Here is a 57,671-nt window from a genome sequence, read left to right on the forward strand (position 1 = left end):
CGGATGCCCGAGTGGGTCTTGTACTTGCGGTTGATCGAGATGAGGACCGCGGTGAAGGGCTCGAGGACGCGGGCGAGGCGGAGCTTGCCGCCGTCGATGCCGGGGCGTCCGGTGACCGAGGCGGCGAGGTCGATGGCGACCTGCTTGCCCTCGAGGGAGTCGCCGACCACGATGACGTCCTCGTCGAGGAAGTCGTCCTCGCCCCACAGGGCGGGGGCGGCGACGTTGTGGAAGGCGCCGACCACGGTGGCCTCGGGGGCGATCTCGGCGGCGGACTCGGCGGCGGAGCCCTCGCCGCCGTTGATGACGCGGCCGTGGGCGCCGCGCTTGTCGAAGGCCAGGGGGTTGACGCAGGAGATGACGGTCTTCCCGGCCAATGCCGAGGCCAACGACGCGACGAGCTCGTCGTGGCCGTCGTAGGGCACGGCGAGGAGGACGACGTCGGCGGCGGCGATGGCGTCGGCGTTGGCGGCGCCGCGGGCGGTGCCGGCACCGGCCACCCCGGCGAGTCGCTCGTTGACCTCGGTGGCGACGGTCTCGGCCTTCTCGGCGGCGCGGGAGCCGAGGACGATGTCGTGGCCGTGGCGGGCGAAGCGGTAGCCCAGGCCCTTGCCCTGCGGGCCGGTACCGCCGATCACGGCGACGGTGTAGCGGGGGGTCTCGGCGGGCGAGTTCTCAGAAGTCACGTGTCTCCTCCTATCACGTCGCGCGCCCCGCGCCCGCACGGCGTCTCACCGGGCGCCACCCGTTGCATCGTGACAGTATTACTGTCACAGTTGTGCCGCCGGGCGGACGCCCCTGCCTCCTCCCGTGACCGTCACCGTCGGCCGAACGGCCAGAAGGGACCTCCATGAAGCTCTCGATGCCCCTCGTCTACGCGGGCAACCCGCGCGAGTCGGCCGACCAGGTCGTCGCGCTCGAGAAGGCCGGGCTCGACACCATCTGGGTGGCCGAGCCGTACGGCTTCGACGCCCCGACCCTGATGGGCTACCTGGCCGCCAAGACCGAGACGGTCGAGATCGGCGCCGGCATCCTCAACGTCTACTCGCGGACGCCGGGCGCCCTGCTGCAGACCGCGGCCGGCCTCGACAACGTCTCCGGCGGGCGCGCGGTCCTCGGCCTCGGCGCCTCCGGCCCGCAGGTCATCGAGGGCTTCCACGGCCTTCCGTACGACCGCCCGCTGACCCGCACCCGCGAGGTGATCGAGGTGCTGCGGATGGGCCTGCGCGGCGAGCGCCTCGACTACCAGGGCAAGACCGTCCAGGTCCCGCTCCCCGAGGGCCAGGGCCTCGGCCTGGGCAAGCCGCTCAAGCTGCTCAACCGCCCCGAGCGCGCCGACCTCCCGCTGTGGGTCGCCGCGCTGGGCGACAAGAACGTGGCGATGACCGCCGAGGTCGCCGACGGCTGGCTGCCCTTCCTCTACTACCCCGAGAAGGCGCAGGAGGTCTGGGGCGACGCCCTGGCCCGCGGCGCCGCGAAGCGCTCGGCCGAGCTCGGTCCGCTGCAGATCTCCGCGGGCGGCATGGTCGCCATCGGCGAGGGCCCGGAGACCAAGGCGCTGCTCGACTTCATGCGCCCCCTCTACGCGCTGTACGTCGGCGGCATGGGCGCGCGCGACAAGAACTTCTACAACCAGCTGGCCTGCGAGTACGGCTTCGAGAAGGAGGCCAAGGAGATCCAGGACCTCTACCTCTCCGGCAAGAAGAAGGAGGCCGAGGCCGTGGTCCCGCTCGCGTGGCTGGAGGCCGGCAACCTGGTCGGCCCCGCGTCGTACGTCCAGGAGCGGATCGCCGCCTTCCGGGAGTCCGGCGTGACGAACCTGTCCGTCTCCCCCGCGAGCGACGACCCCGCCGCGACCATCGCACAGATCAAGGAATGGGTGAGCTGATGCCCGAGCGTCCCAGCATTCTCGAGACCGAGCACGAGGACTTCCGCGCCACCGCGCGCACCTTCCTCGAGCGCGAGGTCGTGCCGCACCACGAGCAGTGGGAGAAGGACGGCATGGTCGACCGCGAGGTCTGGCGCAAGGCGGGCCAGGCCGGCCTGCTCGGCTTCGACGTCCCCGAGGCCCACGACGGCCCCGGCATCAAGGACTTCCGCTACAACATGGTCCTCACCGAGGAGATCACCCGCGTCGGCGCGAGCGGCCTCGGCTTCGCCCTCCACAACGACATCACCGTGCCCTACCTCGTCGCGCTGGCGAACGACGAGCAGCAGGCCCGGTGGCTGCCCGGCACCGTCTCAGGCGACATCGTCACCGCCATCGCGATGACCGAGCCCGGTGCCGGCTCCGACCTGCAGGGCATCCGGACCACCGCCGTCGACAAGGGCGACCACTACGTCCTCAACGGCTCCAAGACGTTCATCACCAACGGCATCCACGCCGATCTGGTGATCGTGGTGGCCCGCACCGACCCCGACGCCGGCGCGCACGGCATCAGCCTGCTCGTCGTCGAGGACGGCATGGCCGGCTTCACCCGCGGCCGCAACCTCGACAAGCTCGGCCTCAAGGCCCAGGACACCGCCGAGCTCAGCTTCGACAACGTCGAGGTGCCCAAGGCGAACCTGCTCGGCGAGGAGGGCCAGGGCTTCGTCTACCTGATGCAGAACCTCCCCCAGGAGCGGGTCTCGATCGCCACCATCGCGATCGCGGCCATCGAGGCCGTGCTCGACATGACGCTCGACTACGTGAAGAGCCGCGAGGCCTTCGGCAAGCCGATCGGCAAGTTCCAGAACACCCGCTTCGTGCTCGCCGAGATGGCCACGGAGGCCTACATCGCGCGCACGTTCGTCAACCACTGCGTCGAGCTCCTCAACGCCGGGCAGGTCGACACCTCGCTGGCGTCGATGGCGAAGTGGTGGACCACCGAGCTGCAGAAGAAGATCGTCGACCAGGGCCTGCAGATGCACGGCGGCTACGGCTACATGATGGAGTACCCCATCGCCCGGGCCTACGCCGACAGCCGCATCCAGACGATCTACGGCGGCACCACCGAGATCCAGAAGGAGATCATCGGCCGGTTCCTCGGCCTCTGAGTTTCCCCAAAAAAGAGCCCGCCCGACGGCCCCGGGATGTCACATCCTGGGGTCGTCGCGTGTCTTGAGGACGGCGGGCGCACGCGTGCACGGCAGAGAGTTCCCGCCGACCGATGATTCGGGGCGGATCTCAGGGTCGGATCCGGACGAATCCCGATGTCGACCGAGCCACCCCCTGGGAAGAGTGAACGCCATGCACCGTCAGATCGCCGGAAAGCTGACCGGCCCCGTCACCAAGTGGGTCGTGCTGGTCGTCGTCCTGCTCCTGACCGGGGGCCTCGGGTTCCTCGGCTCGAAGCTGGCCGACGTCAAGGACAACCAGGCCTCGTCCTGGCTGCCGGGCTCCGCGGAGTCGTCCCGGGTCGCCGACGAGCTGTCGACCGACCTCGATCCCAACGACATCCCCACGCTCGTCGTCTACCACCGCGAGGGCGGGCTGACCCCGGCCGACCTCGACGCGATGGACGCCCAGGCGGCGAAGATCGCCCAGGTCGAGGGCGTCACCGCCACCGGCGTGCTCACCCCCCACGGCGCCGAGGCGCTGGCGGCGGCCGGGAAGCCGGCGCCCCGGCTGATCTCCGAGGACGGCGAGGTCGCCTACTCGTTCTTCAACTTCAACTTCGGCGACGGCGGGTGGGCCAAGGTCCCCGCCAGCGCCAAGGACGTCCGCAAGATCGCGAAGATCGACGGCGTCACGACGTACGTCGGCGGCTTCGGCGGCCAGGCCTCCGACTTCGCCGAGTCGTTCGAGGGCTCGCACGTCCAGCTGCTGATGATCACGTTCGGCGTGGTGATCCTGATCCTCCTGCTCACCTACCGCAGCCCGATCCTCTGGATCCTCCCCATCCTGTGCGCCGCGCTCGCCTACATGATGTCGCGCGGCGTGGTCTACCTGCTCGCGAAGTACGTCGACCTGACGGTCAACGACCAGAGCGAGTACATCCTCAGCATCCTGTGCATCGGTGCCGGGACGGATTACGCCCTGCTGCTGGTCGCCCGCTACCGCGAGGAGCTGCGCCGCCACGAGGACCGGCACGAGGCGATGGCGTTCGCGCTGCACCGCGCGACCCCGGCCCTCATCGCGAGCGCCGCCACCGTCGCGGTCGGCCTGCTGTGCCTGGTCTTCGCCGACCTCAACTCCACGGCGAGCCTCGGCCCGGTGCTCGCGGTCGGCGTCGTCGTCACCCTGCTCACGATGATCACGCTGCTGCCCGCCCTCCTGGTGATCGTGGGCCGCTGGATCTTCTGGCCCAAGCGCCCGTCCTTCGGCTCCGACGAGCCGACCGCGCACGGCCTGTGGGCCCGGGTCGGCGCCCGGATCGCCCCGCGCCCCCGCGCGGTGTGGGTGGTCACGACCGGGGTGCTGCTCATCGCCTGCCTCGGCCTGTTCCGGCTCGACGCCACCGGGCTGACCACCGAGGAGTCGGTGACCGGCGAGATCGACTCGGTGACCGCCCAGAAGCTGATGGCCGAGCACGGCCTGGCCGACAGCTCGGTCACCCTCCAGGTCGTGGCCGATGCCGACCGGATCGACGCCGTCCGCACCGCGGTCGGGACCGTCGACGGGCTCGGCGCGCCGACGCCCGTGCGTCCGCTCGCCGACGGACGGGCGTGGTTCGAGTCGGCGGTCAGCGTCGACATCGCCTCGCCCACCGCCTTCCGGCTGGTCGAGGACGCCCGGGCCGCCGTCCGCGAGGCCGACGGGGCGCACGCCCTGGTCGGCGGCGGGCCCGCGGTCTACCTCGACTCCAAGATCGCCGCGGACCACGACAACCGGCTGATCATCCCCATCGTGCTCGTCGTGGTGTTCCTCATCCTGGTGCTGCTGCTGCGGGCGCTGCTGGCCCCGCTGCTGCTGATGGCGACCGTCGTCCTGTCGTTCGGCGCCGCGCTCGGCATCTCGGCCCTGCTGTTCGAGTACGTGCTCGGCTTCGCCGGGTCCGATCCCGGGTTCCCGCTCTTCGCGTTCGTCTTCCTCGTCGCGCTGGGCATCGACTACAACATCTTCCTGATGACCCGGGTCCGCGAGGAGACGGTCACCCACGGCACCCGCAAGGGCTCGCTCATCGCGCTGTCCTCGACCGGCGGCGTGATCACCTCGGCCGGACTGGTGCTGGCCGCGACCTTCCTCGCCCTCGGCACCCTGCCCCTGGTGTTCCTCGCCGAGCTCGGCGTGGCCGTGGCCCTGGGCGTCCTCCTCGACACGATGATCGTCCGGTCGGTGCTCGTGACGGCGCTCAACCTCGACCTGGGCGGCCGGATCTGGTGGCCCAGCAAGCTCGACCGCGGGACGCCGTCCGCACCCGAGCCGCCGGCTCCGGCCACCGAGAAGGTTCCGGCGCTCGACTGAGGGGAAGGGTGACCATGCCTTAGCCTGACCCGCGGTGTGCGCCGCACGGGTCGGCGGACCCGGGACGAGGGGCGAGACCAGATGAGCGGTACGTACGGACAGCAGGGTTGGCCGACCACCCCGGCCGGTGGCCGGCCCACGGGCCCACCGCCCTCGGGACCGCCCCCGCAGCAGCCGCCGACCGCCCTGCCGCCGTCGGGCCCGCCCTCCGGTCCGCCGTCGGGGCCCCCGCTCGCACCGCCGCCCGGGCCTCCGGGCGGCGGCTGGGGCGGACCACCGCCTCCCGGCTGGGGCCCGCCGCCGCGCAGGAAGCGCCGCTGGCCGCTCTTCGTGGCGCTCGCCGCGGTCCTGGTGCTGGTCGTGGGCCTCGGCATCGGCGGCTGGGCCTACGGCACCGGCCGGCTCGGCTTCGGCCCGCTCAGCGCGGCCGACAAGGCCGCGGCCAGCGCGATCGCCGACGGCGTCGAGGCGCCCGAGTGGGTCGACGCCGACCAGCTCGACTGCGCGGCCGACGACCTGATCCGCGACGCCCGCTCGGGCGAGCTCGAGAAGCGCGGCCTCGTCGAGCGCGACGGCGACGACTGGACCTACACCGGCGCCTGGCGGACCGACGACGCCGAGGCGTTCTACGAGAGCGTCCTCGACTGCTCCGACGACTGGGAGAAGCAGGTCGGCGAGGAGTGGCAGCTCGACGACACCGACTGCCTCGACGACATCGGGACGGCGACCCTCGGCGCCTTCTTCGCCGCCGACCTCGTGCCCGACGACCCGCCGGCCGGCCACGACGAGGCGGTCGAGAAGCTCGACGAGTGCTACGCCGAGGCGCCCGCCGCGCCGCAGGCGCAGGCCCGCCCCGCGTACCGCGCCGTCCAGTTCACGTTCACCGCGCCCGAGGCGAGCGGCGGCGACGTCGTCCTCAACACCGGCGGACCGGGCGCGTGGAAGCCGCTGAGCGGCACCGCGGCCGAGGTCGAGACCAAGGCCGGCGGCCAGCGCGGCTGCATCCAGGCACAGACCCAGGTCAGCTACGGCTGGGGCACCAGCACCACCACCGAGAAGGAGTTCTGCGGCGTCGCCCAGGCCCCGCGGATCTGGTGGAAGAAGACCGGCTGCACCGCCTCCCCGGGCTGCCGGGCGTGGGAGCTGCGCTACGAGGGCTTCGCCGACCTGAGCCGGATCACGGCCCGCTACACGAGCAACGGTGGCAACTGCCTGGCGGTCAGCGGCAGCTGCTCCGACACCGTGCTCGTGGCTCCCGGCGGACGCGGCAAGGTCGTCACCTGGAGCTTCCCGGGCTCCTACCGCGGCGTCTTCGTGGCGACCGTCGGCAAGCTCCGCACCCGGCTGCCCAACTAGGCCCGGTCCCCGGTCCCGGTCACAGGGCGATACGCCGCGCCGCGCGGACACCCACCCGATAGCCTGAAGCGGATGTCCGAGGCCCCCACCCCCCAGCAAGTACGACGTGCGCTCGCCCGCGCCGAGCGTGGCGCGGCGCTCGACGTGGCCGAGGCGACGGCGCTGCTCGCCGCCACCGGCGACGAGCTCGACCGGCTCACGGCGGCTGCCGCGAAGGTCCGCGACGCGGGCCTGGTCGCGGCGGGACGCCCGGGCGTGGTGACGTACTCCCCCAAGGTGTTCATCCCGATCACCCGGCTGTGCCGCGACCGGTGCCACTACTGCACGTTCGTCGAGACCCCGGCCCAGGCGGCGCGCGAGGGGCGGGCGCCGTACCTCTCGCCGGACGAGATCCTCGACATCGCCCGCCAGGGCGCCGAGCTGGGCTGCCTCGAGGCGCTCTTCACGCTCGGCGACCGGCCCGAGGACCGCTGGCCCGAGGCGCAGGCGTGGCTCGACGAGCAGGGCTACGACTCCACGCTGGCCTACATCCGCGCGATGGCGGTGCGGGTGCTCGAGGAGACCGGCCTGCTGCCCCACCTCAACCCCGGCGTGATGTCGTGGGAGGAGCTCAACCGGCTCAAGCCCGTCTCCCCCTCGATGGGGATGATGCTCGAGACCACGTCGCGGCGGCTGTTCGAGACCAAGGGCCTGGCCCACTTCGGCTCGCCCGACAAGGACCCCGAGGTCCGCCTCCGCGTGCTCGAGGACGCCGGCCGGCTCGGCATCCCCTTCACCACCGGGCTGCTGGTCGGCATCGGCGAGACGCTCACCGAGCGCGCCGAGACGATCTTCGCGCTGCGCGCCACCCAGCGTGCCTACGGCGCCGTCCAGGAGGTCATCGTCCAGAACTTCCGGGCCAAGCCCGACACCGCGATGCGGCACACCGACGACCTCGGCCTCGCCGAGTACCGCGCCGCCATCGCGGTCACCCGCCTGCTGCTCGGCCCCAAGGCCCGGATCCAGGCACCGCCCAACCTGGTCGACCTCGACGAGTGCCGGGCGCTGCTCGGCGCCGGCGTCGACGACTGGGGCGGCGTCTCGCCGCTCACCCCGGACCACGTCAACCCCGAGCGGCCCTGGCCCTCCCTCGACCGGCTCCGCTCGCTCTCGCAGACCTGCGGCTTCGACCTCAGGGCCCGGCTGACCGTCCACCCCGAGTACGTCACCGGTGCGCTGCAGCGCGGCGAGGCGTGGATCGACCCGCGGCTGCACGCCCACGTCGCCGCCCTCGCGGGCCCGGACGGGCTCGCGATCCCCGAGGTCCGCCCGACCGGGCTGCCCTGGCAGGAGCCCGACGGCGGCTTCGACGCCGACCACGGGCGCGGCCGCACCGACCTGCACGAGGCGGTCGACACCGAGGGCCGCACCGACGACCGGCGCAGCGACTTCGGCTCGGTCTACGGCGACTGGGCCGCCGTCGGCGAGGCGGCCGCGATCACCGGCGCCCCCGCCGTCCTCCACGCCGAGGGAGGCGAGGCGCTGCGCGCCGCCGAGGCCGACCCCGGCAGCCTGTCCGACGAGCACGCGCTGACCCTGATGACCGCCGAGGGCGACCTGCTCCGCTCCGTGGTCCGGCTGGCCGACGACCTGCGCCGTGCGGCCGTGGGCGACGACGTCACCTACGTCGTCAACCGGAACATCAACTTCACCAACGTCTGCTACGTCGGCTGCCGGTTCTGCGCGTTCGCGCAGCGCCGTACCGACGCCGACGCCTACTCGCTCTCCTACGCCGAGGTCGCCGACCGCGCCCAGGAGGCCTGGGACCTCGGCGCCACCGAGGTCTGCATGCAGGGCGGCATCGACCCCGAGCTGCCCGCGTCGGCGTACTTCGACATCGCGGCCGCCGTGAAGCAGCGGGTGCCCGACATGCACGTGCACGCCTTCAGCCCGATGGAGGTCGTCAACGGCACCTCCCGCACCGGCCTGTCGATCGAGGACTTCCTGATCAAGGCCCGCGAGGCCGGCCTCGGCTCACTGCCCGGCACGGCCGCCGAGATCCTCGACGACGAGGTCCGCTGGGTCCTCACCAAGGGCAAGCTGCCCGCCCGGACCTGGATCGAGATCGTCTCGACCGCCCACCGCATCGGCCTGCCCACGACGAGCACGATGATGTACGGCCACGTCGACAACCCGCGGCACTGGGTCGGCCACCTCAACGTCCTCAAGTCCATCCAGGACACCGCCCGCGAGAACGGCTCCAGCGGCTTCACCGAGTTCGTGCCGCTGCCCTTCGTGCACACCTCGGCACCGATCTACCTCGCCGGCGTGGCCCGCCCCGGCCCGACGCTGCGCGACAACCTCGCCGTGCACGCGATGGCGCGCATCCTGCTCCACGGCCGGATCTCGAACATCCAGACCTCGTGGGTCAAGCTCGGCGTCGACGGCACCCGCGCCATGCTCAACGCCGGCGCCAACGACCTCGGCGGCACCCTCATGGAGGAGACCATCTCGCGGATGGCCGGCTCCGAGCACGGCTCGGCCAAGACCGTCGCCGAGCTCGTCGAGATCGGTGCGGGCATCGAGAGGCCGGTGCGCGAGCGGACCACCCTGTACGGCGAGCCGCCGGCGCGACCGGCGCCCCGGCCCTAGCCTCTGCCCGAGCTCGACCGGGCGCGCCGGGCGACGGAGTCGATCGTCACCGCGAGCAGCAGCACGCCGCCGGTCACGATGTAGCGGACGTCGGAGTCGACGTTCATCAGGTTGAGGCCCGACTCGATCGACTGGAGCACCAGGATGCCGAGCAGCGCGGCGTAGGCCGAGCCGCGGCCGCCGAACAGGCTGGTCCCGCCGATCACCGCGGCTGCGATCGCGGTGAGGTTGGTGTCGGTGGTGCCGGAGTCCTGGGAGACCGAGGTCAGCTGGGCCGCGGCGAGCAGGCCGCCGAGCGCGGCCAGCACCGAGCAGAGCACGAACGCCGAGCAGTAGGTCCAGCCGACCCGGACGCCGGCCCGGCGCGCGGCCTCCTCGTTGCCGCCCACAGCGAACAGGTGGCGTCCCCAGCGGGTCTTGCGCAGCAGCAGGTCGAGCACCACGACGAGCGCCGCGAAGAGCACGGTGAGGTAGCCCCAGCCGCGGGCGATGCCGAGGTAGTAGGTCAGCCAGCCCAGGCCGCCGCCCAGCAGCGCCGCCTTGATCAGCACGGCCAGCAGGTTCGGCGGGGTCAGCCCCGCCGCCCGCCGGCGCCGGATCGTCCACAGCCGCGAGCCGAGGTAGCAGGCCACCACGACGGCGACCAGCGCATAGGCCTGGGCGTCGGTGAGGAACTTGTTGCGTGCGAACTGGGCCAGCCCCGACTCGCGCGGGATGTTGATGCTGCCGTCGGCGAGCACCCACAGCAGGGCCCCCTCGAAGGCGAGCAGCCCGGCCAAGGAGAACACGAAGCTGGGCACCCCGACCCGCACGTGGAGCACCGCGTACGCCGTCCCGATGAGGGCGCCGACACCGAGCGCGGCCGCGATCCCGAGCCACAGGGAGTGCCCCTGGTCGACGACGATCACCGCCATCACCGCCGCGCAGAAGCCGGACACCGAGCCGACGCTGAGGTCGATCTCGCCGAGCAGCAGGACGACGACGATGCCGAGCGCGATGATGCCGGTGGGTGCGGCGTAGAGCAGCATCGACACCAGGCTGCGCGACGACAGGAAGGTCGGCTCGTAGGCGTAGAAGACCGCGCAGATGATGACCAGGCCGAGGACGACCGGCAGCATCCCGAGGTCGCCGCCCCGGATCCGGCCCCAGCCCTGGCGCAGGTAGTCGCCCGGTGAGACCGCGCGGATCAGCCGCTCGTCGGCGGCGTCGGTGGCCGCGACGCTCTCCTTGGTGGCGGTCATCCCCGCTCCTCCGTACGACGGGCCGCGCGCTGCGCGACGACATTGTCGGACGCCCCGGTGATCGCGGCGACCAGCTGGTCGGTGGTGGCCTCCTCGGTCCGGAACTCCGCGGCATTGCGCCCGAGGCGCAGCACGACGATCCGGTCGGCGACCGCCTGGACGTCGGCCATGTTGTGGCTGACCAGGATCACGCCGAGGCCGTGGTCGCGCAGCCGCTCGACGAGGTTGAGCACCTCGGCGGTCTGGGCCACGCCCAGGGCCGCCGTCGGCTCGTCGAGCAGGACGACGCGCGGGTCACCGACCAGGGAGCGGGCGATCGCCACGGTCTGCCGCTGCCCGCCCGAGAGCGAGGCCACCGGGATCCGGACCGACGGGATCTTCGCGGACAGCGTGCGCAGCAGCCGCCACGCCTCCTGCTCCATCGAGACCTCGTCGAGCAACGGCCCGCGCCGGTGCTCCTTGCCGAGGAAGAGGTTGGCGACGACGTCGAGGTTGTCGCACAGCGCCAGGTCCTGGAAGACGGTCGCGATGCCGAGCTCCTGGGCGCCGGCCGGGCCGCCCACGACGACCGGCCGGCTCTCGAACTCGATCGTCCCCGCGTCGGGCTGGTAGACGCCGGAGATGACCTTGACGAGCGTGGACTTGCCGGCGCCGTTGTCGCCGACCAGGGCGACGACCTCGCCGGCACGGACGGTCAGGCTCACGTCGGTGAGCGCCTGGACCGCGCCGAACCGCTTGTGGATCCCGGCCAGCGACAGGACGGCCTCGCCGGTGCCGCTGGCCGGGGTCGGAGGTGCAGTGAGGGTCATCAGGACAGACCGGCCTCCGCACAGGCCTTCGCGTAGTCGGCCGTGCAGATGTCGGAGACCTCGTAGAAGCCGTCGGCGATGACGGTGTCCTTGATCTTGTCGGCGGTGACCGCGATCGGCGTGAAGATGTACGACGCCACGCCCTCGAAGTCGCTCTGGTCGATCCCGGTCGTGGTCTTCGCCGGCGCGTCGTCGCCCTTGGCGAGCGCCACCGCCACCTCGGCCGCGGTCTCGGCCTCGATCTTGATCGGCTTGTAGATCGTCATCGTCTGCTCACCGGCCACGATGCGCTGCAGGGCGGCGATCTCGGCGTCCTGCCCGACGATCGGCGGCAGCTTGTCGGCGGCGACGCCGGCCCCGGTCAGCGCCGCGACGACACCGCCGGCCTGCCCGTCGTTGGCGGCGTAGACGCCCTGGACCTTGCCCGCGTCGTACTTGTTGAGCTGGTCGGTGGTCCACTGCTGGGCGTTGTCGGGGCTCCAGTCGGGGTTGTCGTACTCGGCCAGGATCTTGACCCCGCTGCCGTCGAGCACGCTGTGCGCGCCCTTCTTGAACTGGGCCGCGTTGGGGTCGGAGGGCGCCCCGTTGAGCATCAGGATGTTGCCCTTGTCGCCCATCGCGTCGACCAGCGACTGGGCCTGCATCTTGCCGACGGTCTCGTTGTCGAAGGACATGTAGTAGTCGGCGTTCTCGATGAACCGGTCGTAGGCGACCACCGGGACGTCCTGGCCCTTCGCCTCGTCGACCATGCCGGCGGCGGTCTTGCCGTTGACCGGGTCGAGGACGACCACGTCGGCGCCCTGGTCGAGCGCGCTGGTCAGCTGCTGGGCCTGCTTCTTCTCGTCCTGGTCGGCGTTGAAGTAGAGGACCTTGCAGTCGCTGCACAGGTCCTTGACCTTCGCCTCGAAGAGCGGGCGGTCGTGGGCCTCGTAGCGGGTGGTCTTGGTCTCGGGCAGCAGCAGGGCGATGGTCGCACCGTCACTCCCACTCTTGCTGTCGTTGGCACCGCACGCGCTGAGCGCGGTGGCACCGAGGAACAAGGCAGCGCTGAGGGCTGCGATGCGGCGTACCAGGGTGGACATGGGCTCTCCTCGAGGGTCCGGCGAATGCACCCGAGTGTTGTAGGTCACATGCTTGTCGTCAAGACTTGAACACAAAAGTTGCTCAAACTGGTACCGGGACCTCCTTGTGTTCGCTACTTGACCATTCTCCGGCTCCCCCGGCACAGTGTGCGCATGTCTTCGACCGGCGCCGCTCCTGGCTCGACGGCGTCCCTGCGGACCGCCAACCAGCGCCGGGTGCTGCTCGCGCTGCGCGACGCGGCGCCCGACGACGGGGCGTTCACCCAGGCCGAGCTGGCCCGGGTCACCGGCCTGGCGCCGGCGACCGTGTCCAACATCGTGCGCGACCTCAGCCAGGCCGGCCTGGTCGACACCGAGGCGGGCAGCGGGCGCCGCGGCTCCGCCGTCCGGATGTCGCTGGGGGCCGGCGTCGTCGCAGGCGTCGACATCGGCCACCGCCACCTCGCCGTCGCGATCGGCGACGTCACCGGCCGGCTGCTCGTCGAGGAGCGCTGCCCGATCGACCCCGACCTGGGCCACCGCGAGGCGCTCGCCCTCGCCGGCACGATGGTCGAGCGGCTGCGTCCCGACGGCACGGTGCTGCGCCAGATCGGCCTCGGCCTGGCCGGCCCGGTCACCGACGGCGTCATCCAGAGCGCGGCGATCCTGCCCGGCTGGCGGGGGGTCGACGCCCGGAGCGCCACCCGCGAGGCGTTCGGCACCGCGGTCCAGATCGAGAACGACGCCAACCTCGCCGCCCTCGCCGAGCACCGGATCGGCGTGGCCCGCGGCCACGACAGCTCGGTGACCGTCAAGATCTCCTCCGGCGTGGGCGCGGGCATCGTCATCGCCAACGAGCTCTTCCGCGGGTCCTCCGGCAGCGCCGGCGAGCTCGGCCACCTGACCGTCGACGAGCACGGCCCGCTCTGCCGCTGCGGCAGCCGCGGCTGCCTCGAGACCTACACCTCCGTCGAGGCGATCCAGGCGCTCATCGGCGGCCAGCTGCCGGGCGCGACGCTCGACGAGATCGTGGCCGCTGCCGCCGCGGGCGACGTGTCCGCCCGGCGCGCCTTCGAGGACGCCGGCCTGCACCTCGGCCGGGGCCTCGCCGCCGTGGTCAACCTGCTCAACCCCTCCATGGTGGTCATCGGCGGCGACATGGCCCAGGCCGGCGAGCTCATCCTCGAGTCGGTCCGGATGGGGCTGCGGCGCCACGCCCTCGACCCGGTGGCGCAGACCCCCGTCGCCGCCAGCGGCCTCGGCGAGCGGGCCAGCCTGCTCGGCTCGCTGCTGCTCGCCGCCGAGAGCACCGAGCTACTGCTCGAGGCCTGAGCCCTCCCCCGCGCCGACCGGCCCGGCTCGACCGGCTCGACCCGCTCGACCCGCTCACCGCTCCCGCCAGGCCCGGAACCGGGCCCACCCCCGTCGTACCGTGCGCCAGGCGAGCCAGAGCAGCACCAGCCCGGCGGCCAGCAGCACCGCGGCGATCGCCGCGGCGGCGTACGGGTGCTCGATCGCGAACCACACCACGGCGAGCACCGCGACGTCCTCGCCGACGCTGATGCTGATATTGCTGAACGGCTCGGGCACCGTGTTGACCGCCATCCGGGTGCCGGTCTTGACCGAGTGCGAGGCGAGCGCGCTGCCGCCGCCCACGAGACCGCCGACGAGCTCGTCGACCGAGGCCGAGTCGCCGGCGATGAGGACGCCGACGACGCCGCCGACGAGCGGGCGGATCGCGGTGGAGACGACATCCCAGGCGGAGTCGACATAGGGGATCTTGTCGGCGACGAACTCGAAGGCGTAGAGGGCCGCGGCGACCGCGAGCACCTCCCAGCGCCCGAGCACGTCGGGGATCGAGCCGAACGAGCCGAGCCGGTCCGCCACGCCGAGGACGAGAACGACGAGGTAGCTGTTGATCCCGCTGGCCCATCCCGAGGAGAACGCCAGGGCGAGTGATTCCACGGGTTCAGCGTAGGTCCCCGCGACCTTGGGGTACCGGACCTCCATGACCAACAGCGATCCGCAGCTCCCGACCGAGGACACCCTGCTCGGCGACGACGTCGACGACGAGCTCGACCGCGGCTACTCGCCGCCGGAGAAGCCCTCCGCCGCCCAGCGCTACGGCACCACCCCGTGGGAGCAGGCCCACGACCGGCCGCTCGCCGACCGCCTGGCCGAGGAGGTGCCCGACGAGCCGGTCGACCCCGCCGACGACGCCGACGACGGCCTCGCCCACGAGGCGGACGAGGCCGGCACCGAGGTCGGCGACGAGCGCGCCGGCCGGCTGGTCGAGCCGGACGCCGCGCTCGGCGAGGACGTCGACTCCGACCTCGTCGCCGAGGACGTCGGCATCGACGGCGCCGCGGCCAGCGCGGAGGAGGCCGCCGTCCACGTGATCCCCGACGACGAGGAGCTCTAGGCCGATCCGGCGCCGGGCCGGCTCAGGGCCGGCGCAGGTCCAGCCAGACCAGCCGGTGGTCGGAGGTCGGGAAGGGGTAGACCCCGGTCAGCCGGGCCAGCGGGTCCGCCGCGACCGGCCAGAACACCCCACCGCGCAGCGGGTGGAGACCGCGCGAGGGCAGCACGTGGTCGACGCGCAGGTTGCCCGGTGCGCCGTCGGCGAAGTCGGCCGTGTCCTGGGCCGGATCGCCCCGGTGGCTCGCGTTGGCACCACCCTGCAGGGCCGCGGCCTCGGCCGCACCCGCCGACGTCGGCACCACGCGGGCGTCGATCCGCGGGTGGTCGAGGAGCTGGCGTGCGGCGTGGTCGACCGAGTCGCCGTCGTAGGGGTCGGCGTTGAGGTCACCGGCGATGACGAAGCGCGAGCCGGGCCGCAGGCCGCCCCGCCGGCCGGCGTCGTCGTAGATGTAGCGGCTGCGGGCCGAGCCGGCGACGTAGTCGGCCCAGAACCGGATCTCGTCGTGGTTGCGCTTGCCGTTGCGGTCCTCGGGACCGTCGAAGGTGGGCGGCGTCGGGTGCGCCACCAGGAAGTGGACGGTCCGGCGGCCGACCCGGATCGGCACGTCCCAGTGCGACTTCGACGAGAGCCGGAAGGCCGCCTGCTCCGCGGGCGAGTACCAGTCGCCGGGCAGCAGCGAGCCGGGCATGTCCTTCCAGAGGAAGTGCTGGAACGTCCGCACGTGCGCGGTGTCGATCGGGAAGCGCGAGTAGACGACCATGCCGTACTGGCCGGGGAACAGGCCGAAGCCGTAGGCGTCGTCGCCGCCCCCGACCTGGCCGTCGTTGTTGAGGTCGAAGCCGCTCGGCACGCCGGTGTTGACCGGCGCGACGTACGCATAGGGGTAGTCGATCGGCGCGGCCCCCCGCTGGCCGACCTCGAGGTAGTTGTCGCGGAAGAGGTCGGCCGCGCCGGGCGCGTAGTCGAACTCGTTGACCAGGACGACGTCCGGGCGGGCCCGCTGGATCGTCTCGGCGACATTGGCCGCCTGCACGTCGTCCCGGGTGCTGAGGTCGGCGACGAGCTGTCCCTCGGTGCCGCGGTTGAGCGAGGCGTTGAAGGTGGCGAACCGGACGGCCGGGCGCTCCTGCGCGGCCGGGGCCGGGCCCGCGGTGGCCGGTGCGCCGGTCGAGACCGCAGGGGCGGTGAGCGTGGTCAGTGCCGCGAGCGCGGCGAGCACGGCAGGGGTACGTCGCATGGGGATCCTCCGAGCAGGGATGCGGACACCGCGACCCTAGGCCGGGTCGGCGCCGAACGCACCCGCCCGAGCGTGAAGGGTGGATGAACCGTCTGCTCGGGCGATCCCGGGGTACCGGGCTGAACGGGGGTCATCCGGCCCCGACGACAGGAGGGAAACCGTGGCATTCATCTTGTGGATCCTTGCCGTGATCCTGGTCGTGGCAGGCATTGTCAGCCTGTTCCGCGGCCAGCTGCTGTGGGGGATCGTGCTGATCGTGGTCGGGCTGCTCGTCGGTCCCGGAGGCGTCAGCATCTTCACCTAGGCGGGCCTGAGGACTGCGCGGCGTACTCGTCGCGCAGCCTGCCCTTGACCATCTTCCCGGTGGGAGTTCGGGGCAGGGACGCCCGGAAGTGGATCTCGCGCGGCACCTTGTAGTGCGCGATCCGCTCCCGGGCGTACGCCGCCAGGGCGGCGGCGAGCGTCGCGTCGTCTTCGTCGCGCACGCTCGCCGCCGGCTGCACGAAGGCCACGACCCGCTCGCCCATGTCGTCGTCCGGCACGCCGATGACCGCGATGTCCGCGACCGCCGGGTGGAGCGTGAAGAGGTCCTCGATCTCCTGGGGGTAGATGTTGACGCCCCCGCTGATGATCATGAACGCCTTGCGGTCGGTGAGGTAGAGGAAGCCCTCGTCGTCGAGGTAGCCGAGATCGCCCACCGTGGTCCAGCTCGGGTGCTCCGGGTGCTCGGTGGCCCGGGTCCGCTCCGGGTCGTTGTGGTAGCTGAACGTCCGCGTCTCGCGCTCGAAGTAGATCGTGCCGATCTCGCCCGCGGGCAGCTCGGCGCCGTCCTCACCGACGATGTGCGGCAGGCCGAGCAGCGGCCGGCCGACCGATCCGGGGTGCTGCAGCCAGGTCGCCGAGTCGATCCGGGTGGCGCCGTTGGCCTCGGTCGAGGCGTAGTACTCCTCGAGGACCGGTCCCAGCCACTCGATCATCCGCCGCTTGACGTCGACCGGGCAGGGCGCTGCGGCGTGCACCACGCAGCGCAGCGTCGACAGGTCGTGCCGCAACCGGACCTCGTCGTCGAGCTTGAGCAGCCGGACGAACATCGTCGGCACCATCTGGGTGTGCGTGACGCCGTACTTCTCGACGGCGGCGAGCGCGGCCTCGGCGTCGAACCTCTCCATCATCACCAGCGTCCCGCCGACGGTGTGGATCACGCCGCCGAAGCGCAGCGGCGCCGCGTGGTAGACCGGCGCCGGCGAGAGGTAGACCGTGTCGGCGTCGAAGCCGTAGGCCGGCGCGAACATCGCCGGGTAGAGGTAGCCCGGCTCGTCGACCGCGATCGCCGGGAGCGGCGGCTTGATCCCCTTCGGACGCCCCGTGGTGCCGCTGGAGTAGAGCAGGTCGTCGCCGTGCGGCTGCGCGGGCAGCGAGTCGGTGCCGGCTGCGGCGAGCGCGGCCTCGTAGTCGTCGTACCCCGCGACGGGGCCGCCGTAGGCCAGCCGGACCGGGACGTCGAGGTCCGCGTCGAGACCGCCCACCACGTCGGCGAGCGCCGCCGAGACGACGAGCGCGCGGGCCCCGCAGTCGCGCACGATGTACGACGCCTCGCCGGCCGTGAGGTGGCTGTTGACCGCCGTGATGTAGAGCCCCGAGCGCAGCGCGGCCCAGTAGACCTCGTAGGTCTCGGGCCGGTTGTCGCTGATCATGGCGACGACGTCGCCGGCGCTCAGTCCCGCCGCGCGCAGGTGACGCGCGAGCCGCAGGCTGCGCTCGTCGAGCTCACCGTAGGGGAGGGTCCGGCCGCTGCCGGCCATGATCAGGGCCGGTTTGTCCGGCGTGGTCGCGGCCCAGGTCCCGGGATACATGGCGCGACTCTGCCACCGAAGGTGTCACCGGGGAAGGTCGCGGATCCCGCGGTAGATCCCGCGCCGCACGATCCACGGCTGGAGCACCGCGCCGACGGTCCACGCGGGGAACCGGAACGGCCGGCCGGCCGGTGTGAAGACGCGGAGGCCGTCGTCCTCGACGCCGAGGACCGAGCCCCACCGGCGCCGGGCGGGCCGGAACTCCCCCAGCGGCCGGCCGGCCAGGTGCGCCCGGACGTTGGCGGCGACCAGCTTGTCGGCGCGGTTGCGGGCCGAGGAGCGCAGCGGGTCGGTCGCGGCGACGTCGCCGACGGCGAAGGCGTCCTGCAGGCCGGCGATCCGCAGGTCCGGACCGACCCGGACGAAGCCCTGGTCGTCGAGGAGGTCGGCGGACAGCCAGCCGGTGTTGGGCCGGACCCGGCCGATCGCCCAGAGCACGGCGTCGGCCGGCAACGGCTCCGGGCCGCTGCTCCAGGCGACCGGCCCCGCCGTGATCCGGTCGCAGTCGAAGCCCTCGGGGACGACCGCGCGGTGGCCCGGGCGCAGCTCGACGCCGGCGGCGAGCAGCCGCCGCCGCACGTGGGCCCAGGTGCGCGGGTGGTGCTGCGGCAGGGCCCGCTCCCCCGGGAACGCGAGGGTCACCCGCAGCGCCGGCCAGCGGGTCGCGCACTGGTAGGCACTCGCGACCGCGGCGGCACCGCCACCGACCACGAGCAGCGTCGCGGCGCCGGCGATCTGCTCGTGGGCCTGTGCCAGGGTCGCGGTGACCTCGGCCTCGGTCTGCAGCGCGGGTCGGCGCCAGAAGCCGTTGCTGACCCCGGTCGCGACCACCAGGACGTCGTAGTCGATGGCGCGGGTGGCGCGGCCGTCGTCGACCGTCACCGTGCGGGTGGCGGGATCGAGCCTGGTCAGCTCCGCATGGACCAGCTCGGCGCCGTCGAGCCGCCGGAACCGGTCGAAGCCGACCCGGTAGTCGCGGGCCCAGGCCTCCGGCCGGGCCAGGCGCATCCCGAGCTCCTGGCCGCTGACGAGCCCGGGCTTGCTCGAGATGCCGACCACGTCGACGTCCGCCCGGGCGAGGTGGATGGCGGTCAGCAGTCCGCTGTCGCCCAGCCCGGCGACGACGACCCGCGGGCGGCTCACCCGGCCGACCGGGCTGACCGGGGTGGCCGGGGCACCAGGACCGGCACCCGGGCGACCACCTCGCGGTAGGCCGGGCGGCGCTCCAGGCTGCGCTGCTCCATCATCGGGATGCTCGCGCCCAGGAACATCGCGAGCATCGCGACGCCGCCGACCGGCAGCCACCACCAGTCCGCCGGCGAGGCGGCGATCCCGAACAGCGCCAGGCTCCACCAGAAGGAGATCTCGCCGAAGTAGTTGGGGTGCCGCGACCAGGCCCACAGGCCGCGGTCCATCACCTGCCCGGGCGTCCGCTCCCGCGCGAACCGCTGCATCTGCCGGTCGGCGACGAACGCCAGCACGACCGCCCCGACGCCGACGACGAGCGCGACCCCGTCGAGCCACCGCAGCCCGGGACCGGAGCGGGTCAGGACGACGTACGCCGGGACCAGGCCGAGGAACACCTGCAGGGTCGGCACCAGGTGGATGCCGACGAGGTCGGCCAGCAGCTCCAGCCGGCCGGCCCGCGCCCGGACCAGCGGGTAGCGCCAGTCCTCGTGGTGCAGCCCGGGGAAGGTGACGATCCAGTTGCCGGTCAGCCGCACCGCCCACAGCGCGATCACGCCGAGCACCAGCCACGCGCGGGCGTCGTCCCGGGCGGCGTCGGCGGCGAGCCACCAGTAGAGCGCGAGGTACGGCGGCAGGATGCTCCAGTAGGCGTCGTAGAAGCTCGAGTTGCGGTGCACCCGGCTCGCCGCGAACACGACCAGCGTCGCGACGAGGTCGCCCAGGAGACCGTCCAGCCACAGCCACCGCGTGTCCGGCCCCCACAGCAGCCAGCCGGTCGCGGCGCCGAACGCGAGGACGTACGCGATCGCGACCCTGGTCAGCGAGGCAGCCTTGCTCACCCCACGACCATAGTGGAACGTGTTCTAGTTTGGCAGCCCTTCGTCGAGGAAGACGACCGCGTGCGGCGGCGCGGGGTCGCCGAGGGCGTTGAGCGGCGCCGCGGCGATCACCCGCCGCGCCTGCCGCCGGACGACCGCGTCGCGCCGGCCCTGCTCGTCGATCAGCACCACCCGGTGCCCGTGCCGCAGCGACGGCACCGCGGGCAGCCCCGCGCTCGCCAGCGCCGCGAGCACCGCGGTCGGGTCCTGCCCGTTGGGCACCTCGTAGGCGAGCACGTCGCGGTCGCGGCGGTCCAGCTCGTCCTCACGCGCCTGCTCGGCACGTATCCACGGCACCATCAGGAGGACGCCCGCGCACGCCAGCACGACGGCGACTCCCCCGAGGACCATCCACGGCAATCCCGCTCCGCCCATGGCACACCTCCTGCTGCACCTCGGCGGTACCCCGCCCCTCCCCCGCCAACCACCCTCAGGGTCGCGGCTGCAGGTGCGTGGTGATCCCCGCCATGTTCCAGGTGTTGATGGCACCCACCGCCACGATCAGGTCGGCCCGCCGCTCCTCGCCGAGCACCCGCCCCGCCTCGGCCCACAGGTCGTCGTCGACGGCACCGATGCCCCCGGTCAACGTCTCGGTGAAGGCGAGGGCGACCCGCTCGTCGTCCTCGAAGAAGGGGCTCTCGCCCCACGCCGCGAGGCCGTGGATCTTCCGGGTCGCGACCCCGCGCCGCTCGAGATCGGTCGCGTGCATGTCGACGCAGTAGGCGCAGCCGTTGAGCTGCGACGCGCGGAGCTTGACCAGGTCGTAGAGCACCGCGCCGAGCGCCTCCTTGAGCCGGCCGTCGAGCGCCAGCAGGGCCTGTAGGTCGCGGGCGACGCGTCGCGGATCGGGGTTCGGGTCATGTTCTCTTTCCTCTCATTAACTGGACATTGAATATCCAGATTTGGGGCAACGGTGGCGCGAAGGTAGCCCCCGCGCCCGGTCTCAGGTGCGGGCGAAGTGCCGCCGCGCGTCGGCCGCGACCCGCCGCGGCGTCCGCGCCGCCAGGTCGAGGATCGACGTCGCCGCCAGCTCCCGGCGCCACGCGAGCTCGGCCCCCCGCATCGCGTGCGCGATCCCGCACGGCTTCGCGAAGTCCCGCGCCGGCCGGTCCTCGTTCATCCCCCGCTGCCGGATCTCGGTGCACGCGAACGCGTCGTCCGGCCCCTCGATCGCGGCGACGACGTCCATCAACGTGATCCGCCCCGCGGGGCGCGCGAGCCGCACGCCGCCGTACTTGCCGGGGACGGACTCGGTGATGCCCGCACGGGTGAGCGCCTGGACCTGCTTGACGAGGTACGCGGCGGGGAGGTCGTAGGCCTCCGCCAGTCGGGCGACCGGGGTCGGAGCGGGGCCGTCGTGGCCGTCGTCCTCGTGGAGCCAGTGGAGCAGCACGCAGACGTGGGCGGCCCACTCGACGCCCTCGTTCATCCGCATGGCTCCACCTCTCGTTAACTGGATACAGAGTATCCAGGTAGACCCGGTGCCGCAAAGACCGCGTCGCGGATTAACCGACGGGCACACTCAGGTCGCGCACGGGCATGAGGCACACCTCGCTGCAGGCTCCGTAGGTGACGACGACCGTGCTGTCGCGCGAGTGGTCCGGGGCGACCGGCAGCACTACACCGCCGCGTAAAAGTCCCGGCATCGACGTCGGCGGTCAGCAGCGCCGCGAGGATGAGCGCGTACCTGGAGATGTCGCGCGTCCACGAGGACGTGTTCCCCCGGCTCCCCGAAATCGCTCGAGTCGACCTTGGCTTTCCCAACGATCTCGGCATCCACGGGCCGAGATTCACCCAGACGCCTCAGAACGAATCGAAGAGCTAACAGCTGTCCCCTGTTGGGTACGCCTCTTCTAAAGACTGGCAGAGCTTCCGATCCTCGGCTTCCCCGCTCTGGACGGCCCAGACGACCATGAAGAACATGATCACCAGGACGATGCCCAACACGAGGCCCCAGGTCGGAAGGAACTGCTCCTTTGGACGGCTTCCCTTCGCCTCAGGAGCCAGCGGGGCCATCTGATCTGTCCAAGCATCGCCGTCCCAGTAGCGCTGGGTGTTCCGTGCCGATGGGTCGGGGTACCAGCCGGGCTGGCTCGGATTTCCTGTCATGGGGCGATGGTGGACCTGGGGTTCGCTCTTCGTCAGGGTTCCGCGCAGGCTTAACCAAGCGTGATTTGTCCCAGTCCGGGAGGGCTGACTGCAACTCTCCCCTCAGGAACAAGCCAAGCCTCGTCTCCGCAGGTCAGAGTGCCGGCGTCACTCCCACTCGATGGTGCCCGGCGGCTTCGACGTGATGTCGACCGTGACCCGGTTGACCTCGGCCACCTCGTTGGTGATCCGGGTCGAGATCTTCTCGAGCACCTCGTACGGCAACCGGGCCCAGTCGGCGGTCATGGCGTCCTCGGAGGTGACCGGGCGCAGTACGACGGGGTGGCCGTACGTGCGGCCGTCGCCCTGGACGCCGACCGAGCGGACGTCGGCCAGGAGCACGACCGGCATCTGCCAGATGTCGCCGTCGAGGCCGGCGGCGGTCATCTCCTCGCGGGCGATGGCGTCGGCCTCGCGGAGGAGGTCGAGGCGCTCGCGGGTGACCTCGCCGATGATCCGGATGCCGAGGCCGGGGCCGGGGAAGGGCTGGCGCTGGACGATGACGCTGGGGAGGCCGAGCTGGGCGCCGACCGCGCGGACCTCGTCCTTGAAGAGCTCGCGGAGGGGCTCGACGAGCTCGAACTCGAGGTCCTCGGGCAGGCCGCCGACGTTGTGGTGGGACTTGATGGTCGAGGTGCCGGCGCCGTGGCCGGACTCGACGATGTCGGGGTACAGGGTGCCCTGGACGAGGAAGCCGACCTTGGTGCCCTCGGGGGCGTCCTTGATGACCTCGAGCTCGGCGCCCTCGAAGGCGCGGATGAACTCGCGGCCGATGATCTTGCGCTTGGCCTCGGGCTCGCTGACGCCGGCGAGGGCGTCGAGGAACTGCTTCTCGGCGTCGACGATGACGAGCTTGGCGCCGGTGGCGGCGACGAAGTCGCGCTCGATCTGCTCGGTCTCGCCCTTGCGCATGAGGCCGTGGTCGACGTACACGCAGGTGAGGCGGTCGCCGATGGCCTTCTGGACGATGGCGGCCGCGACGGCGGAGTCGACGCCGCCGGACAGGCCGCAGATGGCGCGGCCGTCGGGGCCGATCTGGTCGCGGATGCGGGCGATCTGCTCCTCGGCGATGTTGCCGATGGTCCAGGTCTGGCGGCAGCCCGCGATGTCCCAGAGGAAGTGCTCGAGGATCTTCTGGCCGTGCTCGGAGTGCAGCACCTCGGGGTGCCACTGGACGCCGGCCAGGCCGCGGTCGACGTTCTCGAAGGCGGCGACCGGGGTGACCTCGGTCGAGGCGAGGACGGTGAAGCCGTCGGGCGCCGCGCTCACCGAGTCGCCGTGCGACATCCAGGCGTTGTGCTCGGCCGGGAGGCCGGCCAGGAGCGTGCCGGGCAGGCTGGTGGTGACCCGGGTGCGGCCGTACTCGCGGGCTCCGGTCGCCGAGACGGTGCCACCGAGGTGGGCGGCCATCAGCTGGAAGCCGTAGCACATGCCGAAGACGGCGGGGCCCGACGTGAAGATGGCCGGGTCGATCGTGGGCGCGCCCTCGGCGTAGACCGACGACGGCCCGCCGGACAGGATGATCGCCTTCGGCTTGCGGGCCACCATCTCGGCCACGGGCATCGTGTGCGGGACGATCTCGGAGTAGACCCGGGCCTCGCGCACGCGGCGGGCGATCAGCTGGGCGTACTGTGCCCCGAAGTCCACCACCAGGACCAGGTCGTGGTCGTGGTCGTGCTCGGGCTGGTTCTCCACGGCCGCCGTCATGGGCGAATCGTATCGAGGGGACGCCGCCGGCCCCGAACCGGTCAGCGCGAAGTTCCGGACTTTCATTTCAGAGCCCTCCTCAAAACGGTAGCGTCCGCTCGTGACGTGCCTCCCCGCAACCGGCGGCCCGGCCGCCGGTCTCCTCGTCCTCGGGGTGGCCCTCGTGGCCGTGGGCCTCGTCCTGACCTTCCCCCGGCGTACGACGCGCGTGCTCACCGCGAGCCTGCTGGTGCTGGCCGTGGTCGGCGCGAGCACCTTCACCCCGACCGAGGCGCACGCCGCGAGCCAGGACTGCGTGCCGGGCGGCACCGGTGCCGATCCCGGCTGGTCCGGCGCCGGCGACGAGAGCGACGGCCCGTACGACGTCACCTACTCCCCCGGCCGCGGTGGCCGGATCACCGGCCCCGCCGAGCAGCGGGTCCGGGCCGGCCAGGACGCCGCACCCGTCCGGGCCGTGGCCGACGCCGGGCACCGCTTCACCGGCTGGAGCGACGGCGTCACCACTCCCCGCCGCCACGACCGCGACATCGACGCCGACCTGCACGTCTCCGCGCGCTTCGCACCGCTGCAGCACACCCTGACCTACCTCGCCGGTCCCGGCGGCACCCTCGGCGGGACGACGCCGCAGCGCGTGGACCACGGCAGCTCCGGCACCGCGGTCACCGCCGTCCCCGACGCCGGTCAGCGCTTCGTGCGCTGGAGCGACGGCAGCACCGCCAACCCGCGCACCGACACCGACGTGACCGCGGACCTCACCGTCACCGCCGAGTTCGCCTCCGCGACGCACCGGGTCCGCTACCTGGCGGGCGCCGGGGGCACCGTCACCGGCGACGTCGACCAGACGGTCGCCCACGGCGCCGATGCCACCCCGGTCACGGCACTCGCCGGCGCCAGCCACCACTTCGTGCGCTGGAGCGACGGCAGTACCACCAACCCGCGCACCGACGCCGCCGTCGTCGCCGACCTCACCGTGACCGCCGAGTTCGCGGTCACCCTCCACCGCCTCCAGTACGTCGCCGGTCCCGGCGGCAGCCTGACCGGCGACCTCGACCAGCAGGTCCAGCACGGCGCCGCCGGCTCCGCGGTCACGGCCGTGCCCGACGCCGGCCGGACGTTCGTGCAGTGGAGCGACGGCAGCACCGACAACCCCCGCACCGACACGGCCGTCATCGCCGACGCGACCCTGACGGCCGTCTTCGCGACCCAGACCTACGTCCTCACGTACGCCGCCGCCCCGGGCGGCTCGGTGAGCCCGGCCGGACCCCAGGTGGTCGACCACGGCAGCAACGGGCCGAGCGTCACCGCGAGCCCGCAGACCGGCTACCGCTTCGTGCGGTGGAGCGACGGCAGCACCGCCAACCCCCGCACCGACACCGGCATCACCGCGAACCTCACCGTGACGGCCGAGTTCGCCGTGCGCACCTACACGGTCACCTACGCCGCCGGCCCCGGCGGCAGCCTCGGCGGGACGACGCCCCAGACGGTCGACCACGGCACCGCAACGACGCCGGTGACCGCCGTCCCGGACACCGGCTACCGCTTCGTGCGGTGGAGCGACGGCAGCACGGCCAACCCCCGTACCGACAACCCGGTCACGGCCGACCTGACCGTCACCGCCGAGTTCGCCGTGCGGACCTACGACCTCCGCTACCTGGCCGGCGCCGGCGGCTCGGTCAGCGGTGACACCGACCAGACGGTCGACCACGGCTCTGACGGGACGCCCGTGACGGCGGTCCCCGACGCGGGCTTCCGCTTCGTGCAGTGGAGCGACGGCAGCACGACCAACCCGCGCACCGACGCCGCCGTCGTCGCGGACCTCACGGTCACCGCCGAGTTCGACGACGCCCTCGACCTGGCGGTGCACGAGTCGGCCCGGGGCGCGCTGACCACGACGACCCCGCGCGACCTCGTGGTCACCAACCCGGACGCCGTCGAGGCCGAGTACGTCCTGGTCCCGACCAACACCGGCGCCGGGACGACCGATCTCACCGTCGCCGTCGCCGGCAATGCGCCGATGCCGGCCGCGAACCCGGGCGGCACGGCTGTCGCCGCGGACCCGCACGCGACGAGCCGGCGCGACGCGGTGGCGCTCGCCCAGGCCGCCCGCGGCAGCACCGGCACCGGGACCCCGCTGAGCCCGCCGGCCCGGCTCCCCTCCGGCACGCCCACCGTGGGCGACCCGCTGCGGCTCAACGTCGACCTCGACGGGAGCTGCACGACCGGCCTGGCCGCCACCGCGACGGTCCAGGCGGTGGGCACCCACGTCGTGATCGCCTCCGACGACAGCAATCCCGTCGGCGGCTTCGTCGACACCGACTACACCGAGCTGCTCACCACGCTCGACGCGATGGTTCCGGGAGTGACCGGAGCGCTGGGCGACCTGCCCGACCGCGACGCCAACGACCGGGTCGTCGTCCTCGTCACCCGCGCGGTCAACGAGCTCACTCCCCCGGCCACCAGCACCAGCGACTACGTGTACTCGCGTCCCCGTGACCTGCTCGGCCAGACGGCGTGCCCGACCAGCAACGTGGGCGAGATCGTCTACACGATGGCCCCCGACCCGACCGGGGCGGTCAACTCCAACGTGCGGACCCTCTCGTCGGTCAAGGGGCAGATCGCGACCGGTCTGGCTCACGAGCTCGGCCACCAGATCATGGACGGCGTCCGCCTCGACGCCGGGACGCCCCTGGACGGCACCTGGCTCGCCGAGGCGGTCGCTGACAGCGCCCTCGACGCCGCCTTCTACGCGCGCTCGGTCGGCCTGACCCCCTTGCAGAACCTCGTCCTCTCGAACCTCACCACCGGGCCCAACGCCTCCCTCCGGGTGGCCGCGTTCAACACCTACATCAACGCCGACTTCACCCGCTACCGCCCCTGGCTGCAGGCGCCCACCGTCAACTCCGTGCTGGCCGGGACGCCGAGCCAGGCCAGTCGCGGCGGCGCGTGGGCCTTCCTCGGGTACGCCGCCGACCGCAAGTCCGGCGGCAGCCTGAGCGCCCGCACGGCCTTCCTGCGCTCGCTGGTGACCGGCCCCGGCACCGGCACCGCCACGCTGGCGGCAGCCCTCGGCGAGGCGCCGGGGCGCTGGCTCGAGGACTTCGCCGTCGCCGCCTACACCGACGACCTGGTCGAGGCGGGTCCGCTCGGCACGTCCGGCCCGTTCGCGATGCTGTCGTGGCACTTCCGCTCGCTCTACCAGGCGCTGAACGTCACCTACCCGCTCGTGCCCTCCGCTCTCGACGCCGACACGAGCATCACCCGGATCTACGCACCGAGGGGCGGGTCGCGGCACGTGCTCTTCCGGGTCGCCGCCGGCGCCACCGCGACCCTGACCCTGACCGCGCTCACCGTGAACCCGGAGATCGGCTACCGGCTCGTCCGGCTGCGCTGAACCCGGGCCGTCTCGAGCCCGCCCACCCGCTCAGCCCGGCCGGAAAACGCACCAGGGCCCGGCCGGGGAGGGAGGGTGGCCGGGCCCTGATTGTCCACGCAACTGATGGACAGTGCCTGGACCGAGCCCGGGCTTCGGGAGGGAGCGTGAATTCCCGGGCTCGCTCAGTTCAACGACCCCGTGAGGGGTGGGTTACGCAGGCTCCGGACAACTTCGACAAAAGTTCGGGGGCGGCCCCAGGATCTCCCGGGACCGCCCCACGAGGCGTCAGCTTTCGCTCCGCTCCCTCAGCTCACGCCCACGATGGGCAGCCGCAGGGCCGCCGGGGCGTCGTCCGGGACGACGGGCGACTGGGGCGCGACCGGCTGGATCCGCTCGTACGACGCCCCGAGCGCCGGGCGGGTGTCCGCCTCGCCCTTGTTGGGCCAGAAGGCCATCGCCCGCTCCGCCTGCGCGGTGATCGTCAGCGACGGGTTCACGCCCAGGTTGGCCGAGATCGCCGAGCCGTCGACGATGTGCAGGCCCGGGTGGCCGTACATCCGCTGGTAGCCGTCGACCACGCCCGTCTCGGGGCTGTCGCCGATGGTGCAGCCGCCGATGAAGTGGGCGGTCAGCGGGCGGTTGAAGGGCTCGCCGATGGTGCCGCCGGCCGTGCCGCCACCCATCACCGCGGCCATGCGTCGTACGGCGTCGTTGGCGGCGGGGATCCAGGTGGGGTTCGGCTCGCCGTGACCCTGCTTGGACGACAGGATCCACTTGCCCGCGACCTTCTTGGGCAAGGTGGTGATGGAGTTGTCGACCGACTGCATCACCAGCGCGATGACGACCCGCTCGGACCAGTGCTTGACGTCGTAGAGGTCGCGGACCCGGCGGCGCTCCTTCCAGAGCTCCTTGAGCCACACCTTCCAGCGCGGGTCGGGCCCGTCGCCGTCGGTGAGCACGGTCTGCATGAGCGACATCGCGTTGCTGCCCTTGCCGTAGCGGACGGGCTCGATGTGGGTGTGCTCGTCGGGGTGCCACGACGAGGTGATCGCGACGCCCTCGGTGTAGTCGACGTCGGCGCCCTGGGGCGCGATCGCGCCGAGGATCGACTCGGAGTTGGTCCGGGTCAGGTGGCCGAGGCGGTCGGAGACGTGCGGCAGGTCGCCCTCGGCCTTGAGCCGGTGGAGCAGCTTCTGGGTGCCGAGCGCCGCAGCGGAGAAGACGACCTGCTCGGCGGTGTAGGTCTTGGTCGCCGTGCGCCGCGAGAGCTTGGCCTTCGTCCAGCGGGTGTCGACCTGGTAACCGCCGCCGGCCAGCGGCCGGACCCGGGTCACCGTGGTGAGCGGGTGGACGTCGGCGCCGTTCTGCTCAGCCAGGTAGAGGTAGTTCTTGACCAGCGTGTTCTTCGCGTTGTGCCGGCACCCGGTCATGCACTCACCGCAGTCGCGACAGGTGTTGCGCCGCGGTCCGGCGCCGCCGAAGTAGGGGTCCTCGACCTGCGTGCCCGCCGCCTGCTCGGGGCCGCCGAAGAAGACCCCGACCGGCGTGGGGTGGAAGGAGTCGCCGACCCCCATCTCGTCGGCGACCTTCTTCATCACCTCATCCGAGGGGGTCATCTTGGGGTACTCGACGACGCCGAGCATCCGCTTGGCCTGGTCGTAGTACGGCGCGAGCTCGGCCTTCCAGTCGGTGATGTGCGACCAGGAGGGGTCCTTGTAGAACGGCGCGAGCGGCTCGTAGAGCGTGTTGGCGTAGACCAGCGAGCCGCCGCCGACGCCCGCGCCGGCCAGGATCAGGCAGTCCTTGACCATGTCGATGCGCTGGATGCCGTAGCAGCCGGCGGACGGCGCGTAGAGGTACTTCTTGAGGTCCCAGGAGTTGCCGGCGAAGTCGGCGTCGCTGAACCGCGCGCCGGCCTCGAGGACGCCGACCTTGTAGCCCTTCTCGGTGAGCCGCAGCGCGGTGACCGAGCCGCCGAAGCCGGAGCCGATGACGAGGACGTCGTAGTCGAAGGTCATGGTCACGCCCGCCCCAGCTTGTCCATGAACCGCAGCGAGGCGGTCATGAACTTCGCATAGCCCTCGTCGGACATCCCGAGCATCGGCCCGAACCGGATCAGCCGCTGCGTGGCGACCGACTGGGTCTCGGTGTAGCGGTGGATGCCCTCGGCGCCCTGGCGCCGGCCCATGCCGGACTCGCGCATGCCGCCCATGGGCGCGTCGATGCTGGCGAAGGTGGCGCCGAACGCCTCGTTGACGTTGACCGTGCCGCACTTGATCTGGCGCGCGACCTGGCGCCCGCGCTCGGTGTCGCGGGTGTAGACCGAGCCGTTGAGGCCGTACTCGCCGTCGTTGGCGCGCGCGATCGCGTCGGCCTCGTCGTGGAAGCGGTAGATCGACACGACCGGGCCGAACGTCTCGTTGCCGAAGCAGGTCATCTCCGGCGTGACGCCCTCGAGGATGGTCGGCTCGAAGTAGTACGGCGCCAGGTCGGGCCGCGCACTGCCGCCGGCGAGCACCCGGGCGCCCTTGGCGACGGCGTCGTCGACGTGGGCGGTCACCGTGTCGAGCTGGTCGGCGGAGATGAGCGTGCCCATGTCGGCGTCCCAGTCCATCGTGGCGCCGAGGCTCATCGCCTTGGTGCGCGCGACGAAGCGCTCGACGAAGCGGTCGTAGACGGCGTCGGCGACGAACATCCGCTCGGTCGAGACGCACAGCTGGCCCGCGTTGGAGAAGCAGGCCCGGACCGCGCCCTCGGCGGCCCGCTCGATGTCGGCGTCGCGCAGCACCAGGATCGGGTTCTTGCCGCCCAGCTCGAGCGAGCAGCCGATGAGCCGCTCGGCCGCCTGCTTGGCGATGATCTTGCCGGTGGCGGTGGAGCCGGTGAAGCAGATGTAGTCGGAGCGCTCGATGATCGGCGTACCGAGCTCACGACCGGGCCCGGCCACGACCTGCCACAGGTCGCGCGGGAAGCCGGCGTCCTCGAGCAGCTGCGCGCCGAGCAGCGCGGACAGCATGGTCTGCGCGTCGGGCTTGGCGACCACGGCGTTGCCGGCGAGCAGCGCCGGGAGGCCGTCGCACAGCGCCATCGTGAACGGGTAGTTCCACGGCGAGATGATCCCGACGACACCCTTCGGCACCCGGTTCAGCTCGACCCGGGTGAGCACCGGGACGACGCCCGGGCGGCGCTGGGTGTCGAGGTGCCGGTGCGCGGTGCGGGCGTAGTAGCGCGCGGTGAGGGCGATGTGGAGCGGCTCGTCGAAGGCGTGCTTGCGCGCCTTGCCGGACTCGAGCTGGATCAGGTCCATGATCTCGTCCTGGCGGTCGAGCACGATGTCGTGGAGGCGGTGCAGGATCCGCGCCCGCTCGTCGACCGACACCCGCGCCCACGCCGCCTGCGCCACCCGCGCCCGGCGGAACGCCTCGGCGACGTCCTCGGTGCTCGACTGCGGGATGTTCGCCAGCGGCGCCCCGTTGATCGGCGAGTGCACCTGGGCGCTCGTGCCGGTGGTGGCGACGATCCGGGCGGTCAGCCGGGCGACGTGCTCCGGCTCGAGGACGTAGGACGCGCGCGGGTCGTGCTCAGGATCGTGGGGGCCCTCGACGACGGGGCCGCCGCTCGAGCCGTCGGCGCCGGAACCGGGGATCGCTTCGCTCATGTGACGAGCGTAGGTGAGCGGGGTCACCTACGGCTACTGATCGGTAACGGATGTGGGGGTTTACACATCACGTCTTGATGTCAAGGGACCTGACAGTTTCGCCGGTCGACCGGCGAAACTCACACTTGACCGCTGAAGCATCGTCGGTCAAGCGTGAGTTTTGTACGACAAGTCCGCCAGTTTCGCCGGTCGACCGGCGAAACTGGCGCGACCGCAACGACCTACATCGGCGGCGCCGACAGGTACACCGACTTCGCCTCCGTGTACTGCGCGAGCCCCTCCGGCCCGAACTCCCGCCCGAGTCCCGACGCCTTGAACCCACCGAACGGCGCCGCGAAGTCCATCGTGTAGGTGTTGATGCCGTAGGTGCCGGTGCGCACCCCGCGGGCGACCTCGAGCCCCGCGTCGGCGTCGGCGGTCCAGACGGTGCCGGCCAGGCCGTACTCGGAGTCGTTGGCGATCCGGATCGCGTCCGCGACGTCGTCGTAGGCGATGACCGACAGGACCGGGCCGAAGATCTCCTCCTGGGCGATCCGCATCTTGTTGTCGACCCCCGCGAAGACGGTGGGCCGGACGTACCAGCCGCGGTCGAGGCCGTCGGGGCGGCCTTCGCCGCCGGCGAGCAGCTGGGCGCCCTCCTCCTGCCCGATCCGGATGTACGACGTCACGCGCTCCTGCTGGCGCTGCGCGACCATCGGGCCGATCTCGGTCGCGGGGTCGAGCGGGTCGCCCACCTTCATGGACCCGATCGCCGCCGCCAGCGAGGCGGCGAACGCGTCGTGCCGCTCGCGCGAGACCAGGACGCGGGTCTGGGCGACGCAGGCCTGTCCGGAGTTCATCACGCCGAGGAATTTCAGGCCCTCGATCGCGGCGGCCTCGTCGGCGTCGTCCAGGATGATGGCGGCGGACTTGCCGCCGAGCTCGAGCGAGACCCGCTTGAGCTGCTCGCCGCAGATCGCGCCGATCTTGCGCCCGGCGGCGGTGGATCCGGTGAACGCGACCTTGTCGACGCCGGGGTGGCGCACCAGGTGCTCCCCCACCTCGCGGCCGCCGGCGACGATCGACACGACGCCCTCGGGGACGCCGGCCTCGACCAGCAGCTCGGCGAGCAGGTAGCCGTCGAGCGGGGTCTCCGGCGCCGGCTTCACGACGACGGTGCAGCCGGCGAGCAGCGCCGGGACGACCTTGGACAGGATCGTGAACTGCGGGACGTTCCACGGCGGAATCGCCGCGACGACGCCGACCGGCTCGTGCCGCACGACGACGTCCGCGCCGAGCACGCCGGGGCGCCGCTCCTCCCAGGGGAACTCGCGCGCGATGCCGAGGAACGCCTCGATCTGCATCCACGGCGCGGGCGCCTGGGCCAGCGAGCTGAACGAGATCGGCGAGCCCATCTCGGTGGAGATGATGGTCGCCATCTCGTCGAGCTTGGCGGCGTACAGGCCCGACAGGTTCTGGACGACGTCGATCCGCTCGGCCGGGCTCATCCGCGGCCACGGCCCCTCGTCGAACGCCCGGCGCGCGGCGGCGACGGCGGCGTCGATGTCGGCGGTCGAGCCCTCGGGGACCCGTGCGACGACCTCCTCGGAGTGCGGCGAGACCACCTCCAGCACGGCATCGGCGGCGGGCGCGGCCCAGGTGCCACCGATGAAGAGGGCGTCGCGGTCGAGGGTGGTCATGAGTTCTCCTTCGCAAGATCGAACCAGTCGCTGAATCCCGAGGGGTCGTGCCGGCCGAGGGCGCCGTGCTCGAACAGGCCCCAACCCTCGGAGCCCTCCGGTACGCCGGCCCCCGGGCCGTGGATCGTGGCCTGGCCGACGTGGTCGATCACGCCGAACATCACCCGGCCGGCGACGGCGGGGTCGTTCATGTCGTAGGTGAGCCGCTCGGTGAAGGCCGGGCCCTTCCACTGGCCGTGGGTCCAGTCGGAGTCGCCGCCGTACCCGCCGCCGACGTGGATCGGCACCGGCAGCTTCGAGGCGACCTGGAGCACGAGCTCCTTCCCGTCGGGCGTGGTGCAGACGATGGTCGCGCCGGTCGGCACCCGGGTGCCCGGGGTGTAGCGGATCTCGACGCGCGGCCAGCCGAGCTGCTCGACCCGGCCGTCCTTCCAGATCCGGGTGCAGTCGTTGAGCGTGCGGAAGCCGTCGGGCGTCTCCTGGATGATGAGGACGACGCAGAACTCCTCGAAGCGCAGCGGCACGTAGAGCCACCACATCCCCTCGAACGCCGGGTCGGCCGGCTTGCCGGCGGGCGCCGCCTCACCGACGGGCCGGATCCCCCACGAGCGGTCGCGCGAGCCGAGCCAGCGGTCCGGAGTGACGGCGATGTCGGTGCCGTCGACGCTGAGGACGCCCTCCCAGGTGCCGAGCTGGGCGAAGCGCTGCGCGTCGAGCGTCGTCCCGCTGCCCTGGCGCATCACGTGCGGCAGCTCCTGGACGACGGGGAACGAGCCCTCCCAGGTGAGGTCCATCGCGACGCCCTCGGTCTCCTCCAGCACCAGGCGCAGCTTGTGGAGCGGCTCGATGATCTCGACCCGGTAGCCCCCCACCTGCTGGGCCATCCGGTCGGCGCCGCGCGGGTCGGCGGCGTCGCTGAGGTGGACGGCGGTCTGCTCGTCGCCGCGGCGGAGCAGGACGAAGGCGTCCTTGGTGCCGAGGTTGGGGTAGAACCCGAGCCCGGTGATCAGGAACAGGTCGCCGGTGCGGTCGTGGGCGTTGAGGTAGCAGCGGTCGTAGAAGTTCCGGTCGCTGCTGCCGGCCCAGGCGACCGGCCGCGGGAGCTGGTGGATCGGGTACTCGTCGAGCGGGCCGAGGCCGTAGTACTCGCCGTGCAGACCGTGGTCGTGGCGGGTGCTCATGCGCCGACCTCCTCGAGGAGACGCTCCAGGAGCGGGCGGTGGTGGAAGACGGACTCGGGGTCGTCGGGCCGCTCGATCTCGCCGAAGTGGATCTGCCGCGCGCTCGTGCGCAGGAAGACGCAGCCCCAGTTGACCGCCGCGTGCAGCAGGAACCAGGTGAGGTCGCCGGTCTCGACGCCGGTCAGCTCGCGGTAGGTCGCGACGACGTCGTCGGGCGCCAGGAACTCCGGCATGCCCGGCAGGCCGAGCATGGTCGCGATCTCCTGGAAGACCTGGTGGGCGAAGACCAGCCAGGCGAGGTCCATCTCGCGCGGCCCGAGGGTCGCCATCTCCCAGTCGAGGACGGCGACCGGCTCGAAGTCGCGGTACATCATGTTGCCGATCCGGGAGTCGCCCCAGACGAGCACCGGCTCGCCCTCCTCGGCGGGCAGGTTCGCCTCGAGCCAGGCCAGGCCGCGCTCGATGAGCGGCGAGCGCGGGCTCGCCTCCGCGGTGGTGATCGCGTACTCGTACCAGGCGCGGGTCTTGGCGAGGTTGCGCGCCAGCGGCGTCGCCCCCTCGTGGCCGGTGACCGCCGGGTCGAGGAAGCCGAACGTCGTCGCGGCGTCGGGGATGCCGTGCAGCCGGGCCAGGACGTCGACGGTGCTGCGCTGGAGCCGCTCCTGCTGCTCGGGCGAGGCGTCGAAGAGCCAGTTGTCGCCGAACGGGTAGGGCAGGACGTCGGGCGGGACCGCGCCGTCGAGGCGGTCCATCAGGAAGAACGGCGTGCCGAGCACGTCACCGGTCGGCTCGTTGAGGCCGACCGTGGGCACCGGGACGCCGGCCAGCTCGCCGGCGAGGCGCATCGCGTCGTACTGGTCGGTGAGGCGGTACTCCGCGAACACCGGCAGGTCGCTCGCCGCCGGCGCCACGCGGGCGACGTACTCGCGGGTGACGCGGGCGCCGTCCTCGGTGGTGGTGATCGCCAGCAGGACCGTCTCGCTCGACATGCCGTTGGTCTGGATGCCCTCGTGCAGGGTCACCTCGGGCGCGGCGCCGTCGGGCAGCACCGCGGTGAGCCACTCCTCGAGCCGGTCGTGGACCGCGCCCTGGTCGCGACTGGAGCGCTGCAGGGTCATCTCGGTGATGTCCGCGGGCAACGGGGACTGGGTCACGGGGTCCTCCTGGGGTGATCACAGCCTGTTAGAACGTGTTCTAACTTGTCAATGGCCGATTACGGTACCCTCGGTAACGAAAGAGGGGAAGAGCTCATGGGGACCAGATCCGCCGGGCGCCCGCGCGACCCGCGGATCGAGCAGGCCGCCCTCGCCGCCGTCCGCTCGCTGCTCGCCGAGGGCGGGTACGGCGCCGTGACCGTCGCCGCCGTCGCCGCCCGCGCCGGCACCACCAAGCCCGCGCTCTACCGCCGCTGGCCCGCGCTCCCCCACCTCGTCCACGAGGCCGCCTTCCCCGGCGAGCTGGCCGGCGAGCTGCGCCTCGGCGCCGACCTCACCACCGACCTGGCCGGCGTCGTCCGCGGCACCCGCGACGCCCTCTGCGACCCCGTCGCCGCGGCCGCGCTCCCCGGTCTCCTCGCCGAGGTCAGCACCTGGCCCGACCTGCACGCCGCGATGCTGCAGCGGTTCGCCGGCGTCTTCCGGGCCCTCGACGAGCGGCTGCGCACCGCCGTCGACGCCGGCGAGGCACACCCCGACGCGCGTGCCGACGACCTGCTGCGGCTCGTCATCGACGCGGTGATCTCGGGGGTGCTGCTCACGCCGGACGAGCTGGACGACGCGTGGGTGGAGCGGTTGACCGGGACGTTGGCGCGGAGCCTGCGGCCCTAGCTGCGGACCGGCTCCCTGCGGAAGGTGTGGCCGGCCAGGCCGAGCAGGACGACGCCGAACACGATGTCGCCGCCGACGACCATGATCAGGTCGGCCTCACTCATGATGCCGTCGTCCCCGTGCCGGGGATGGGTGAGGAGGAACGGGCAGAGGGCCACGGCGGCAACGGCGACGGCGAAGCGCCGGCGCACGAACCACGCTCCGGCGACGACCGCGGCCAGGACGTTGCCGAGGCCGAGCCCCCACCCGAGCACGCCCGCCCAGCGGTCCCCCAGCAGGTCACGCGTCACGCCGATCCGCGGGACGTCGAACGCCCAGATGACGACCGCGAGGGCGGCGATCACGGTCGCCCGGGTCCGCGGGTGCGCGTCGACGAAACGCTCGAGACGTCCCCTCACCCGAGGATCTCGGCGACCGCCACGCCCTCCTCGTCCCCCAGCCGGACGAGCGCCGTGCTGTCGGGGGCGTAGACCGCCGAGCCGCCGATGAACGTGTGCGGTCCGCACCGCCCGGTCAGCCCCGCGACGACGACGTGCAGGCCGTGGTCGAGCGCGCGGGCGGCGTAGGTGACGTCGAGGCGGCGGGCGCCGCCCGGGAAGTAGGCGACCGAGGCGAGGTAGACGGTCGCACCGGCTGCGGCCGCTGCCGCGGCGTGCGACGGGATGCTGCCGTCGCGGCAGATCGAGAGGCCGAGCACCCGCCCGTCGACGGTCAGCGTCGCCAGGTGGTCGCCGGCGACGAACCAGGTGGGCTCGTCGCCGTCCAGGTGCTGCTTGTCGTACGGCGCCGCGACGGTGCCGTCGGGCTCGACGACGATCGCGCTGAGGGTCCGGCGCCCCGCGGCGCGGGCCAGTGCCGCGGAGGCCACGACCGTCGTTCCGGTGGCGGCGGCCGCGGCGCGGAGCGGGTCGAGCACGGGGCCGGACAGCGTGGCGAGGGTCGGCGGCGTGGCGAAGGCCGCAGCGTCGTACCCGGTGAGGAACGCCTCCGGCAGGACCGCGACCCGCGCCTCGGCCTGGCGGACCAGGCGGGCGGCGGTGGCGACGTTGTGGGCGAGGTCGCCCGAGCGGGCCTCGGCCTGGAGCGCGGCGACGATCACCGGGGCTGTGCCGCCGCGCTCAGTGCGCGACGACCTCGACCCGCTGGAACTCCTTGAGCTCGGTGTAGCCGGTCGTGGCCATCGAGCGCTTGAGCGCGCCGACCAGGTTCATCGTGCCGTCGGCGACGCGGGAGGGCCCGAACAGGATCTCCTCGATGGTGCCGACCTGGTCGAACTGCACGCGCTGGCCGCGCGGGAGGTCGGCGTGGTGCGCCTCGGCACCCCAGTGGAAGCCGCGGCCGGGCGCGTCGGTGGCGCGCGCGAACGGCGAGCCGACCATGACCGCGTCGGCGCCGCAGGCGATGGCCTTGGCCAGGTCGCCCGACGTACCGATGGAGCCGTCGGCGATGACGTGGACGTAGCGGCCGCCCGACTCGTCGAGGTAGTCGCGACGGGCCGCGGCGACGTCGGCCACCGCGCTCGCCATCGGGACCGCGACGCCGAGCACGGTACGCGTGGTGTGGGCGGCGCCGCCGCCGAAGCCGACGAGGACGCCCGCCGCGCCGGTGCGCATCAGGTGCAGCGCGGCCTGGTGGGTCGCGCAGCCGCCGACGATGACCGGCACGTCGAGCTCGTAGATGAACTCCTTGAGGTTGAGCGGCTCGGCCTGGCTCGAGACGTGCTCGGCGGACACCGTCGTCCCGCGGATGACGAACAGGTCGACGCCCGCGTCGGTGACCGCCTTGGCGAACTCCTTGGTGCGCTGCGGCGAGAGCGAGGCCGCGACCGTGACGCCCGCGTCGCGCATCTCGCGCAGCCGCTCGGCGATCAGCTCGGCCTTGATCGGCTCGGTGTAGATCTCCTGGAGCCGCCGGGTCGCCTCGACGCCCTGCAGCCCGGCGACCTCGTCGAGCAGCGGCTCGGGGTCGGCGAAGCGGGTCCACAGGCCCTCGAGGTTGAGCACGCCGAGGCCGCCGTACCGGCCGAACTCGATGGCGGTCTTGGGCGACATCACCGAGTCCATCGGCGCCGCCAGGATCGGCAGCGAGAAGCGGTAGGCGTCGATCTGCCAGTCGACGCTGACCTCCTCGGGGTCGCGCGTGCGCCGGGAGGGCACGATCGCGATGTCGTCGAAGGAGTACGCGCGGCGGGCCCGCTTGGCGCGGCCGATCTCGATGTCGCTCACCGGAGCAGGTTACCGAGCCGCGCCTCGGGGGGAGGAAAGCAGGCGTGTCCCCCCGCCTCGTCCCCGCGCTCGCCGTCCTCGCCCTGACCGTCCCGGTCGCCGCCTGCTCCGACGACGAGCCGCGCCCGCGGGCCGCGGGGACCACACCCGAGACCGGCTGCCCCACCGCGCCGGCACACGCCGCCGAGTCGCCGCTGCGCAGCGTGGCCCGGGTCGACGGCGTCCTTTACGGCGTCGGCACGTCCGGGATCGACCGCCTCGACGGCGCCACCCCGACCCGGATCCACGACGAGGGACCCGACCTCGACCTCGAGCTGGTCGCCTCCTACGACGGCGACCTCATCGTCGCCGCCAACCCCGGCCGCACCGACCCCGCCCCGCACGTCTTCCGGCTCACCACCGACGGCGACGTCGTCTGGGACCACGCCGGCCCCGGCGCCGTCGTCCGCGAGCCCGACCCGGTCATCTCCACCGGCGACGCCTTCGTCAGCCTCGACACCGGCAAGGAGGTCGACTGGGACGACCCCGTCGACGTCGACGAGTACGTCCTCGAGCACGAGGGCCGCGACTACTCGCTCTACGACTACAGCGCCGACGCCCGCGTCTACCTCGACATCCGCGGCGGGGTCGCGATCACCGCCCCGTCGAAGAAGGTGCTCGAGACGATGGACGGCAGCGCCGCCGTCTGCGGCGACCGGGTCTACGCGCTGTCGGCAGACCGGCTGCGGCTGACGACGTACCGCCTCGGGGACGACGGGCTCGAGGAGGTCGGCGAAGTGGTGCTGCCGGAGCCGGCCACGCAGACCGCCGTACGGACGACGGAGGGGGCGGTGCTGCTCGAGGTCGGCGGGCGGACGTGGGTGGTCAGCGACTGAGCCCGGCACCCAGGTCGAGGTACATCACGTGCAGCCCGGCGAACGACCCGTCGGGCCGCCGGAAGGCGCCGGGCACCGTCCCGATCACCTCGAACCCCAGGCTGCGCCACAGCGCGACGGCGGCCATGTTGGTCGCCACCACCGCGTTGAACTGGATGCCGGCGAAGCCCTCGGCGCGGTGCCAGGCGACGACGTGCTCGCCCAGTGCCCGGCCGATGCCGCGGCCGCGGGCGGCGGAGCCGACCATGAAGGAAGCGGTGCCGACGTGACTGCCCTGGGCAGGCCGGTTCGGCCCCATCTTGGCGGTGCCGACGACGACGCCGTCGACCTCGGCGACGGCGACCACGCCCGGTTGGTCGAGCCAGAAGTTGCGCGCCGCCGCGTCGTCGAGGACCGGCATCGCATAGGTCTCACCGGCGGTGAGGACCTCGTCGATGATCGCGGCGACCGCCGGCCAGTCGTCGGCGACGAAGGGCCAGATCGTCGCGCTCATCAGCGGTGGTAATTCGGCGCCTCGACGGTCATCTCGATGTCGTGCGGGTGGCTCTCCTTGAGCGAGGCGGAGGTGATCCGGACGAACCGGCCCTTCTCCTGCAGCTCGGGGATCGACTGCGCGCCGACGTAGAACATCGACTGCGAGAGGCCGCCCAGGAGCTGGTGGGCAACCCCGGCGAGGGGGCCCTTGTAGGCGACCCGGCCCTCGATGCCCTCGGGGACGATCTTGTCGTCGCTGGTGACCTCGGCCTGGAAGTAGCGGTCCTTGGAGTAGGACTTCTTGCCGCGCGAGGACATCGCGCCGAGCGAGCCCATGCCGCGGTAGGCCTTGTACTGCTTGCCCTGGTGGAAGACGACCTCGCCGGGCGACTCCTCGCAGCCGGCGAGCATGGAGCCGATCATGACCGACTCGGCGCCGGCGACAATGGCCTTGGCGATGTCGCCGGACTGCTGGAGGCCGCCGTCGGCGATGACGGGGACGCCGGCCGGCTGGGCGGCGAGGGATGCCTCGTAGACCGCGGTGACCTGCGGGACGCCGCAGCCGGTGACGACGCGCGTGGTGCAGATGGAACCGGGGCCGAAGCCGACCTTGACGGCGTCGGCGCCGGCGTCGACGAAGGCCTGGGCGCCCTCGCGGGTGGCGACGTTGCCGCCGATGACCTGGACGTGCTTGGTGGCCGGGTCGGACTTGAGCCGGCGGACCATGTCGAGGAGGAGGGTGACGTGACCGTGCGCGGTGTCGGCGACGAGGACGTCGACACCGGCCTCGATCAGGCCGGTGGCCCGCTCCCAGGCGTCACCGAAGTAGCCGATGGCGGCACCGACGAGGAGCCGGCCGTCGGCATCCTTGGAGGCGAGGGGGAACTGCTCGGACTTCACGAAGTCCTTGACGGTGATGAGGCCGCCGAGGCGACCCTCGGCGTCGACCAGCGGGAGCCGCTCGCGCTTGTGCTTGCGCAGCAGCGCGGTGGCGTCGTCGCGGCTGATGCCGACGTCGCCGGTGAACAGCGGCATCGGGGTCATCACCTCCTCGACCTTGGTGGTCGCCCACTCCGCGACGGGGGTGAAGCGCAGGTCGCGGTTGGTGCAGATGCCGAGCAGCCGGTTGTCGGCGTCGACGACCGGGAGACCGGAGACGCGGTACTCGCCGCAGATCCGGTCGAGCTCCTCGAGCGTCGCGTCGGGGCCGATGGTGACCGGGTTGGAGATGATCCCGGTCTGGGTCCGCTTCACGAGGTCGACCTGGTAGGCCTGCTCCTCGGCGGAGAGATTGCGGTGCAGGATGCCGATGCCGCCCTGGCGGGCCATCGCGATCGCCATCCGCGACTCGGTCACGGTGTCCATCGCGGCACTGATCAGCGGCGATTTGAGCGAGATCTCGCGGGTCAACCGCGAGGTGGTGTCGATGTCGTCCGGCGCCAGGTCGGAATGACCCGGGAGCAGGAGGACGTCGTCGTAGGTGAGACCAAGAGCTGCGAACTTGTCCGGAACCTCCACCCGTCCCATTCTACGGGCGAAGGGCCAGGACGAAGCATCCGCGTCCGCGGCTGCCTCGCCCTGGCCCCACCCACCCCCTAGCGGCGTACGACGAGCCGCACGTAGCCGCTCGCCGACGGCAGCTGCACGGCACTGCCGAGCAGCTCGACCCGCAGGTGGTGGACGCCGCGCTTCAGCCGCGGCAGACGCACCGCGACCTTGCCCGAGGCGTCCTTGCGCAGGGTCGCCACGGCGAGCACCCGGCCCCGCTCACGGACCACGACCTGTCCGGTCGCGGGCACCCCGTTCGCGCCGGGGATCCGGGCGGTCACCCGGACGACCGCACGCGCCGACGGGCGGACCTTCTTCTTGGCCGGCCGGGCGGTGACGACGGGACGGGCCCGGGTCACGGTGAGGGTGGTGGCCGCGCTGGAGGCGAGGGCGCCGTCCGCGCCCTCGTACCGGGCGGCGACCTGGAGGCTGCCCGGCCGCAGGTTGGCGGGCAGGGTCACCCGGGCCCGGCCGGCGGCCAGCGTGGCGCTGACGGAGCGCCCGCCCACGGTGAGCGTGACCAGGCCGGCGACCGGGGCGCCGTCGGCGCCGGTCACCTGGACCGTGGCCACCGGGGCCCGGCCGTAGGCCACCTTGGCCCCGGCCAGCGCGACCGTCGTCGTGGTCGCGACGTCGACCGGCTCGGTGATCTCGGCGCCGAGCTGCCCGTCGAGGGTGATCGGGTCGAGCTCGGCGCCCGCGGCGTAGAAGCCGGCGAAGGCGGCCGCGCCGGACGAGGTCAGCGTCGCCGGCAGCGCCCGGGCGGTGACCCGGTCCTTGCCCGTGGCCCAGTCCCCCGCGTCGAACGAGGCGAGCTCGACGGCCGGGTAGGCCACCACCTGGTGGGTGGTCTCGTCCTTGGACTCCACGTCGGCGACGAGGACGCCGTGGTCACCGTCGACACGCAGCACGGGGTCGCTGATCCGCAGCGCGAGGCACGGCGAGTGCTCCACGGCGCAGGTCGGTGGGCCGTCGTGGCCGGTGAACCGCACGGTGCCGCCCATCCGGACCTCGGCGGTGCCGGCCGCGGGGTCGCTCCAGCCACCGGTGACCGGGAAGGCGAACGTGCCGTCGGCGTTCTGGGTGACTCCCCCGTCGAGGCTGACCGTGCCGTGCGCGATCGGGCCGGCGAGGTAGTCGCGGAACGACTTCTTCACGCCCCAGGTGAGGGTGCCGCCGTCGATCGCGCGCTTGACCGTCGAGGGCTCGGCCACGTCGAGCGTGGCGGCCCGCGAGTACGTCGTCCCGAGGGCGTTGGTGAGCTTGGCCCGGACCTTGAGACCGGCCTGGTCCGCGGTGGTGTCGCGGAGGGTGAGGAAGCCGCCGTCGACGACGACGCTCTCGTCGTCGGCACCGATCGACTGCCACAGGCCGCCGACCCGGCGCTGCCAGGTGATGGCCGGGTAGGGGTTGCCCGCCGGCATCACCTTGAAGAGCGCGTCGTCGCCCGGCGCGGTCGCGACGTCGTCCGGCTGGGCCGCGACGCGCGGGAAGAACTCCACCGAGAGCGTCGCCGTGAGCGAGGTGGACGTGGCGTGCGCGTTGGTCGCGAGCACCCGGAACTGGCGGCCGTTGTCGTCGCTCGTCGCCGGCCAGGTCAGGCTCGGGCCCGTCGCGCCGGGCACGTCGGCGAACTTGCCGGTGCCCCCGAGCCGGGTCTGCCAGCGCAGGCTGTCGGCGTCGGTGAGCTCGCTGGTGAGCGTGACGTCCTTGCGGACCACGCCCTCGCCGAGCTGCACGGTGGCATCGGCCGGCGACGTGGTCGCGGTCGGCGCGATGCCCTTCAGCCGGAAGCGCAGCACGCGACGGTCGTCGTCGGTGGTGCTGGCGACGAACACGGTCTGGTCGGTGCCGATGTCGCCACCGAGGTTGTTGAAGAACGAGCCGGAGCCCAGGTTGGGGACGTTGATGTCCGCCCAGCCGTCGTCCTTCCACACCCGCACCCGGCGGCCCGAGAAGTCGAGCATGATCGCGGTGTTGGTGACGTGCTCCTTGCGGTCGGCCAGGAACGAGCCGACGCTCGCCCGCAGCCAGGGGCCGGCGGCGCGGTAGGCGCCGTCGATCGCGGCGACCCGGATCTTGCTGCCCGTGTACGCCGAGAGCCAGACGCCGGTGTTGTCGCGGAAGGCCATCGTCGGCTGGTCGAACTGGCCGGGCTGGTTCGCCTTCTCGTCGGCCACGCCGGGGATCGGCGTCGCGACGAGGGTCTTGTCCGATGCCATGAGGCGGATGTAGCGGGCGCCCTTCCTGGCGCTGGCGGCCGTCGCGATCACCGCGGTGGCGCTCACCCCGGCGACGGACTCACGGTCGCTGAACGACAGCCCCGTGTAGGCGGCCACGGCGTAGCCGGTGGGCTCCGCGGCGTCGTGGGTGAGGACGGCGAGCCCGCTCGTCCCGAGCACGAGGACCCGGTCGCGGGGTGCGTCGTAGCCGATCTCGACGACCGTGCCGACCGTGGTGTCGACGGTGACGGGCGTGTAGCCGGCCTGCGCGTCGTACCGGTAGCCGGCGAGGGTGCTGCCCTGCGCCATGAGCACGACGCCGTTGCCGGGGTCGAGCACCATGCCCGGGTAGGCCTGGTTCGCGGCCGGCACCGTGCCGGTCGGCAGCGGCGCGAGGCTCGTGTAGTCGTAGGCCTGCAGCACCGCGGCGTTCTCGCCGGCGGGCACGTGCTGGACGTGCAGGACGCCGCGCGCGGTGTCCGCGACCACGTTGGAGACGCTCGCGAGGCCCTCGATCGCGCCGGCCGGCTCGTACATCGGCGCACCGGAGGCGACGACGTTCTCGGCCGTGTAGACCGGGACGCCGCCGGGGCCGGCGTAGTCGATGTCGATCGTGTCCATCGAGCTGCCGGCCTGGTAGAAGCCGGCGAACGCGGGCGCGGTCTCCTCGGTCAGCACCGACGGCAGGTCGGTCCACACCGTGCGGCCGCCCGCGAGCTGCGGCGCCTTGCCCTCGAACGGGATGTCGACCACCGGGACGTGGCCGAAGTCGACCAGCTCACCGGTCAGGGCCCGCGAGGTGACGTCGGCGAGGATCGCCGGCCGCTGGCCCTCGAGGACCAGCTCGAGGTTGCGGAAGGTCATGTCGAGCGCACCCTCGTGGGCCTCGAAGTGCACGCTGCCGACGAGGTCGAGCTGGAGGCGCTTGCTGTCCGCGTCGTAGCTGCCGCCGGAGACGTCGAACACGAACTCGCCGTCGTCGTTGGTGGTGAGCCCGTCGCCGACGGTGATCCCACCGGCGCCGATGTACTGGCGGAACGACGCGCGCACGCCCCACACGACGGTGCCCTCCGTGATCGCGGACGGCGCCGCGGCCGAGGCAGCGGCCGGGGCTGCGGCACCGGCGCGGCCCGGAGCGGCGACGAAGGCCGGGAGGAGCAGCGCGAGCGCGAGGAGCAGGAGGAGGGGTGGGCGCGCCAGAGCGCGCCACCGGGACGACGACGAGGTCACCGGAGGTCCTTTCGAGAAGGGGGGACGGACCCGAGAAGCCAAGATTTAGGCAAGCCTTACCTTAGTCATTGTGGTGACACTTTGTCGAGAAGTCCACGGGTCGGTCGCCCTTGACGGGCGCGAGAGGCTGGGAGGGTGACCTCGGACCTTCCTCCGCACGTCCTCGTCCTCTTCGGCGCGACCGGCGACCTCGCCTCGCGCAAGCTCTTCCCCGGCCTCTACCACCTCGCGGTCGACGGGCGGCTGCCCGATCACCTCGAGGTGATCGGCAGTGGCCGGCACTCCCCCGGCACCGACGATGAGTTCCGCGCCCACGTGCGCGGCGCCCTCGACGAGTTCGTCGGCGACGTCGACGACGCGGTGGCCGGCCCGCTGCTGGAGCGGATCCGCTTCGTCCCCTCCTCCGCCGACGACGGCGCCGGCCTCGCCGAGGCGGTCCGCGAGGCCGAGGACCGGCTGATCGACGCGGCGCACTGCCTGCTCTCCGACGTACGACGGCTGCTCTACCTGTCGGTGCCGCCGGGGGCGGTCAAGGGCATGATCGGCATGCTCGACCGCGAGGACCTCGTGGCCCGCACCCGCCTGGTCGCCGAGAAGCCGTTCGGCACCGACCTGGCCACCGCGCGCGAGCTGCACTCGGTGCTCACCTCGGCGTTCAGCGAGGAGCAGGTGTTCCGGATCGACCACTTCCTCGGCAAGGAGGCGGTGCAGAACATCCTCGCGCTGCGCTTCGCCAACGGGCTCTTCGAGCCGGCCTGGAACCGGCACACCATCGAGTCGGTCCAGATCGACGTCCCCGAGAGCCTCACGGTCGAGGGCCGGGGCAGCTTCTACGAGGGCACCGGCTGCCTGCGCGACATGGTGACCACCCACCTCGCCCAGCTGCTCGGCTTCGTCGCGCTCGAGGACCCGCACGCCTTCCGCGCCTCCGCCATCCGCGCCGCGAAGGCGGCCACGTTCTCGGCGGTGCGCCCGATCGACCCCGAGCGCGTCGTCTTCGGCCAGTACGACGGCTACCGCGACGAGCCCGACGTCGCGGCCGACTCCGAGGTCGAGACGTTCGTGGCCGCCGAGGTCTGGATCGACAACGACCGCTGGCGCGACGTCCCCTTCTACCTGCGCACCGGCAAGGCGCTCGCCGCCGGCCGGCGCACGATCACGGTCCGCTTCCGCGATCCGCGGCACCGCTGGCTCAAGCCCGAGGGCGGCGGCGTCCCCGAGCCCAACGAGCTCGTCATCGACCTGGCCGACCGGCCCAAGATCGCGATCGAGGTGCGCGCCAAGCGGCCCGGTCCGGACATGGCGCTGGTCGAGGGCGTCTTCCGGCTCGACCTGGTCTGCGACGTGCCCGGCGCCGACCCGCTCGAGGCCTACGAGCGGCTGCTCCTCGACGTCATGCGTGGCGACCGGACGCTGTTCATCAGCTCCGACGAGGTCGAGCGGCTCTGGGAGATCTTCCAGCCGGTGCTCGACCGGCGCCCGCGCACGCAGGTCTACGCGGCCGGCTCCTGGGGGCCGGCCTCGGCACTCGACCTGCCGCTCGGCGGCTGGCGGCTCGGCGGCGCTAGTGCGGAGAGCTCTTCGTCCACTCCTCCGACTGGGTGAGCCGGAAGAGGTAGGCCAGCGGCGGGACGACGACCACGACCGCCAGCCCGACCGCGACCAGCAGCCCCTGGAGGGTGGCCCGGGCGCCGGCGGCGTCGGCGATGGTGACCTCGTCGACGAGCAGCCACGGGTACTGGCCGACGCCCCAGCCGGACACGACCGCCGCGACCGCGAGCACGGCGGTGATCCGGGCGACGGCGTAGCGGCGGGTCCAGAGCAGCGCCATGGTGGCGAGCCCCGCCAGGCCGGCCAGGACGACGAGCGGCGCGGCGCGGCCCTCGAGACCCGCGGCCAGCGTGGGGGCGTCGTGGTCGATCGGCACGAGCGCGGCGAAGACGAGGGCGCCGGTGAGGGCTCCGACGACCAGCGCCCGGACCCGGAGCTCGCCGGCCAACCGGTGCTGGCCGCTGCGCTCCGCGTCCGCGACCAGGAAGGTGCCGGCCAGGAAGGCGCAGGTGCCGACCGCGATCACACCGCCGAAGATCGACGTCGGGTTGAGCCACGACGCCCACAGGTCGCCCCGGCCCTCGAGCGGCACCCGTCCCGAGGCGATCCCACCCGCGACGGTGCCGAGGAAGAACGGCGTGATGATCGACGAGGTCGCGAAGACGATGCCGAACAGGCGCGCCTGGGCGAGCGTGGCGGCGTACTTGCGGAAGGCGAAGCTCGCGCCGCGCAGCACGATCCCGAGCAGCGCGAACAGCAGCGGGAACACCAGCGTCGACATCGCGGCCGCGAACGACTCGGGGAAGCCCGTCCACCAGATCACGAGCACGTAGATCAGCCAGACGTGGTTGGCCTCCCAGACCGGGCCGATGCTGTGGTCGACGAGCGTGCGCAGCTCGGCGCCGCGGGTGCTGCTGCCGGCGGTGAGGTCGAAGAAGCCGGAGCCGAAGTCGGCGCCACCGAGCACGGCGTACGCGATGATCCCCACGAAGAGCGCGGCGGCCACCGCGAGCTCGAGGCTCATCGCTGCGCCTCCCCGTCGGTCGAGCCGGTCGAGACCGGGGCGTACGGGCTGGGCAGGTCGACGTCACCGGCCCGCCAGCGTCGCGCCATCGAGCGCAGGACGACGACCGCGCCGATCGTCATCCCGGTGTAGACGACCGAGCTGATCCCGAGCAGCCACCACAGGCTGGCGGTGTAGTCGCCGACCGCCTCGGGGGTGCGCATGATGCCGTAGACGATCCACGGCTGCCGGCCCACCTCGGTCGCGATCCAGCCTGCCTCGAGGGCGATCACGGCGAGCGGCCCGGCCGCTGCGGCGAACCTCAGGAACCACCTCTTCTCGAGCAGGTCCCGGCCACGCCGTCGCTGGAACCAGAAGAGGACGACCGCCGCGGCGAGCAGCGTCCCGATCCCGACCATGGTCTGGAACGCCAGGTGCGTCATGTTGACCGGCGGGTGGTCCTCCTCGGGGATCGTGTCGAGCCCGGGGACCGGCTTGTCCGGCGAGTTCATCGCGATCAGCGAGCCGAGGAGGGGGATGTCGATCGAGTACTTCACCTCGCCGTCGACCAGGACCCCGCCCAGCCGCAGCGGCGACGGGCTCTCAGTGGTCTCGGCGAGCTCGAACGCCGAGAGCTTGGCCGGCTGCCGCTCGTCCAGCCCGAAGCCGAGGACGTGACCGACGAACGGCTGGGTGACGGCGGCGATCGACGCGAACACGAAGGGCACCATGAAGCCCAGCCGGTGGTGGGCGTCGCGCCGGCCGCGGAGCATGCCGACGGCGTACACGCCGGCGATGGTGAACCCCGCGAGCATGTAGGCGCCGACCCACATGTGCGCGAACTGCAGGAAGGTGTGCCCGTTGAACAGCACCTTCCACGGCTCGACGTCGGTGACCTCGCCGTCGACGAGACGGAAGCCGGTGGGCACGTTCATCCAGGCGTTGACCGCGAGCACGCAGTAGGCGCCGATGATCCCGGTGATCGCCATCGGCAGCACCATCAGCACGTGCCGCTTGGGAGGCATCCGGTTCCAGCCGTACAGGTAGATGCCGAGGAAGATCGCCTCGAGGAAGAACGCGAGCCCCTCGAACGCGAACGGGAGGCCGAGCACGTCGCCGTACTTGCCCATGAGGCCGGGCCAGAGCAGCCCCATCTCGAAGCTGAGCACCGTGCCCGAGACCGCGCCGATGGCGAACAGCACCGCGGACACCTTCGCCCACCGCTGCGCGAGACCGAGCGCGACCGGGTCGTTGCGGCGGATGCCGCGCAGGTGCATCACGAAGATCATCGCCGGGAAGGCCACGCCGAAGCACGCCAGGATGATGTGCCACCCCAGCGACAGCGCCATCTGCTGGCGCGCGGGCAGCAGCCCCGCAGGCTCGTCGGGCGCCGCGGCGGCCACCTGGGAGGCGACCTCGGTGACGGCGTGGGTGAGGACGTCGACGCTCAGCACACCCCCGACGCTACGCCCGTCCCCACCCCCGTTCACGAGTTTGTGAACCGATTCACAAGCGGGGTGGGGGTGGGTGGGGCCGGTGGCGTCGCCGCTTGTAACTACGTGTTAAGACCACTACCCGGGTGGTCGACACCCCTGGTAGTGGTCTGAACACGTAGTTACATGAGTCAGCGCGAGCGGCGCAGGTCGTTGAGCGCGATCCGGACGGTGAGCGATTCGCCCGCCATCCGGATCCGGCCGCGCATGCCGGCGGCGAGGACCATCGGGAGGACGGCCTGGCTGTCGGACGGGGCGGTCAGCACGATCTCGTCGGCGCCCTTGTCGCGCGCGGCGCGGGCGACGTCGGCGAGGAGACGCGTGCCGACGCCGCGGCGCTGCCAGGCCGGGTCGACCCAGAGGTCGACGGGCCAGGGGACGTCGGCGTCGTCGTGGGGGGTGACCTCGGCGCGGCCGGCGACGAGGCCGCCGGAGAGGGCCGAGACCGTGGTGTCGGTGGTGACGTAGTCGGGCTCCGCGGTGCCCGGCTGCTGCGGCGCGGGCGGGACCTGGGCGTCGAGGACCTGTCCGACGAGTCCCGCGAGGGCCGCGGCGCGGGCCCGCTCGGTGGGGGTGAAGGGCGGGTCGCGGCGGATCTGGATGGTGGTGGACTCCCCCACCGCCATCTCGAGGACGTCCTCGGTGCCGGTGCTCGGCGCGACCGCCGCGTCGAAGAGGTGGGCGGCGACCTCGGGGAAGGTCGCCGGCTGGGCGATGATCGAGCGGACCGCCTCGACGTACCGCGTCGGCTGGTCCTCGAGCGCGGCGCCGGTGGCGGGGACGGCGGAGACGGTCACGCCGCCGGCCTTGTCGATGAGTGCGTGCAGCTCGGCGGCCGTCCAGCCCTCGGGCACCTGGAGGACGAGCTCGTCGGTGACGTGCGCGGCGTCCGGGAAGACCTGGACGGTCTGGATGTTGACGCCCGCGCGGCCGCAGGCCGTGGCCAGCTGGGCCAGGGCGCCGGGGCGGTCGGGCAGTCCGGCACGGACTCTCCAGAGCATGGGTCCACTATGCCGGAGAGATGTGTGGCGCGCGATCATCGATGTTGCGGACCCGTGGCCGGTGGGAGGGCCGGCGCCGGGCCGGAAAAGGCCAGGCGGCCCGGCTCGTCGCAACGAGCCGGGCCGCCGGGGTGGTGCTGGTGGGACGGAGGGCCTCAGTGGCCGTGGCCGTGACCGTGGCCGTGACCGGCCGCCTCGGGCTCCTCGTCCTCGGGCTTGTCGACGACCAGGGTCTCGGTCGTCAGCAGCATGCCCGCGACGGAGACGGCGTTGGCCAGGGCCGACCGGGTCACCTTGACCGGGTCGATGACGCCCTGGGCGACGAGGTCGCCGTACTCGCCGGTGGCGGCGTTGTAGCCGTTGCCGACGCCGAGCTCGCGCACCTTGTTGGTGATGACGTAGCCGTTCTCGCCGCCGTTCTCGGCGATCCAGCGCAGCGGCTCGTCGGCGGCCTTGCGGACGATCCGGACGCCGAACGCCTCGTCGCCGGTGAGGCCGAGGTCGTCGTCGAGCACGGAGACGGCGTGGATGATCGCCGAGCCGCCGCCGGGGACGATGCCCTCCTCGATCGCGGCGCGCGTCGCGGAGACGGCGTCCTCGATCCGGTGCTTCTTCTCCTTGAGCTCGACCTCGGTGTGCGCGCCGACCTTGATCACCACGACGCCGCCGGAGAGCTTCGCGAGCCGCTCCTGGAGCTTCTCGGTGTCCCAGTCGGAGTCGGAGGCCTCGATCTCCTTCTTGATCTGCTCGACGCGACCGGCGACCTCGGTGTCGTCGCCGGCACCGTCGATGATCGTGGTGTTGTCCTTGGTGACCACGATGCGGCGGGCCTGGCCCAGCACGTCGAGGCCGACCTGGTCGAGCTTGAGGCCGACCTCGGGCGAGATGACCTGGCCGCCGGTGAGGACCGCGATGTCCTGCAGCATCGCCTTGCGGCGGTCGCCGAAGGCGGGGGCCTTGACGGCGACGGCGTTGAACGTGCCGCGGATCTTGTTGACCACGAGGGTCGACAGCGCCTCGCCCTCGACGTCCTCGGAGAGGATGAAGAGCGGCTTGCCGGCCTGGATGACCTTCTCGAGCAGCGGCAGCAGGTCGGCGATCGCCGAGATCTTGCCCTGGTGGATGAGGATGTACGGGTCGTCGAGCACGGCCTCCTGGCGCTCGGCGTCGGTGACGAAGTACGCCGAGATGAAGCCCTTGTCGAACTGCATGCCCTCGGTGAACTCGAGCTCGGTCGAGGGGGTGTTGGACTCCTCGACCGTGATGACGCCGTCCTTGCCGACCTTGCCGAAGGCCTCGGCGAGGAGCTCGCCGATGTGGCTGTCGCGCGAGGAGACGGTGGCCACGGAGGCGATGTCCTTGGCGTCGTCGACCTCGCGGGCGGCGGACTTGAGCGCGTCGCTCACCGCGGCGGCGGCGGCGTCCATGCCGCGCTTGAGGCCCATCGGGTTGACGCCGGCCGCGACGGCGCGCAGGCCCTCGTGGACCAGCGCCTGGGCGAGCACGGTCGCGGTCGTCGTGCCGTCACCGGCGACGTCGTTGGTCTTGGTCGCGACCTCCTTGGTGAGCTGGGCACCGAGGTTCTCGAACGGGTCGTCCAGCTCGACCTCACGGGCGACGGTGACACCGTCGTTGGTGATGGTCGGCGCGCCCCACTTCTTGTCGAGGACGACGTAGCGGCCCTTGGGGCCGAGGGTCACCTTGACGGTGTTGGCGAGCGCGTCGACGCCGCGCTCGAGGGCGCGGCGGGCGTTCTCGTCGAACTCCAGGATCTTGGGCACTGCTTACTCCTTGGGTGTGGAAAGCCGAACGCCCGGGACGTCAGGCACCGTGGCAACGGTGCACGGACGTCCCGGGCGGCGTGAAGCTCGGATCAGGCCAGAACCGCGAGGACGTCGCGGGCCGAGAGGATGAGGTACTCCTGGCCGGCGTACTTGACCTCGGTGCCGCCGTACTTGCTGTAGATGACCTTGTCACCCACGGCGACGTCGAGCGGGACGCGGTTGCCGTTGTCGTCGATGCGACCGGGGCCGATCGCGAGGACCTCGCCCTCCTGGGGCTTCTCCTTGGCCGTGTCCGGGATGACGAGACCAGAGGCGGTGGTCTGCTCCGCCTCGAGAGGCTTGACGACGATCCGGTCCTCGAGCGGCTTGATGTTGACCGACACGATGTCGACCTCCACTTTCTGAGCTGACGTTGTGCTGCTGACTCTTCGGGGCAGGGCCGGGATGATCCCGACCTGCACTGGCACTCTCGGTTCGAGTGTGCCAACGACGAAACTAGCACTCTCCGCAAGGGAGTGCCAGACCTACCCCACTCGACCCTCCCCTCGGCGCCTCGCTCCCTACCAAAGTCGGTTGACCGGGCCCGGCAGGCACCGGCAGCGTTCTCCCTATGTTCGGTGCCCTCGGCCGTCTCGTGTCCCGTCGTCCCTGGTACGTCATCGCCGCCTGGTTGGTCGCGACCGTGCTCGTCGTCCTGTTCCACCCCAAGGTGGAGGCGACGACCGACCAGGCCGACTTCCTCCCCGACTCCTATGACTCGATCAAGGCGGCCAACCTCATGGCCGACGCCTTCCCCGACCAGACCGACTCCGGCGCGACCGTCGTCTTCGACCGCACCGACGGCGCCAAGCTCGCCGCCGCGGACGTCACGAAGATCGGCGCGATCATGTCCGGCCTCGACCTGCCGGAGGTCTTCACCACCGCGACGCCGCCGATCGCCTCGCCGACCAACGAGGTCGCCATCTCCAACCTGCAGCTCGCCGAGGGCGTGACCGGGCAGGACGAGAAGGAGCTCGACCAGGTCAAGGACCTGCGCGACGAGCTGAAGAAGGCGACCGACGGGACCGGGCTGCGGGCGCTGACGACGGGCTCGCTGCCGCAGAGCTACGACCAGATCCAGTCCGGCAGCAACGCCGAGGCGATCGTCGGCCTCGCCACGCTCGTGCTGATCGTCGTGCTGCTCGGCATCATCTTCCGCAGCGTCATCATCACGCTGCTGCCGATCCTGTCGGTGATCTTCTTCCTCATGCCGATGACCAACGGCCTGATCGACATCGCCGCCAAGGTCTTCGGCCTGCAGAAGGACCCCTCGACGAGCGTCATCCTGATCGTCGTCCTGTTCGGCGTCGGCACCGACTACATCCTGTTCTTCGTGTTCCGCTACCGCGAGCGACTGCGCGAGGGTGAGGAGCACCGGGCCGCGGTGGCCCACGCGATCGAGCGCGCCGGCGAGGCGATCGCCTCGGCCGGAGGCGCGGTCATCGTCGCCTTCCTCGCGCTGCTGCTCTCGACGCTCGGCATGTTCCGCTCCATCGGCCCGTCGCTGGCGATCGCCGTCGGCGTCACCGTGGTCGCGGCCCTCACGCTGATCCCGGCCCTGGCCACCGTCGTGGGCCGCGCCTTCTTCTGGCCCTCGAAGAAGTGGAAGGTCCCCTCGCCGGGTGCCCGCTTCGAGAAGGTCGGGGCGGCCGTGGGTCGCCGGCCGGTCCGCTACGCCCTGCTGTCCGGCGGTGTGCTGGCGGTGCTCTCCGTCTTCGCGCTCAGCTTCACGCCGACCTTCGACATCGGCTCGTCGAGCTCGTCGTCGACCGTCGAGTCCGCCAAGGCCTCCAAGGCGCTCGAGGACGGCGGCTTCTCGGCCGGCGCGACCCAGCCGGCTCCCGTCGTCCTGCACTCCGACAAGGCCCTCGACCCGGCCGCCCTCCCGGCGTTCAAGGACGCACTCGCCGAGGCCAAGGGCGTCGCCTCGGTGGCCGACCCGCTGCCGTCCGCCGACGGCCGGACCGCGGTGTTCATGACCACCCTCAAGGACGACCCGGCCTCCGACGCGGCGCTGGCCGACCTGCGCGACGGGCTGCGCCCGGCCGCCGAGAAGGCCGCCCCTGACGGCTCGACCGCGTACGTCGGCGGCCTGACCGGCATCTTCGTCGACTTCCAGGCCGCGATGAACCGCGACTACAAGGTGGTCTTCCCGGTCGCGGCGGGGATCATCCTGCTCATCCTCGCGCTGCTGCTGCGCTCGCTGGTCGCCCCCTGGTACCTGATGCTCTCGGTGGGTCTCGGGTTCGCGGCGACGCTCGGTGCGACGACGATCGTCTTCCAGTTCATCGGCGGCGAGGAGGGCCTGATCTTCATGCTGCCGATCTACATCTACCTGTTCGTGGTGGCGCTCGGCACCGACTACAACATCCTGATGGTCGCCCGGCTGCGCGAGGAGGCACGCGAGGGCCTCGAACCGCGCCAGGCCGCGGCGAAGGCGATCCACCACAGCGGCCCGACGATCGCGGCGGCCGGCGTCATCCTGGCCGGCACGTTCGCCTCGCTCATGCTGGCCGGCAACTCGCTGCTGACCTCGATGGGCTTCGCGATCGCGTTCGGCATCTGCGTCGCGGCGTTCGTGATGTCGATGTTCTTCACGCCGGCGCTCACCGCGCTCATCGGGCACGCCGCCTGGTGGCCCGGCCACGGCGACGAGGCGAGGACGGGCGGCGACGAGGAGCCGGAGAAGGAGCTCGTCCCGACCGCCTGACAGGATCAGGGGGTGGACCTCGACGACTTCCGGTGGCTGCTGACCGACGAGGGGCAGGCCCTGCTCGCCGAGGCCACCGCCCTGGTCGCCTCCGGCACGGCCCCGCTCGCCGCCGGCTCCGCGCTCCGTCGTACGACGTCGCCGGAGCGGGCGGCGACGGCGCTCACGCAGGTCGACCTGCGGGGGCGCGCGGCGGCCAAGTTCGGTGACCTGGCGGCGCGGATGTACTTCACGCCCGACGCGCTCGAGCAGGCCACCCGGCTCCGGGTGGCCCAGCACCGGGCGGGCCGGGCGGCCGCCTTCGGCACCCGCACGCTGATCGACCTCGGCTGCGGCATCGGCGGCGACCTCCTCGCCGCGGCGCAGGCCGGGATCATCTGCGCGGGCGTCGACCTCGACCCCGTGCGGGTGGCCGTGGCCGAGGCCAACCTCGCGGCACTCGGCCTGGCCGGCGCCGTCCAGGTCGCCGACGCCACCGAGATCGACCACCGCGGCTTCGACCTCGCGTACGCCGACCCGGCCCGCCGCAGCGGGGCCGGACGCACCTTCCGGGTGGACGACTGGACGCCGCCGTGGTCGTGGGTCGAGGGGCTGCTGGCGCGCGACGCGTGCGTGAAGGTGGCCCCCGGCATCCCCCACGCCCTGGTGCCCGACGGCGTCGAGGCCGAGTGGGTCAGCGACGAGGGCGAGGTCAAGGAGGCGGCGCTGTGGGCCGGCCGGACCGCGACCGTGCGACGGCGCGCCACCGTGATCGGCCCCGGGGGGCTCGCGACGATCACCGATGAGGACGACCCCGGCGCCGGCGCGGTGGGCGTCCGCGCGGTCGGCCCCTACCTCTACGAGCCCGACGGCGCAGTCATCCGGGCGGGCCTGGTCACCGCGGTCGCCGCCGGTGTGGGCGGAGCGCTGATCGACCCGAAGATCGCCTACGTCACCGCCGACGCGTCGTTCCGGTCGCCGTTCGTGCGGGGCTACCGCGTGGTCGAGGAGCTCCCCTACCGCGAGAAGCAGCTCAAGGCCGCACTGCGCGAGCGCGGCATCGGCCGGCTGACGATCAAGAAGCGCGGCGTGGACGTCGTCCCGGAGGCGCTGCGGAAGCGGCTCGGGCTGCAGGGGGAAGCGGAGGCGACGATCGTGCTCACGCGGGTCGCGGGTGAGGGCACGGCGCTGCTGGTGGAGCCGTTCTGAGTCTTCTGAGGCCTCCCTAGTCGCGCAGCCAGCCCTGGTTGCGCGCCCAAGCCACGTAAGCGATGCCCGAGAGATGACTCGGCGAGGCGGGCGCAAGTGACATCGCTCGGTAGACCGCCTCGACGTGCCCCACGATCGTCGAGCCCCACTGAGCGAGCGAGAGCCAGCGACCGGCCTGGGCAGCCTGCGATTCCGTCGCCGGCGTCGTGCCATCGACCCGAAGGTAAGCCGTGCTCGTCCCGGCCTTGACGTGGTTGAGGTAGGTCGCGACCAGCCGGGACGTGTCGAGGGCACCGGCTTCCGTGCCGGCCCGGGCGGCCGCGGCGAGAAATTCCACCGAGATCGCGCCATGACTGATGTCCTCGATGTGCCTGGTGGCCGGGTATGCCGTGGTGTACTCGGAACGACCGGAGACGGCGGCATACCCGTTGTAGAGCTCACTGTGGGTCGGCCAGTACGGCCACTTCCAGGCCGTGCCGACCTCGGTTGCGCACACCCGGAACGTGCGCACCATCGCGTTAATTCGGGGGCGGAACGCCGGCGTCCGGTCGATCCTGTAGAGCTCGGCGAGCAGTTGGCCCATCGCGTGGCTGAGGTTGAGCGGTTGAACAAGTCCGTCGAACGGAACGGGGGCGCCGTAGGGCCAGGCATAGTCGCCGCCTACGTGGCCGTTGCTCAATGTGGCGAATCGCCACTCGGGATCGTGGAATGCGACCGCACGACGGACGCGCGCAAGGTAGTCGATGGCGACGGACTTGAGCGGCACACCCTGCGCCGAGGCGAGGTCCCCTCTGAGGACCAGCCGGGCGAACATCGCGATGGGATAGGCGATCTGACCGGTATGACCGGAAAACGCCGAATAGCGCTGCTCCAGTGACGTTGTGCCGGCGACGGGCACCGCGTCGACGCTGCCTCCCAGCCTCTTCACGGTCCACAGCCTCTTGTTCGGATCGCCCGTCTCGGGCAGGTGGTAGGCGCCGGCCACCTTGTTCTCGATGCTGCTGGCACTTGCCGGGTCGAGCGTGACGCCGGTCAGCGTCACTGTGCTCGGGCTGTAGGAAGGGTGGCTCAGGGTCAGGCTGAAGGAACCGCCCGTGATACTGCCGACAGTGATCGTCGCGCCCGACGCTCCGGGGTCGGGGCTCCGGATCTCGAACAGCGCCTTGCCGTTCACGTCCGCCACGACGGCGGCAGCAGCCGCGTAGCTGCCACCGGCCCGCCACACCGGCCCGGACCGCCCCTGCCCATCAGTGACCCCGCGGGCCTCGTCCGTCTTAGCCCAGACGGCATCGGCCTGCTCCACGAACCGGTCGAGGTAGAGGGCATTTCCCGTTGCCTGGTACATGCGGACCAACGACAGGAGCGTGTACGAAGACCCCCAGGCCAACTGGCCGAGCTCGTTGTCGTGGACGGTGGTGTCGACCACCTGCCAAGCCGCCTCGTAGGAGGCGACGAAGTCATTGCCCGGAAGCAGCAGCGCTGCCGATGCGCCGGGGGCCGTGGCGGTGCTCGCGACCGCATACGCAGCCAGCCCCATGGCACCTCCGACGACCTGTCGCCGCGTCGGCTTCCACGAATCCATCGCCCGCATACCTCTCGACAACGCTGTTGTCTGAACGAGGATAGACGTGGGCACAAGCCCGGTCGCTAGGTTGGCAGGTCCATCGTCCGGCCACCCCGCGCCAGCACGGCCCGCTCGCTGCGGATCACCGTCTTGTGCAGGTCGGCGTTGTCGCCGAACCGCACCCGGTGGGGGACGACGTGCCGCGAGGTCCGCGCGAACGTCGTGGCGCCGTGCCAGGCGAGCGCGTGGGCGGGCGTCCACGGCAGGCCGTAGAGACGGCGCACCTCGGCGGGCAGCATGCCGATGACAAGCAGGTTGGTCACGCTGACGCCGGGTCGCGCGACGAGCGGGACCGGCAGGTTGCGGGCGATGGCGCGGCCGACGGCGCGGGCCTCGGCGGTGAGGTGCATCCGGCCGGAGGCGTACCAGTCGCGCATCCACTGCTCGAACGCACCGGCCGTCGCGGGCGCGATCGACCGGGGCATGCCGAAGAGCTCACCGAAGCGCACCCAGTCGGCCCACAGGCCCTCGCGCTCCCCTGCGCTGAGCGGGCGCACGAGCGTCTCGAAGGCGACCCGCGACGAGTCGGCGAGCATCGCCATCGTCCAGAGCATGAGCTCGGGGTCGAAGGCGTCGTAGGGGGTCCCGCGGGGGAAGGTGCCCTCGTCCTGGGCGAGCGAGCCGCGCACCCGGGTGTGCAGGTCGTGCACGGCGGCGAGCAGCCGGTCGGCCTCGGCGCGCGGGGCGAAGAAGATCGTCTCGAAGGCGAGCGCGGTGCGGGCCAGGCGCTCGAACGGGCGCTCCTTGGCGAGCGTCGACTGCGAGGTGCCGACGTAGGGCACCGGGTGGGTGGCGCCGATGAGGAGCGCGCGCTGCCCGTAGGTCTGCCCGACGGCCCGGTGCGACTGCACGCGGCGCAGCACCGACCCCTTGGGGAAGTACCCCTCGCCGTCGCGCGCCGCGTCCATCACCTCAGCCTGCCAGGACCTCGGTGACCGGGAGGCTCGAGTCGGCCGGGAGGTCGAGCGGCGAGGGAGTCCGGCCGCGCTCGACCATGGTGGCCCCGAGCGCCGCGACCATCGCGCCGTTGTCGGTGCACAGGCCCGGCCGGGGCACCCGGACCCGGATCC

Annotated in this window: 47 protein-coding genes (1 of these 47 running past the window's edge); 14 read left to right on the plus strand and 33 right to left on the minus strand. The window is 72.3% G+C overall.

Translation table 11 applies throughout. The features are described 5' to 3' along the window. Positions 1–686 (minus strand): NADPH-dependent F420 reductase (gene npdG / locus BM223_RS22180; protein ID WP_075018724.1); only part of this gene is annotated, 686 nt, incomplete at its 3' end. 164 nt (positions 687–850) lie between these two features. On the opposite strand from npdG, the gene BM223_RS22185 reads away from it, so the two are divergent. The 5 genes from BM223_RS22185 (at position 851) to BM223_RS22205 (ending at position 9,373) form a co-directional block, all read left to right on the plus strand. Continuing rightward, positions 851–1,888 (plus strand): LLM class F420-dependent oxidoreductase, encoded by a 1,038-nt coding sequence (locus tag BM223_RS22185; RefSeq protein WP_038677389.1) that lies wholly within the window; start codon positions 851–853, stop codon positions 1,886–1,888. Continuing rightward, entirely contained in the window at positions 1,888–3,036 is a 1,149-nt protein-coding gene (locus BM223_RS22190; protein WP_038683706.1) for an acyl-CoA dehydrogenase family protein, read from the plus strand. Before BM223_RS22185 ends, BM223_RS22190 begins: the two co-directional genes overlap by 1 nt. A 193-nt stretch (positions 3,037–3,229) precedes the next feature. Then, entirely contained in the window at positions 3,230–5,386 is a 2,157-nt protein-coding gene (locus tag BM223_RS22195) for an MMPL family transporter (RefSeq protein ID WP_038683704.1), read from the plus strand. A gap of 330 nt (positions 5,387–5,716) precedes the next feature. Further along, on the plus strand, positions 5,717–6,742 hold the full coding sequence (locus BM223_RS22200; protein ID WP_038677387.1) for a hypothetical protein: 1,026 nt from the start codon (positions 5,717–5,719) through the stop codon (positions 6,740–6,742). Positions 6,743–6,814: 72 nt separating this feature from the next. After that, complete coding sequence (locus BM223_RS22205) at positions 6,815–9,373, plus strand: bifunctional FO biosynthesis protein CofGH (protein WP_038677385.1); 2,559 nt, start codon at positions 6,815–6,817, stop codon at positions 9,371–9,373. Here BM223_RS22205 and BM223_RS22210 read toward each other — a convergent pair. The 3 genes from BM223_RS22210 to BM223_RS22220 are packed head-to-tail and all read right to left on the minus strand — an operon-like array spanning position 9,370 to position 12,505. Continuing rightward, positions 9,370–10,614, minus strand: a complete 1,245-nt coding sequence (locus tag BM223_RS22210) for a sugar ABC transporter permease (RefSeq protein ID WP_038677383.1) — start codon at positions 10,612–10,614, stop codon at positions 9,370–9,372. The genes BM223_RS22205 and BM223_RS22210 overlap by 4 nt on opposite strands. Continuing rightward, entirely contained in the window at positions 10,611–11,423 is an 813-nt protein-coding gene (locus tag BM223_RS22215) for an ATP-binding cassette domain-containing protein (RefSeq protein WP_038677381.1), read from the minus strand. Before BM223_RS22215 ends, BM223_RS22210 begins: the two co-directional genes overlap by 4 nt. Further along, positions 11,423–12,505: a substrate-binding domain-containing protein gene (locus tag BM223_RS22220; RefSeq protein WP_038677380.1), complete on the minus strand. Its 1,083-nt coding sequence runs from the start codon at positions 12,503–12,505 to the stop codon at positions 11,423–11,425. The genes BM223_RS22215 and BM223_RS22220 overlap by 1 nt, the downstream gene beginning before the upstream one ends. A 153-nt stretch (positions 12,506–12,658) precedes the next feature. Here BM223_RS22220 and BM223_RS22225 point away from each other — a divergent pair, with 153 nt between their 5' ends. After that, positions 12,659–13,816: an ROK family transcriptional regulator gene (locus BM223_RS22225; RefSeq protein WP_038677379.1), complete on the plus strand. Its 1,158-nt coding sequence runs from the start codon at positions 12,659–12,661 to the stop codon at positions 13,814–13,816. A 54-nt stretch (positions 13,817–13,870) separates the two neighbouring features. Here BM223_RS22225 and BM223_RS22230 read toward each other — a convergent pair whose 3' ends face one another. Continuing rightward, complete coding sequence (locus BM223_RS22230) at positions 13,871–14,449, minus strand: DUF4126 domain-containing protein (RefSeq protein WP_038683702.1); 579 nt, start codon at positions 14,447–14,449, stop codon at positions 13,871–13,873. Between the two features lie 43 nt (positions 14,450–14,492). Between BM223_RS22230 and BM223_RS22235 the strand changes: the two genes are divergently transcribed. Further along, positions 14,493–14,906 (plus strand): DUF5709 domain-containing protein, encoded by a 414-nt coding sequence (locus BM223_RS22235; protein WP_052138320.1) that lies wholly within the window; start codon positions 14,493–14,495, stop codon positions 14,904–14,906. A gap of 22 nt (positions 14,907–14,928) precedes the next feature. Here BM223_RS22235 and BM223_RS22240 read toward each other — a convergent pair whose 3' ends face one another. After that, entirely contained in the window at positions 14,929–16,143 is a 1,215-nt protein-coding gene (locus tag BM223_RS22240; RefSeq protein ID WP_038677378.1) for an endonuclease/exonuclease/phosphatase family protein, read from the minus strand. Positions 16,144–16,303: 160 nt separating this feature from the next. Between BM223_RS22240 and BM223_RS29300 the strand changes: the two genes are divergently transcribed. Continuing rightward, positions 16,304–16,447 (plus strand): GPGG-motif small membrane protein, encoded by a 144-nt coding sequence (locus tag BM223_RS29300; RefSeq protein ID WP_170222488.1) that lies wholly within the window; start codon positions 16,304–16,306, stop codon positions 16,445–16,447. On the opposite strand, the gene BM223_RS22245 is transcribed toward BM223_RS29300, so the two are convergent. The 8 genes from BM223_RS22245 to guaA form a co-directional block, all read right to left on the minus strand. Next, the gene (locus tag BM223_RS22245; RefSeq protein WP_038677377.1) at positions 16,440–17,996 is read right to left on the minus strand and encodes an acyl-CoA synthetase; all 1,557 of its coding nucleotides are present in this window, start codon (positions 17,994–17,996) and stop codon (positions 16,440–16,442) included. The two genes, BM223_RS29300 and BM223_RS22245, sit on opposite strands and share 8 nt — an antisense overlap. 24 nt (positions 17,997–18,020) lie before the next feature. Then, positions 18,021–19,139 carry an FAD-dependent oxidoreductase gene (locus BM223_RS22250; protein ID WP_038677376.1) on the minus strand — a complete coding sequence of 373 codons (1,119 nt, stop codon included), beginning with the start codon at positions 19,137–19,139 and terminating at the stop codon, positions 18,021–18,023. Beyond that, positions 19,136–20,023 carry a DUF1295 domain-containing protein gene (locus tag BM223_RS22255; RefSeq protein ID WP_038677375.1) on the minus strand — a complete coding sequence of 296 codons (888 nt, stop codon included), beginning with the start codon at positions 20,021–20,023 and terminating at the stop codon, positions 19,136–19,138. The genes BM223_RS22250 and BM223_RS22255 overlap by 4 nt, the downstream gene beginning before the upstream one ends. A gap of 24 nt (positions 20,024–20,047) precedes the next feature. Further along, positions 20,048–20,437, minus strand: a complete 390-nt coding sequence (locus BM223_RS22260) for a hypothetical protein (RefSeq protein WP_141267112.1) — start codon at positions 20,435–20,437, stop codon at positions 20,048–20,050. A gap of 55 nt (positions 20,438–20,492) precedes the next feature. Continuing rightward, positions 20,493–20,876 (minus strand): carboxymuconolactone decarboxylase family protein, encoded by a 384-nt coding sequence (locus BM223_RS22265; protein ID WP_075018725.1) that lies wholly within the window; start codon positions 20,874–20,876, stop codon positions 20,493–20,495. Positions 20,877–21,005: 129 nt separating this feature from the next. Then, positions 21,006–21,497, minus strand: a complete 492-nt coding sequence (locus tag BM223_RS22270) for an RrF2 family transcriptional regulator (RefSeq protein ID WP_038677373.1) — start codon at positions 21,495–21,497, stop codon at positions 21,006–21,008. Between the two features lie 386 nt (positions 21,498–21,883). Next, positions 21,884–22,171 (minus strand): DUF2510 domain-containing protein, encoded by a 288-nt coding sequence (locus BM223_RS30235; RefSeq protein WP_075018726.1) that lies wholly within the window; start codon positions 22,169–22,171, stop codon positions 21,884–21,886. Between the two features lie 147 nt (positions 22,172–22,318). After that, the gene (gene guaA, locus BM223_RS22280; protein WP_038677371.1) at positions 22,319–23,917 is read right to left on the minus strand and encodes a glutamine-hydrolyzing GMP synthase; all 1,599 of its coding nucleotides are present in this window, start codon (positions 23,915–23,917) and stop codon (positions 22,319–22,321) included. 100 nt (positions 23,918–24,017) lie between these two features. On the opposite strand from guaA, the gene BM223_RS22285 reads away from it, so the two are divergent. Next, positions 24,018–27,308: an InlB B-repeat-containing protein gene (locus tag BM223_RS22285; RefSeq protein WP_038677370.1), complete on the plus strand. Its 3,291-nt coding sequence runs from the start codon at positions 24,018–24,020 to the stop codon at positions 27,306–27,308. A 287-nt stretch (positions 27,309–27,595) separates the two neighbouring features. On the opposite strand, the gene BM223_RS22290 is transcribed toward BM223_RS22285, so the two are convergent. From BM223_RS22290 to BM223_RS22310, 5 genes are all read right to left on the minus strand, one after another. Next, positions 27,596–29,308: a GMC oxidoreductase gene (locus BM223_RS22290; protein ID WP_038677369.1), complete on the minus strand. Its 1,713-nt coding sequence runs from the start codon at positions 29,306–29,308 to the stop codon at positions 27,596–27,598. 2 nt (positions 29,309–29,310) lie between these two features. Beyond that, a complete protein-coding gene (locus tag BM223_RS22295; RefSeq protein ID WP_038677368.1) occupies positions 29,311–30,948 on the minus strand; it encodes a succinic semialdehyde dehydrogenase in 1,638 nt (545 codons plus the stop codon). A gap of 221 nt (positions 30,949–31,169) precedes the next feature. Continuing rightward, positions 31,170–32,627, minus strand: coding sequence for an aldehyde dehydrogenase (locus BM223_RS22300; RefSeq protein ID WP_038677367.1), 1,458 nt, complete (start codon positions 32,625–32,627; stop codon positions 31,170–31,172). Next, positions 32,624–33,808: an Rv3169 family protein gene (locus BM223_RS22305; protein ID WP_052138318.1), complete on the minus strand. Its 1,185-nt coding sequence runs from the start codon at positions 33,806–33,808 to the stop codon at positions 32,624–32,626. Before BM223_RS22305 ends, BM223_RS22300 begins: the two co-directional genes overlap by 4 nt. Then, positions 33,805–34,962, minus strand: coding sequence for a phosphotransferase family protein (locus BM223_RS22310; RefSeq protein ID WP_038677366.1), 1,158 nt, complete (start codon positions 34,960–34,962; stop codon positions 33,805–33,807). Before BM223_RS22310 ends, BM223_RS22305 begins: the two co-directional genes overlap by 4 nt. Positions 34,963–35,058: 96 nt before the next feature. Between BM223_RS22310 and BM223_RS22315 the strand changes: the two genes are divergently transcribed. Further along, positions 35,059–35,634 carry a TetR-like C-terminal domain-containing protein gene (locus tag BM223_RS22315; RefSeq protein WP_038677365.1) on the plus strand — a complete coding sequence of 192 codons (576 nt, stop codon included), beginning with the start codon at positions 35,059–35,061 and terminating at the stop codon, positions 35,632–35,634. Here the strand turns inward: BM223_RS22315 and BM223_RS22320 are convergent. From BM223_RS22320 to BM223_RS22330, 3 genes are read right to left on the minus strand one after another with little or no spacing between them, the layout of a single operon-like run. Next, positions 35,631–36,032, minus strand: coding sequence for a hypothetical protein (locus BM223_RS22320; RefSeq protein ID WP_038677364.1), 402 nt, complete (start codon positions 36,030–36,032; stop codon positions 35,631–35,633). The two genes, BM223_RS22315 and BM223_RS22320, sit on opposite strands and share 4 nt — an antisense overlap. Beyond that, on the minus strand, positions 36,029–36,733 hold the full coding sequence (locus BM223_RS22325; protein ID WP_038683694.1) for a carbon-nitrogen hydrolase family protein: 705 nt from the start codon (positions 36,731–36,733) through the stop codon (positions 36,029–36,031). The genes BM223_RS22320 and BM223_RS22325 overlap by 4 nt, the downstream gene beginning before the upstream one ends. 19 nt (positions 36,734–36,752) lie before the next feature. Then, a complete protein-coding gene (locus tag BM223_RS22330; RefSeq protein ID WP_038677363.1) occupies positions 36,753–37,859 on the minus strand; it encodes a GuaB3 family IMP dehydrogenase-related protein in 1,107 nt (368 codons plus the stop codon). A 44-nt stretch (positions 37,860–37,903) separates the two neighbouring features. On the opposite strand from BM223_RS22330, the gene BM223_RS22335 reads away from it, so the two are divergent. Beyond that, complete coding sequence (locus BM223_RS22335; protein WP_038677362.1) at positions 37,904–38,734, plus strand: hypothetical protein; 831 nt, start codon at positions 37,904–37,906, stop codon at positions 38,732–38,734. On the opposite strand, the gene BM223_RS22340 is transcribed toward BM223_RS22335, so the two are convergent. The 3 genes from BM223_RS22340 to BM223_RS22350 form a co-directional block, all read right to left on the minus strand. After that, positions 38,724–39,227: a GNAT family N-acetyltransferase gene (locus BM223_RS22340; RefSeq protein WP_038677361.1), complete on the minus strand. Its 504-nt coding sequence runs from the start codon at positions 39,225–39,227 to the stop codon at positions 38,724–38,726. The genes BM223_RS22335 and BM223_RS22340 overlap by 11 nt on opposite strands. After that, a complete protein-coding gene (gene guaB / locus BM223_RS22345; protein WP_038683692.1) occupies positions 39,227–40,726 on the minus strand; it encodes an IMP dehydrogenase in 1,500 nt (499 codons plus the stop codon). The genes BM223_RS22340 and guaB overlap by 1 nt, the downstream gene beginning before the upstream one ends. Positions 40,727–40,803: 77 nt before the next feature. Further along, on the minus strand, positions 40,804–44,208 hold the full coding sequence (locus BM223_RS22350) for an HtaA domain-containing protein (RefSeq protein WP_052138316.1): 3,405 nt from the start codon (positions 44,206–44,208) through the stop codon (positions 40,804–40,806). Positions 44,209–44,343: 135 nt separating this feature from the next. On the opposite strand from BM223_RS22350, the gene zwf reads away from it, so the two are divergent. Continuing rightward, positions 44,344–45,813, plus strand: coding sequence for a glucose-6-phosphate dehydrogenase (zwf, locus tag BM223_RS22355; protein WP_052138315.1), 1,470 nt, complete (start codon positions 44,344–44,346; stop codon positions 45,811–45,813). Here zwf and BM223_RS22360 read toward each other — a convergent pair. From BM223_RS22360 to groES, 5 genes are all read right to left on the minus strand, one after another. Next, the gene (locus BM223_RS22360; protein ID WP_038677358.1) at positions 45,773–46,783 is read right to left on the minus strand and encodes a cytochrome d ubiquinol oxidase subunit II; all 1,011 of its coding nucleotides are present in this window, start codon (positions 46,781–46,783) and stop codon (positions 45,773–45,775) included. The two genes, zwf and BM223_RS22360, sit on opposite strands and share 41 nt — an antisense overlap. Continuing rightward, positions 46,780–48,216, minus strand: coding sequence for a cytochrome ubiquinol oxidase subunit I (locus BM223_RS22365; RefSeq protein WP_235319177.1), 1,437 nt, complete (start codon positions 48,214–48,216; stop codon positions 46,780–46,782). Before BM223_RS22365 ends, BM223_RS22360 begins: the two co-directional genes overlap by 4 nt. Positions 48,217–48,386: 170 nt before the next feature. Continuing rightward, positions 48,387–49,256, minus strand: a complete 870-nt coding sequence (locus tag BM223_RS22370) for a GNAT family N-acetyltransferase (protein WP_038677357.1) — start codon at positions 49,254–49,256, stop codon at positions 48,387–48,389. Positions 49,257–49,411: 155 nt separating this feature from the next. Beyond that, a complete protein-coding gene (groL, locus tag BM223_RS22375; RefSeq protein WP_038677356.1) occupies positions 49,412–51,037 on the minus strand; it encodes a chaperonin GroEL in 1,626 nt (541 codons plus the stop codon). A 92-nt stretch (positions 51,038–51,129) separates the two neighbouring features. Further along, positions 51,130–51,423, minus strand: a complete 294-nt coding sequence (groES, locus tag BM223_RS22380) for a co-chaperone GroES (RefSeq protein ID WP_028653828.1) — start codon at positions 51,421–51,423, stop codon at positions 51,130–51,132. 227 nt (positions 51,424–51,650) lie between these two features. Between groES and BM223_RS22385 the strand changes: the two genes are divergently transcribed. Next, positions 51,651–53,789: an MMPL family transporter gene (locus tag BM223_RS22385; protein WP_038677355.1), complete on the plus strand. Its 2,139-nt coding sequence runs from the start codon at positions 51,651–51,653 to the stop codon at positions 53,787–53,789. Positions 53,790–53,801: 12 nt separating this feature from the next. Then, a complete protein-coding gene (locus BM223_RS22390) occupies positions 53,802–54,977 on the plus strand; it encodes a class I SAM-dependent methyltransferase (protein ID WP_038677354.1) in 1,176 nt (391 codons plus the stop codon). A 16-nt stretch (positions 54,978–54,993) separates the two neighbouring features. Here the strand turns inward: BM223_RS22390 and BM223_RS22395 are convergent, their stop codons facing one another. From BM223_RS22395 to tsaD, 3 genes are all read right to left on the minus strand, one after another. After that, on the minus strand, positions 54,994–56,559 hold the full coding sequence (locus tag BM223_RS22395) for a hypothetical protein (RefSeq protein ID WP_141267114.1): 1,566 nt from the start codon (positions 56,557–56,559) through the stop codon (positions 54,994–54,996). Between the two features lie 65 nt (positions 56,560–56,624). After that, entirely contained in the window at positions 56,625–57,509 is an 885-nt protein-coding gene (locus tag BM223_RS22400; RefSeq protein WP_038677351.1) for an oxygenase MpaB family protein, read from the minus strand. A 4-nt stretch (positions 57,510–57,513) separates the two neighbouring features. After that, positions 57,514–57,671, minus strand: the end of a protein-coding gene (gene tsaD, locus BM223_RS22405) for a tRNA (adenosine(37)-N6)-threonylcarbamoyltransferase complex transferase subunit TsaD (protein WP_038677349.1). It continues 904 nt past the right edge of the window; only the last 158 of its 1,062 coding nucleotides appear in the window; its start codon lies off the right edge, out of view; its stop codon occupies positions 57,514–57,516.

It is taken from the genome of Pimelobacter simplex, from assembly GCF_900114845.1.
Classification (GTDB): Bacteria; Actinomycetota; Actinomycetes; order Propionibacteriales; family Nocardioidaceae; genus Nocardioides; species Nocardioides simplex.

Coding starts and splice junctions, on each gene's coding strand:
- BM223_RS22305 (WP_052138318.1), bottom strand. CDS start 33,808: ATGAGCACCCGCCACGACCACGGTCTGCACGGCGAGTACTACGGCCTC.
- BM223_RS22240 (WP_038677378.1), bottom strand. CDS start 16,143: ATGCGACGTACCCCTGCCGTGCTCGCCGCGCTCGCGGCACTGACCACG.
- BM223_RS22235 (WP_052138320.1), top strand. CDS start 14,493: ATGACCAACAGCGATCCGCAGCTCCCGACCGAGGACACCCTGCTCGGC.
- BM223_RS22340 (WP_038677361.1), bottom strand. CDS start 39,227: ATGAGCGCGACGATCTGGCCCTTCGTCGCCGACGACTGGCCGGCGGTC.
- BM223_RS22400 (WP_038677351.1), bottom strand. CDS start 57,509: ATGGACGCGGCGCGCGACGGCGAGGGGTACTTCCCCAAGGGGTCGGTG.
- BM223_RS22220 (WP_038677380.1), bottom strand. CDS start 12,505: ATGTCCACCCTGGTACGCCGCATCGCAGCCCTCAGCGCTGCCTTGTTC.
- BM223_RS22260 (WP_141267112.1), bottom strand. CDS start 20,437: ATGGGCGGAGCGGGATTGCCGTGGATGGTCCTCGGGGGAGTCGCCGTC.
- BM223_RS22270 (WP_038677373.1), bottom strand. CDS start 21,497: ATGCGGATGAACGAGGGCGTCGAGTGGGCCGCCCACGTCTGCGTGCTG.
- BM223_RS22185 (WP_038677389.1), top strand. CDS start 851: ATGAAGCTCTCGATGCCCCTCGTCTACGCGGGCAACCCGCGCGAGTCG.
- BM223_RS30235 (WP_075018726.1), bottom strand. CDS start 22,171: ATGACAGGAAATCCGAGCCAGCCCGGCTGGTACCCCGACCCATCGGCA.
- BM223_RS22395 (WP_141267114.1), bottom strand. CDS start 56,559: ATGGATTCGTGGAAGCCGACGCGGCGACAGGTCGTCGGAGGTGCCATG.
- BM223_RS22315 (WP_038677365.1), top strand. CDS start 35,059: ATGGGGACCAGATCCGCCGGGCGCCCGCGCGACCCGCGGATCGAGCAG.
- BM223_RS22385 (WP_038677355.1), top strand. CDS start 51,651: ATGTTCGGTGCCCTCGGCCGTCTCGTGTCCCGTCGTCCCTGGTACGTC.
- guaA (WP_038677371.1), bottom strand. CDS start 23,917: ATGACGGCGGCCGTGGAGAACCAGCCCGAGCACGACCACGACCACGAC.
- BM223_RS22195 (WP_038683704.1), top strand. CDS start 3,230: ATGCACCGTCAGATCGCCGGAAAGCTGACCGGCCCCGTCACCAAGTGG.
- BM223_RS22190 (WP_038683706.1), top strand. CDS start 1,888: ATGCCCGAGCGTCCCAGCATTCTCGAGACCGAGCACGAGGACTTCCGC.
- BM223_RS22360 (WP_038677358.1), bottom strand. CDS start 46,783: ATGAGCCTCGAGCTCGCGGTGGCCGCCGCGCTCTTCGTGGGGATCATC.
- BM223_RS22210 (WP_038677383.1), bottom strand. CDS start 10,614: ATGACCGCCACCAAGGAGAGCGTCGCGGCCACCGACGCCGCCGACGAG.
- BM223_RS22225 (WP_038677379.1), top strand. CDS start 12,659: ATGTCTTCGACCGGCGCCGCTCCTGGCTCGACGGCGTCCCTGCGGACC.
- BM223_RS22300 (WP_038677367.1), bottom strand. CDS start 32,627: ATGACCACCCTCGACCGCGACGCCCTCTTCATCGGTGGCACCTGGGCC.
- BM223_RS22215 (WP_038677381.1), bottom strand. CDS start 11,423: ATGACCCTCACTGCACCTCCGACCCCGGCCAGCGGCACCGGCGAGGCC.
- BM223_RS22290 (WP_038677369.1), bottom strand. CDS start 29,308: ATGACCTTCGACTACGACGTCCTCGTCATCGGCTCCGGCTTCGGCGGC.
- BM223_RS22370 (WP_038677357.1), bottom strand. CDS start 49,256: ATGCTCTGGAGAGTCCGTGCCGGACTGCCCGACCGCCCCGGCGCCCTG.
- BM223_RS22245 (WP_038677377.1), bottom strand. CDS start 17,996: ATGTATCCCGGGACCTGGGCCGCGACCACGCCGGACAAACCGGCCCTG.
- BM223_RS22205 (WP_038677385.1), top strand. CDS start 6,815: ATGTCCGAGGCCCCCACCCCCCAGCAAGTACGACGTGCGCTCGCCCGC.
- BM223_RS22295 (WP_038677368.1), bottom strand. CDS start 30,948: ATGAGCGAAGCGATCCCCGGTTCCGGCGCCGACGGCTCGAGCGGCGGC.